Source organism: Streptomyces sp. NPDC007189 (assembly GCF_040703635.1).
Lineage (GTDB): Bacteria > Actinomycetota > Actinomycetes > Streptomycetales > Streptomycetaceae > Streptomyces.
Genome location: NZ_JBEYEY010000004.1, coordinates 79,667 through 134,784, shown reverse-complemented (window position 1 = coordinate 134,784; position 55,118 = coordinate 79,667). Strand labels below are relative to the sequence as shown.

The 55,118-nt window shown below is 73.5% G+C and carries 55 protein-coding genes (2 of these 55 running past the window's edge); 36 read left to right on the top strand and 19 right to left on the bottom strand.

Annotated features, from left to right (window positions below):
• Positions 1-374 carry the 3' end of a helix-turn-helix transcriptional regulator gene (locus AB0950_RS09740; RefSeq protein WP_360146746.1) on the top strand. It extends 487 nt beyond the left edge of the window, so the window shows 374 of its 861 coding nt (coding positions 488-861); its start codon lies off the left edge, out of view; it ends in the stop codon at positions 372-374.
• Positions 375-383: 9 nt separating this feature from the next.
• Complete coding sequence (locus AB0950_RS09735; protein WP_360146749.1) at positions 384-605, top strand: DUF397 domain-containing protein; 222 nt, start codon at positions 384-386, stop codon at positions 603-605.
• 66 nt (positions 606-671) lie between these two features.
• Here AB0950_RS09735 and AB0950_RS09730 read toward each other — a convergent pair whose 3' ends face one another.
• On the bottom strand, positions 672-1,799 hold the full coding sequence (locus AB0950_RS09730; protein ID WP_366778254.1) for an 8-amino-7-oxononanoate synthase: 1,128 nt from the start codon (positions 1,797-1,799) through the stop codon (positions 672-674).
• A 147-nt stretch (positions 1,800-1,946) separates the two neighbouring features.
• Here AB0950_RS09730 and bioB point away from each other — a divergent pair, with 147 nt between their 5' ends.
• From bioB to AB0950_RS09710, 4 genes are all read left to right on the top strand, one after another.
• Positions 1,947-3,146, top strand: coding sequence for a biotin synthase BioB (gene bioB / locus AB0950_RS09725; protein ID WP_360146755.1), 1,200 nt, complete (start codon positions 1,947-1,949; stop codon positions 3,144-3,146).
• Complete coding sequence (locus tag AB0950_RS09720) at positions 3,139-4,437, top strand: adenosylmethionine--8-amino-7-oxononanoate transaminase (protein WP_360146758.1); 1,299 nt, start codon at positions 3,139-3,141, stop codon at positions 4,435-4,437. Before bioB ends, AB0950_RS09720 begins: the two co-directional genes overlap by 8 nt.
• Position 4,438: 1 nt before the next feature.
• Complete coding sequence (gene bioD / locus AB0950_RS09715) at positions 4,439-5,155, top strand: dethiobiotin synthase (protein WP_360146761.1); 717 nt, start codon at positions 4,439-4,441, stop codon at positions 5,153-5,155.
• Between the two features lie 139 nt (positions 5,156-5,294).
• The gene (locus AB0950_RS09710; RefSeq protein WP_366778253.1) at positions 5,295-5,984 is read left to right on the top strand and encodes a class I SAM-dependent methyltransferase; all 690 of its coding nucleotides are present in this window, start codon (positions 5,295-5,297) and stop codon (positions 5,982-5,984) included.
• 29 nt (positions 5,985-6,013) lie between these two features.
• On the opposite strand, the gene AB0950_RS09705 is transcribed toward AB0950_RS09710, so the two are convergent.
• Positions 6,014-6,388 carry a fic family toxin-antitoxin system, toxin component gene (locus tag AB0950_RS09705; protein ID WP_360146767.1) on the bottom strand — a complete coding sequence of 125 codons (375 nt, stop codon included), beginning with the start codon at positions 6,386-6,388 and terminating at the stop codon, positions 6,014-6,016.
• A gap of 4 nt (positions 6,389-6,392) precedes the next feature.
• Positions 6,393-6,632 (bottom strand): toxin-antitoxin system HicB family antitoxin, encoded by a 240-nt coding sequence (locus AB0950_RS09700; protein ID WP_360146770.1) that lies wholly within the window; start codon positions 6,630-6,632, stop codon positions 6,393-6,395.
• Positions 6,633-6,751: 119 nt separating this feature from the next.
• Here AB0950_RS09700 and AB0950_RS09695 point away from each other — a divergent pair, with 119 nt between their 5' ends.
• The 9 genes from AB0950_RS09695 (at position 6,752) to mug (ending at position 17,548) form a co-directional block, all read left to right on the top strand.
• A complete protein-coding gene (locus AB0950_RS09695; protein WP_360146773.1) occupies positions 6,752-7,546 on the top strand; it encodes an ABC transporter ATP-binding protein in 795 nt (264 codons plus the stop codon).
• A 4-nt stretch (positions 7,547-7,550) separates the two neighbouring features.
• Positions 7,551-10,121, top strand: coding sequence for an ABC transporter permease (locus tag AB0950_RS09690; RefSeq protein ID WP_366778252.1), 2,571 nt, complete (start codon positions 7,551-7,553; stop codon positions 10,119-10,121).
• Positions 10,122-10,210: 89 nt separating this feature from the next.
• Complete coding sequence (locus AB0950_RS09685) at positions 10,211-11,134, top strand: LLM class F420-dependent oxidoreductase (RefSeq protein WP_366778251.1); 924 nt, start codon at positions 10,211-10,213, stop codon at positions 11,132-11,134.
• 45 nt (positions 11,135-11,179) lie between these two features.
• On the top strand, positions 11,180-11,605 hold the full coding sequence (locus AB0950_RS09680; protein WP_366778250.1) for a GNAT family N-acetyltransferase: 426 nt from the start codon (positions 11,180-11,182) through the stop codon (positions 11,603-11,605).
• A 152-nt stretch (positions 11,606-11,757) separates the two neighbouring features.
• Positions 11,758-13,101, top strand: coding sequence for a hemolysin family protein (locus AB0950_RS09675; protein ID WP_360146785.1), 1,344 nt, complete (start codon positions 11,758-11,760; stop codon positions 13,099-13,101).
• Positions 13,098-14,117 carry a hemolysin family protein gene (locus tag AB0950_RS09670; protein ID WP_360146788.1) on the top strand — a complete coding sequence of 340 codons (1,020 nt, stop codon included), beginning with the start codon at positions 13,098-13,100 and terminating at the stop codon, positions 14,115-14,117. Before AB0950_RS09675 ends, AB0950_RS09670 begins: the two co-directional genes overlap by 4 nt.
• A 573-nt stretch (positions 14,118-14,690) precedes the next feature.
• Positions 14,691-15,479 (top strand): SGNH/GDSL hydrolase family protein, encoded by a 789-nt coding sequence (locus AB0950_RS09665; RefSeq protein ID WP_366778249.1) that lies wholly within the window; start codon positions 14,691-14,693, stop codon positions 15,477-15,479.
• Between the two features lie 81 nt (positions 15,480-15,560).
• Positions 15,561-17,006: an adenylosuccinate lyase gene (gene purB, locus AB0950_RS09660; RefSeq protein ID WP_360146794.1), complete on the top strand. Its 1,446-nt coding sequence runs from the start codon at positions 15,561-15,563 to the stop codon at positions 17,004-17,006.
• A complete protein-coding gene (gene mug / locus AB0950_RS09655) occupies positions 17,003-17,548 on the top strand; it encodes a G/U mismatch-specific DNA glycosylase (protein WP_360147187.1) in 546 nt (181 codons plus the stop codon). The genes purB and mug overlap by 4 nt, the downstream gene beginning before the upstream one ends.
• A 3-nt stretch (positions 17,549-17,551) precedes the next feature.
• On the opposite strand, the gene AB0950_RS09650 is transcribed toward mug, so the two are convergent.
• Positions 17,552-17,992 (bottom strand): hypothetical protein, encoded by a 441-nt coding sequence (locus AB0950_RS09650; protein ID WP_366778247.1) that lies wholly within the window; start codon positions 17,990-17,992, stop codon positions 17,552-17,554.
• Between the two features lie 256 nt (positions 17,993-18,248).
• Here AB0950_RS09650 and AB0950_RS09645 point away from each other — a divergent pair, with 256 nt between their 5' ends.
• Positions 18,249-19,403, top strand: coding sequence for an ROK family transcriptional regulator (locus tag AB0950_RS09645; RefSeq protein WP_360575025.1), 1,155 nt, complete (start codon positions 18,249-18,251; stop codon positions 19,401-19,403).
• 199 nt (positions 19,404-19,602) lie between these two features.
• Here the strand turns inward: AB0950_RS09645 and AB0950_RS09640 are convergent, their stop codons facing one another.
• Positions 19,603-20,364 (bottom strand): GntR family transcriptional regulator, encoded by a 762-nt coding sequence (locus tag AB0950_RS09640; RefSeq protein WP_366778246.1) that lies wholly within the window; start codon positions 20,362-20,364, stop codon positions 19,603-19,605.
• A 320-nt stretch (positions 20,365-20,684) separates the two neighbouring features.
• On the opposite strand from AB0950_RS09640, the gene AB0950_RS09635 reads away from it, so the two are divergent.
• The 4 genes from AB0950_RS09635 (at position 20,685) to AB0950_RS09620 (ending at position 25,924) form a co-directional block, all read left to right on the top strand.
• Positions 20,685-21,338 (top strand): NAD(P)-binding domain-containing protein, encoded by a 654-nt coding sequence (locus AB0950_RS09635; protein WP_366778245.1) that lies wholly within the window; start codon positions 20,685-20,687, stop codon positions 21,336-21,338.
• 105 nt (positions 21,339-21,443) lie between these two features.
• Positions 21,444-22,274: an alpha/beta fold hydrolase gene (locus AB0950_RS09630; RefSeq protein WP_360146809.1), complete on the top strand. Its 831-nt coding sequence runs from the start codon at positions 21,444-21,446 to the stop codon at positions 22,272-22,274.
• 314 nt (positions 22,275-22,588) lie between these two features.
• Complete coding sequence (locus tag AB0950_RS09625) at positions 22,589-24,172, top strand: alkaline phosphatase D family protein (protein ID WP_366778244.1); 1,584 nt, start codon at positions 22,589-22,591, stop codon at positions 24,170-24,172.
• Between the two features lie 303 nt (positions 24,173-24,475).
• Positions 24,476-25,924 carry a GNAT family N-acetyltransferase gene (locus AB0950_RS09620; RefSeq protein WP_366778242.1) on the top strand — a complete coding sequence of 483 codons (1,449 nt, stop codon included), beginning with the start codon at positions 24,476-24,478 and terminating at the stop codon, positions 25,922-25,924.
• Positions 25,925-26,427: 503 nt separating this feature from the next.
• On the opposite strand, the gene AB0950_RS09615 is transcribed toward AB0950_RS09620, so the two are convergent.
• Positions 26,428-27,627, bottom strand: coding sequence for a PLP-dependent transferase (locus AB0950_RS09615; RefSeq protein WP_366778241.1), 1,200 nt, complete (start codon positions 27,625-27,627; stop codon positions 26,428-26,430).
• 59 nt (positions 27,628-27,686) lie between these two features.
• Between AB0950_RS09615 and AB0950_RS09610 the strand changes: the two genes are divergently transcribed.
• From AB0950_RS09610 to AB0950_RS09585, 6 genes are all read left to right on the top strand, one after another.
• Positions 27,687-28,172 (top strand): Lrp/AsnC family transcriptional regulator, encoded by a 486-nt coding sequence (locus AB0950_RS09610; RefSeq protein ID WP_330341359.1) that lies wholly within the window; start codon positions 27,687-27,689, stop codon positions 28,170-28,172.
• A 52-nt stretch (positions 28,173-28,224) separates the two neighbouring features.
• Positions 28,225-29,916 (top strand): DUF885 domain-containing protein, encoded by a 1,692-nt coding sequence (locus tag AB0950_RS09605; protein WP_366778240.1) that lies wholly within the window; start codon positions 28,225-28,227, stop codon positions 29,914-29,916.
• A 162-nt stretch (positions 29,917-30,078) separates the two neighbouring features.
• A complete protein-coding gene (locus AB0950_RS09600) occupies positions 30,079-30,744 on the top strand; it encodes a hypothetical protein (RefSeq protein WP_366778239.1) in 666 nt (221 codons plus the stop codon).
• 179 nt (positions 30,745-30,923) lie between these two features.
• Complete coding sequence (locus tag AB0950_RS09595) at positions 30,924-31,169, top strand: ferredoxin (RefSeq protein WP_366778238.1); 246 nt, start codon at positions 30,924-30,926, stop codon at positions 31,167-31,169.
• Entirely contained in the window at positions 31,159-32,550 is a 1,392-nt protein-coding gene (locus AB0950_RS09590; protein ID WP_360575614.1) for an FAD/NAD(P)-binding oxidoreductase, read from the top strand. Before AB0950_RS09595 ends, AB0950_RS09590 begins: the two co-directional genes overlap by 11 nt.
• Before the next feature lie 33 nt (positions 32,551-32,583).
• Positions 32,584-33,825 (top strand): cytochrome P450, encoded by a 1,242-nt coding sequence (locus AB0950_RS09585; protein ID WP_360575613.1) that lies wholly within the window; start codon positions 32,584-32,586, stop codon positions 33,823-33,825.
• 2 nt (positions 33,826-33,827) lie between these two features.
• Here AB0950_RS09585 and AB0950_RS09580 read toward each other — a convergent pair whose 3' ends face one another.
• Both AB0950_RS09580 and AB0950_RS09575 read right to left on the bottom strand, forming a co-directional pair.
• Positions 33,828-34,346: an immunity 21 family protein gene (locus AB0950_RS09580; protein ID WP_360146837.1), complete on the bottom strand. Its 519-nt coding sequence runs from the start codon at positions 34,344-34,346 to the stop codon at positions 33,828-33,830.
• Positions 34,347-34,372: 26 nt separating this feature from the next.
• Positions 34,373-34,855 carry a rhodanese-like domain-containing protein gene (locus tag AB0950_RS09575; RefSeq protein ID WP_360147190.1) on the bottom strand — a complete coding sequence of 161 codons (483 nt, stop codon included), beginning with the start codon at positions 34,853-34,855 and terminating at the stop codon, positions 34,373-34,375.
• Positions 34,856-34,952: 97 nt separating this feature from the next.
• Between AB0950_RS09575 and AB0950_RS09570 the strand changes: the two genes are divergently transcribed.
• A complete protein-coding gene (locus AB0950_RS09570) occupies positions 34,953-35,399 on the top strand; it encodes an Lrp/AsnC family transcriptional regulator (RefSeq protein WP_360146840.1) in 447 nt (148 codons plus the stop codon).
• 4 nt (positions 35,400-35,403) lie between these two features.
• Here AB0950_RS09570 and AB0950_RS09565 read toward each other — a convergent pair whose 3' ends face one another.
• From AB0950_RS09565 to AB0950_RS09545, 5 genes are all read right to left on the bottom strand, one after another.
• A complete protein-coding gene (locus AB0950_RS09565; protein ID WP_366778237.1) occupies positions 35,404-38,394 on the bottom strand; it encodes an SMC family ATPase in 2,991 nt (996 codons plus the stop codon).
• Positions 38,391-39,554 carry an exonuclease SbcCD subunit D gene (locus AB0950_RS09560; protein WP_360146846.1) on the bottom strand — a complete coding sequence of 388 codons (1,164 nt, stop codon included), beginning with the start codon at positions 39,552-39,554 and terminating at the stop codon, positions 38,391-38,393. The genes AB0950_RS09565 and AB0950_RS09560 overlap by 4 nt, the downstream gene beginning before the upstream one ends.
• A 107-nt stretch (positions 39,555-39,661) precedes the next feature.
• A complete protein-coding gene (locus AB0950_RS09555) occupies positions 39,662-40,288 on the bottom strand; it encodes a YigZ family protein (RefSeq protein WP_360146849.1) in 627 nt (208 codons plus the stop codon).
• Positions 40,289-40,395: 107 nt separating this feature from the next.
• Positions 40,396-40,938, bottom strand: a complete 543-nt coding sequence (locus AB0950_RS09550) for a histidine phosphatase family protein (RefSeq protein ID WP_360146852.1) — start codon at positions 40,936-40,938, stop codon at positions 40,396-40,398.
• The gene (locus AB0950_RS09545) at positions 40,935-41,771 is read right to left on the bottom strand and encodes a hypothetical protein (protein ID WP_366778236.1); all 837 of its coding nucleotides are present in this window, start codon (positions 41,769-41,771) and stop codon (positions 40,935-40,937) included. Before AB0950_RS09545 ends, AB0950_RS09550 begins: the two co-directional genes overlap by 4 nt.
• A 147-nt stretch (positions 41,772-41,918) precedes the next feature.
• Between AB0950_RS09545 and AB0950_RS09540 the strand changes: the two genes are divergently transcribed.
• The 5 genes from AB0950_RS09540 (at position 41,919) to AB0950_RS09520 (ending at position 46,504) form a co-directional block, all read left to right on the top strand.
• Positions 41,919-42,326: a CoA-binding protein gene (locus AB0950_RS09540; RefSeq protein ID WP_366778235.1), complete on the top strand. Its 408-nt coding sequence runs from the start codon at positions 41,919-41,921 to the stop codon at positions 42,324-42,326.
• A 214-nt stretch (positions 42,327-42,540) separates the two neighbouring features.
• On the top strand, positions 42,541-44,184 hold the full coding sequence (locus tag AB0950_RS09535) for an APC family permease (RefSeq protein ID WP_366778233.1): 1,644 nt from the start codon (positions 42,541-42,543) through the stop codon (positions 44,182-44,184).
• Positions 44,185-44,410: 226 nt separating this feature from the next.
• On the top strand, positions 44,411-44,836 hold the full coding sequence (locus AB0950_RS09530; protein ID WP_366778232.1) for a hypothetical protein: 426 nt from the start codon (positions 44,411-44,413) through the stop codon (positions 44,834-44,836).
• Positions 44,837-44,989: 153 nt separating this feature from the next.
• Positions 44,990-45,217, top strand: a complete 228-nt coding sequence (locus AB0950_RS09525) for a hypothetical protein (protein ID WP_366778231.1) — start codon at positions 44,990-44,992, stop codon at positions 45,215-45,217.
• Between the two features lie 63 nt (positions 45,218-45,280).
• On the top strand, positions 45,281-46,504 hold the full coding sequence (locus AB0950_RS09520; protein ID WP_360146864.1) for a 4-hydroxybenzoate 3-monooxygenase: 1,224 nt from the start codon (positions 45,281-45,283) through the stop codon (positions 46,502-46,504).
• Here AB0950_RS09520 and AB0950_RS09515 read toward each other — a convergent pair.
• Entirely contained in the window at positions 46,498-46,860 is a 363-nt protein-coding gene (locus tag AB0950_RS09515) for a metalloregulator ArsR/SmtB family transcription factor (protein WP_360575609.1), read from the bottom strand. The genes AB0950_RS09520 and AB0950_RS09515 overlap by 7 nt on opposite strands.
• Positions 46,861-46,921: 61 nt before the next feature.
• Here AB0950_RS09515 and AB0950_RS09510 point away from each other — a divergent pair, with 61 nt between their 5' ends.
• Positions 46,922-48,007 (top strand): cation diffusion facilitator family transporter, encoded by a 1,086-nt coding sequence (locus AB0950_RS09510; protein ID WP_366778230.1) that lies wholly within the window; start codon positions 46,922-46,924, stop codon positions 48,005-48,007.
• Positions 48,008-48,034: 27 nt separating this feature from the next.
• Here AB0950_RS09510 and AB0950_RS09505 read toward each other — a convergent pair whose 3' ends face one another.
• A complete protein-coding gene (locus tag AB0950_RS09505; protein WP_360146874.1) occupies positions 48,035-48,592 on the bottom strand; it encodes a YbaK/EbsC family protein in 558 nt (185 codons plus the stop codon).
• Positions 48,593-48,624: 32 nt separating this feature from the next.
• Positions 48,625-49,197 carry an XRE family transcriptional regulator gene (locus AB0950_RS09500; protein ID WP_360146877.1) on the bottom strand — a complete coding sequence of 191 codons (573 nt, stop codon included), beginning with the start codon at positions 49,195-49,197 and terminating at the stop codon, positions 48,625-48,627.
• A gap of 149 nt (positions 49,198-49,346) precedes the next feature.
• On the opposite strand from AB0950_RS09500, the gene AB0950_RS09495 reads away from it, so the two are divergent.
• A complete protein-coding gene (locus AB0950_RS09495) occupies positions 49,347-50,204 on the top strand; it encodes a DMT family transporter (protein WP_360146880.1) in 858 nt (285 codons plus the stop codon).
• Between the two features lie 153 nt (positions 50,205-50,357).
• On the opposite strand, the gene AB0950_RS09490 is transcribed toward AB0950_RS09495, so the two are convergent.
• Entirely contained in the window at positions 50,358-51,122 is a 765-nt protein-coding gene (locus AB0950_RS09490; protein ID WP_360146883.1) for an acyltransferase, read from the bottom strand.
• A 108-nt stretch (positions 51,123-51,230) separates the two neighbouring features.
• Here AB0950_RS09490 and AB0950_RS09485 point away from each other — a divergent pair, with 108 nt between their 5' ends.
• Positions 51,231-51,758, top strand: coding sequence for a gamma carbonic anhydrase family protein (locus AB0950_RS09485; protein WP_366778229.1), 528 nt, complete (start codon positions 51,231-51,233; stop codon positions 51,756-51,758).
• 84 nt (positions 51,759-51,842) lie between these two features.
• On the opposite strand, the gene AB0950_RS09480 is transcribed toward AB0950_RS09485, so the two are convergent.
• On the bottom strand, positions 51,843-52,490 hold the full coding sequence (locus tag AB0950_RS09480) for a DedA family protein (protein ID WP_366778228.1): 648 nt from the start codon (positions 52,488-52,490) through the stop codon (positions 51,843-51,845).
• Positions 52,491-52,742: 252 nt separating this feature from the next.
• On the opposite strand from AB0950_RS09480, the gene AB0950_RS09475 reads away from it, so the two are divergent.
• Positions 52,743-53,786: a lysylphosphatidylglycerol synthase transmembrane domain-containing protein gene (locus AB0950_RS09475; RefSeq protein WP_360146892.1), complete on the top strand. Its 1,044-nt coding sequence runs from the start codon at positions 52,743-52,745 to the stop codon at positions 53,784-53,786.
• 51 nt (positions 53,787-53,837) lie between these two features.
• Here AB0950_RS09475 and AB0950_RS09470 read toward each other — a convergent pair whose 3' ends face one another.
• On the bottom strand, positions 53,838-55,118 hold the 3' portion of the coding sequence (locus AB0950_RS09470; protein ID WP_366778227.1) for an RICIN domain-containing protein. The gene runs 606 nt beyond the window's last position; only the last 1,281 of its 1,887 coding nucleotides appear in the window; its start codon lies beyond the right edge, outside the window; its stop codon occupies positions 53,838-53,840.

Below are 55,118 nucleotides of genomic sequence, written 5' to 3'. Positions count from 1 at the left end.
GCGCCGACCCGCCGCTGGTGCTGAGCGCGGTGCTGGACGAGGCGGTGCTGCGGCGCGAGGTCGGCGGCCCCGAGGTGATGGCCCGGCAGCTGGAGCGGCTGATGGAGGCGGCCCGGCTGCCCCACGTACGGCTCCAGGTACTGCCGTTCAGCGCCGGAGCGCATGTCGGCCTCACCGGGCCTTTCGTTATCTTCTCATTTCCGAGCACTTCTGATCTGGACGTGGTTGTTCTCGACCAGTTGACGAGTAGCCTCTACCTGGAGCGGAAAGAAGACCTCATGGCCTACTCGGAGGCCTTCGACACCCTTCGGATGCACGCCCTTTCACCCGAGGACACGTTGGACTACATCGCCGGGATAGGTGACGGCGCGTAAGGAGGCACCATGTCAGCTCTGCCTCGGAACGTCCCTGCCAGTACCGACCTGCACGACGTGCGCTGGCTGCGCAGCAGCTACAGCACGGGAGCGAACAACTGCGTGGAGACGGCCCGGCCGCGCTCCGGCCCCGGAGCCGGACTGCTCGCCGTGCGCGACTCCAAGCGCCCGGCCGGACCCGCGCTGCTCTTCTCCACCGAGAGCTGGGCCGGTTTCCTCAGCGATCTCTGACGAGAAGCGATCGCAACCGATCACTCGTACCCACCCAAGGTTGAAGCACGGCCGTGTCACGCCGACTCATGGTCGCGTTTCGACGATCACACGTACAGCGCGTTCGATCTCGGCCCCGGACAGGTCCGCGCGGGCGGTCAGCCGCAGCCGTGAGACGCCGTCGGGCACGGAAGGAGGACGGAAGCAGCCCACGGCCAGACCGGCGGTACGGCAGTCGGCCGCCCAGCGCACCGCCTGTTCCGGGGACGCGGCTCGCACGGAGACCACCGCGGCGTCCGGACGCACCGCCTCCAGACCCGCGGCGGTCAGCCGTGCGTGCAGTTCCGCGGCAACCGCCCGGGCGCGCGCCGCGCGCTCCGGTTCACGGACGAGCAGCCGCAGCGCCGCGAGCGCGGCCCCGGCCGCCGCCGGCGCCAGACCCGTGTCGAAGATGAACGTCCGGGCGGCGTTGACCAGGTGGTCGATCACCCGCCGCGGCCCGAGCACCGCGCCGCCCTGGCTGCCCAGCGACTTGGACAGGGTGGCCGTGACCACCACGTCCGCGGCGCCGGCCAGCCCCGCCGCGTACGGCGCGCCCCGGCCGCCGTCGCCCAGCACCCCGAGCCCGTGCGCGTCGTCCACGACGAGCCCCGCGCCGTGCTCCCGGCACGCCGCGGCCAGCTCGGCCAGCGGCGCCCGGTCCCCGTCGACCGAGAACACGGTGTCCGAGACGACGATCGCCGGCCCCTGGTGGGTGCCCAGCGCCTTGCGCACCGCCTCCGGGTCGGCGTGCCCGACGACCTGCCGCTCGCCCCGCGCCAGCCGGCAGCCGTCGATGAGGGAGGCGTGGTTGCCGGCGTCGGAGACGATGAGCGAGCCGTGCGGGCCGAGCGCGGTGACCGCGGCCAGGTTGGCGGCGTAACCGGAGGAGAAGACCAGCGCCGCCTCGAAGCCGCAGAAGGCGGCCAGTTCGCGCTCCAGCTCGGTGTGCAGCTCGGTGGTGCCGGTGACCAGCCGGGAGCCGGTCGAACCGCCGCCCCAGGTCCGGGCGGCCCGGGCGGCCCCCTCGATGACCTCGGGGTGGTGGGCCAGGCCCAGGTAGTCGTTGCTCGCCAGGTCCAGCAGCGACGAGTCGGCGGCGCGCGGGCGCAGGGTCCGTACGAGTCCGGCGCGGCGGCGCGCCTCGGCCTGCTCGTCGATCCAGCCGAACGCCATGGGTCCTCCGGGGCTTTTGTAGGTAGCGAACAGACACTAGCGGCACGACCGGTCACCCGAGGTGTGGCAATACCCACACGGTGAACCGTCTCCGTTGTGCAAACTCTCCTTGGCCCGGGGCGGTCCGGTACGACAGGATCGGGCCTCATGGACCTGCTGAACACGCTGGTGGACAAGGGGCTTCGGCGCGAGCTGCCGACCCGCGAGGAAGCGCTCGCCGTTCTGGCCACCTCCGACGACGACCTGCTCGATGTGGTGGCCGCGGCCGGCAAGGTGCGCCGGCACTGGTTCGGGCGCCGGGTGAAACTCAACTATCTGGTGAACCTCAAGTCGGGCCTGTGCCCTGAGGACTGCTCCTACTGTTCCCAGCGGCTCGGCTCGAAGGCCGACATCCTGAAGTACACCTGGCTCAAGCCCGACGAGGCCTCCCAGGCGGCCGCCGCGGGCCTGGCGGGCGGCGCCAAGCGGGTCTGCCTGGTGGCGAGCGGACGCGGCCCGACCGACCGGGACGTGGACCGGGTCTCGGAGACCATCCGGACCATCAAGGAGCAGAACGAGCAGGTCGAGGTGTGCGCCTGCCTCGGCCTGCTCTCCGACGGCCAGGCCGAGCGGCTGCGCGAGGCGGGCGCGGACGCCTACAACCACAACCTCAACACCTCCGAGTCCACGTACGGGGACATCACCACCACCCACACCTACGCCGACCGGGTGGACACGGTGAACAAGGCGCACGCGGCCGGGCTGTCCGCCTGCTCCGGTCTGATCGCGGGCATGGGCGAGAGCGACGAGGACCTGGTCGACGTGGTCTTCAGCCTGCGTCAACTCGACCCGGATTCGGTGCCGGTGAACTTCCTCATCCCGTTCGAGGGCACCCCGCTGGCCAAGGAGTGGAACCTCACCCCGCAGCGTTGCCTGCGGATCCTCGCGATGGTCCGGTTCGTCTGCCCGGACGTGGAGGTCCGGATCGCGGGCGGCCGCGAGGTCCATCTGCGCACCATGCAGCCCCTCGCGCTGCACCTCGCCAACTCCATCTTCCTCGGCGACTACCTGACCAGCGAGGGCCAGGCGGGCAAGGCCGACCTGGAGATGATCGCGGATGCCGGCTTCGAGGTGGAGGGCGCCGGCGAGGTCACGCTGCCGGAGCACCGGATCGAGTCCGCGGGTGGCTGCGGGTCGGTCTGCGGTTCGCACGACAGTTGTGGTTCGCACGAGAGCGCGGACGCGTGCGGTCACGAGGGCGCGGGTGTGTGCGGTACGACGGCGGCGCCGGCCGCGCAGGAGCCGCGCACCGACCTCGTGGCCGTCCGCCGCCGGGGCGCCGGAACGGACCTCGCGCCCAATGCCTGACCGGTCCGGCCTGTCCCGCCTCAGCCTGCCCGACCTGCTGGAGCTGGACCGGCGGCACGTGTGGCATCCGTACGGCCCGATGCCGGGACGTGCCGAACCGCTCGTCGTGGAGTCGGCGAGCGGGGTGCGGCTGCGGCTCGCCGACGGCTCCGGCGACCTCGTGGACGGCATGTCGTCGTGGTGGTCGGCGATCCACGGCTACAACCACCCGGTCCTGAACGCGGCGGCGCACGACCAGCTCGGGCGGATGAGCCACGTGATGTTCGGCGGACTCACGCACGAGCCCGCCGTCCGCCTCGCGAAGCACCTTGTCGACATGTCACCAGAGGGACTGGAGCACGTCTTCCTGGCCGACTCCGGTTCGGTGTCGGTCGAGGTCGCGGTGAAGATGTGCCTGCAGTACTGGCGCTCGCTCGGCCGGCCCGGCAAGCAGCGGCTGCTGACCTGGCGGGGCGGCTACCACGGCGACACCTGGAACCCGATGTCCGTGTGCGACCCCGAGGGCGGGATGCACGCGCTGTGGTCGGGCGTGCTGCCGCGTCAGATCTTTGCCGACGCGCCGCCGGCCGCGTACGAGGAGTCGTACGCGGAGCAGCTGCGCGAGCTGATCGCCCGCCACGCGGACGAGGTGGCCGCGGTGGTCGTGGAGCCGGTCGTGCAGGGCGCGGGCGGCATGCGCTTCCACTCCCCCGCGTACCTGCGGGTGCTGCGCGAGGCGTGCGACGCGCACGACGTGCTGCTGGTGTTCGACGAGATCGCCACCGGGTTCGGCCGCACCGGCGCGCTGTTCGCGGCGGAGCACGCGGGCGTCACCCCGGATGTGATGTGCGTGGGCAAGGCGCTGACCGGCGGCTATCTGACGCTGGCCGCCACGCTGTGCACCGCGCGGGTCGCCGACGGCATCTCGCGGGGCGAGGTGCCGGTGCTCGCGCACGGCCCGACGTTCATGGGCAACCCGCTCGCGGCGGCCGTGGCCTGCGCCTCCGTGGAACTGCTGCTGGGCCAGGACTGGCGGGCCGAGGTCAAGCGGATCGAGGCGGGCCTCGCGGAGGGCCTGGCGCCGGCCCGGGAGCTGCCCGGCGTACGGGACGTCCGCGTCCTCGGGGCGATCGGCGTGGTCCAGCTCGACCACGAGGTGGACATGGCGGCGGCCACCGCGGCGGCCGTAAGGGAGGGCGTGTGGCTGCGCCCCTTCCGCGACCTGGTCTACACGATGCCGCCGTACATCACGTCGGACGAGGACGTGGCGAGGATCGCGCGCGCGGTGTGCGCCGCGGCGCGGGAGGGATGACATGCCGGTACTGGTGATCACAGGGACGGGCACGGAGGTCGGCAAGACCGTCACCACGGCCGCCGTCGCCGCCGCCGCGCTCGCGGCCGGGCGTTCGGTGGCCGTGCTGAAGGCCGCGCAGACGGGCGTACGGCCCGACGAGCGCGGGGACGCCGACGAGGTCGCGCGGCTCGCGGGACCGGTCACGGCCGGCGAACTGGCGCGTTATCCAGAGCCGTTGGCGCCGGGAACGGCCGCGCGGCGGGCCGGGATGGCGCCCGTGCACCCGCGCGAGGTGGCCGACCGGGCCGCCAAGCTGGCCGCCGAGCACGATCTCGTGCTGGTGGAGGGCGCGGGCGGGCTGCTGGTCCGCTTCGACGCGGCCGGCGGCACCCTGGCCGACGTGGCCGGGCTGCTCGGCGCACCGGTCCTGGTGGTGGCCCAGGCCGGTCTGGGCACCCTCAACACCACCGAGCTGACCGCCCGGGAACTGCGGCGCCGGGACCTGGAGCCGGCGGGCGTGGTCATCGGCAGCTGGCCCGACTCCCCCGACCTCGCCATGCGCTGCAACGTGACGGACCTGCCGGAGGTCGCCGCGGCTCCCCTGCTCGGCGCGATCCCCACCGGGGCGGGCGCGCTGCCGCCGGCCGACTTCCGCCGGGCGGCGCCGACGTGGCTGGCGCCCCGGCTGGACGGGACCTGGGACGCGGAGGCGTTCCGGGCACGGACGGCGTCGTAGCCGCGCCCTGCGCCCGGCCTCGTCCACTCTCCGGCCGGCCGTCCCGGTCGGAGAGTGGACGACCCGGCCGTGACGGCAGGGGGTGCGGCGGCCCCGGACGGGGGACACTTCTCCTAGGCCGTCCCCCGGGAGGTTCGCCATGCGGCTGCTGTCCGGTTCCGCCAAGGTGGCTCCGAGCTCCGTCCACCACCCGCTGTTCGCCCGCTGCTACGCCCGGCTCAGTGTGAGCGCCGAGACCCGGATGGGCATGGCCGGCGTGCGGGAGCGGCTGCTCGCCGGGCTGTCCGGGCGGGTGATCGAGATCGGCGCGGGCAACGGGCTGAACTTCGGCCACTACCCGGACACCGTCGCCGAGGTCGTGGCGATCGAACCGGAGCCGCGGTTGAGGAAGCTGGCGCTGGAGTCGGCGCTGCGCACCGAGGTCCCGGTCGACGTGGTGCCGGGCGCGGCGGAGGCGCTGCCGGTCAAGAGCGAGGCCTTCGACGCGGCCGTGCTGTCCCTGGTGCTGTGCAGCGTACGGGACGTGCCCCGGGCACTGGCCGAGGTGCGGCGCGTGCTCAGACCGGGTGGTCAGGTGCGGTTCTTCGAGCACGGGCAGGGCGGCGGTACGGCGATGCGGCTGACCCAGCACACGCTGGACCGGACGCTGTGGCCCGCGCTGGCCGGCGGCTGCCATCTGTCCCGGCGTCCGGTGGCCGCGCTGCGCGAGGCCGGGTTCACGCTCGGGCCCCAGCGGCAGGTGATGATGCCGGAGCGCGGTCCGGCGCTGCCGTCCTCGTACTGCGTGCTCGGCGTCGCCTGGCGCCCGGACGAGCCGGACGCCCGCTGACCCCGGACCACCGCGGCAGCCCGCGTCGGTCACAGGCTCCAGCGCCGCAGCTCGCGCGCGATGTCGTCCACGCCGGCCGCGCCGTCCTTCACCAGGCGGGCGAGATCGCGCACCTGCTCGGGGCTGGTGGCCACCTTCTCGCCGCTGGCGACCAGGTAGGCGTACGCGACCGCCGAGGCGAACAGCGCGTTGGAGCGCTCCAGCGCCGGCAGGTGGATCAGCAGTTGGAGCAGGGCGGCGGCGCGGGCGTGCGGGGTGTCGTAGACGGGCATGCCGAAGATCTCGGCGCGGTGCCGGGCGACGGCGGCGACGAGTGCGCCCCAGTCGGTGACCTGCGGGTCCCCGGGGGTCTTCTGTTCGGCGAGCATGAGGAGCCAGGGGAGGTCGATGCTGAGTTCGTTCAAGGGATCAGCGGCCGTCCCCGGTGCCGGTGCCGCGCGTGTCGGCGAACTCCTCGGCGAACACGGACTCGTACTGCTTCATGAAGTCGGCGGCGGCCTCGACGAACGTGCGGCCGGCCTCCCCGGTGTCCTGTCTGACCAGCTCTTCGATGTACCGGTTGACGCTGATGCCGCGGGCCAGGGCGCGTTCGCGGGCCGCGCGGGCGGTGCCCTCGTCCACGCGCACGTTCAGCTGGGTCTTCGCCATGCCTCGACGCTAGCGCTGAAGTGCTAGCAAGGCAAGGGCGGCGTGTGGACCCCTGCGCCGGGCCGGCTTCTCCCTTACGCTCGCCCGGGACGGGCGGTTCCGGCGACCGGGAGGCGGTCTTGTCCACACCTGCTGCGCGGCACGCGCCGGACGGCGCCGTCGCGGCCCGCGCCCGCGGGCTGACGAAGGCGTACGGCTCCGGCGAGACGGCCGTCATCGCCCTGGACTCGGTGGACGTGGACATCGCGCGTGGCCGTTTCACCGCCGTGATGGGGCCTTCGGGGTCCGGGAAGTCCACGCTGATGCACTGTCTGGCGGGGCTCGACACGGTGTCGGCCGGGCAGGTGTGGCTGGGCGGCACGGAGATCACGGGGCTGAGGGAACGGGAGCTGACCCGGCTCAGGCGGGACCGGATCGGGTTCATGTTCCAGTCGTTCAACCTGATCCCGACGCTGACGGCCGCCGAGAACATCACCCTGCCCATGGACATCGCGGGCCGCAGGCCCGACCCGCAGTGGCTGGACCAGGTGATCGACAGGCTCGGCCTGCGCGACCGCCTCTCGCACCGGCCCGCCCAGCTCTCCGGAGGTCAGCAGCAGCGGGTGGCGTGCGCGCGGGCGCTGGCCTCCCGGCCCGAGCTGATCTTCGCCGACGAGCCGACCGGCAACCTCGACTCGCGCGCGGGCCTGGAGGTGTTGGGCTTTCTGCGGGGCGCGGTGGACGATCTCGGGCAGACGGTCGTCATGGTCACCCACGACCCGGGCGCCGCCGCCCATTCCGATCTGGTGCTCTTCCTGGCCGACGGGCGGATCGTGGACGAGATGGAACGGCCGACGGCGGACGCCGTACTCGAACGTCTGAAGCGGTTCGACACCGTCCGGGGCCGGCTCGGCCACACCGCCCGAGAGGACTGACCGGGTGCTCAAGGCGACCCTGAGGAGCTTCCTCGCGCACAAGGGGCGGCTGGCGCTGTCCGCGCTGGCCGTGATCCTTTCCGTGGCCTTCGTCGCGGGCAGTCTGATCTTCTCCGACACCGTCACCCGCACCTTCGACCGGCTCTTCGCGTCCACCGCCGCCGATGTGACGGTCCTGCCGAAGCAGCGGGATCTGACGTCGGCGCGGCTGAGCGGTTCGGTGCAGACCCTGCCGGCGGCGCTGCGGGACCGGGTGGCGAAGGTCGACGGGGTCGCGGCGGCCCGCGCCGAGGTGTCGGTGCAGAACGCCGTCGTGGTCGACCGCCACAACAGGTCCGTGGGGCCGACCACCGGCGCCCCGACCATCGCGACGGCCTGGCACGCCACCCACCGCAGCCCGGTGCGGCTCACCTCGGGCCATGCGCCGCACGGCGCGGGCGAGGCGCTGCTGGACGCCGACACGGCCCGCAAGCGGCACGTCGGCATCGGCGACGCGCTGACCGTGCAGGCACAGCCCGGCGCCTTCCGGGTGCGGGTCGTCGGCATCGCCACGTTCACCGCCACCAACCCCGGGGCGGCCCTGGTCTTCCTGGACCCGGCGGTGGCGGGCCGCGAACTGCTCGGGTCGGCCGCGAAGGCGACCAGCATCGCGGTGGACGCAGCCAAGGGCGTGCCGGACGCGGAGCTGAAGCGGCGCGTCGCTCAGGCGGTCGGCGCCGGTTCCTACGACCTGAAGACCGCGAAGGAACAGGCCAAGTCGGCGGCGGCCAGCCTCGGCACGTTCCTGGACGTGATCAAGTACGTGATGCTGGGCTTCGCCGGTGTCGCGCTGCTCGTCGGCGTGTTCCTCATCGTCAACACCTTCTCCATGCTGATCGCCCAGCGCACCCGGGAACTGGGCCTGCTGCGGGCGCTCGGCGCGGACCGGCGGCAGGTGCGGCGGTCGGTGCTCACGGAGGCGCTGCTGCTCGGCCTGGCGGGGTCCACGCTCGGGCTGGCCGCCGGGATCGGGCTGGCGGCGGCCCTGATCCGGCTGATGAGCGCGTTCGGGATGAACCTGAAGACCACCGAGATGGCCATCGGCTGGGGGACACCCGTCGCGGCCTATGTCGTCGGCCTCGGCGTCACCTTGGTGGCCGCCTATCTGCCCGCCCGGCGCGCGGCGGCCGTCTCGCCGATGGCGGCCCTCGCGGACGCGGAAGTCGCCGGTGTGGGCAAGCCGTTGAAGGTGCGGGCGGTCGTCGGCGCGGCGATCGGGGCGGTCGGCGCGGCGGGGCTGGCCGGGTGCGCGGCGGCCACGAGGACCGCGCAGGCGGCCGCGCTGCTCGGGGCCGGTGTGGCGCTGACGCTGATCGCGACCGTCGTCGCCGGTCCGCTGCTGGTGCGGCCGGTGATCCGGGTGCTGGGTGGCGCCTTCCCCGCCCTGTTCGGCGCGGTCGGCACGATGAGCCAGCGCAACGCCCTGCGCAATCCGCGCCGTACGGGCGCCACCGCCGCCGCGCTGATGGTGGGGCTGGCCCTGGTCGGCGGGATGTCGGTGGCGAGCACCTCGATGACGGCGTCGTTCGACCGGCAGATCGACAAGACCCTCGGCGCAGACTTCATCGTCCAGAACACCAACTTCCAGCCGTTCACCGGGCAGGTGCGCGACACCGTGGCCCGCACGCCCGGTGTGGGGCTGGTCGTTGCGCAGCGGCTCACCCAGGTCGCCGTACGGCTGCCGAACGGCACGCGGGTGCGGACCGCCGCCGCCGGGTACAGCCCTGGGCTCGACGACGTGGTGCACATTCCGTACACGCGGGGTGGTTCGGCGGCCGCGCTGGCGGACGGGCACCTCGCCATGGACGCCGACTTCGCCCGGGACCACGGCGTGCGCGTGGGCAGTGTCCTGCCGGCCGAGTTCCCGGGCGGCCGGCACGCCGAGCTGACCGTGGCGGCGCTGACCAACCAGGACACGGCGCAGGGCTTCGGCACCGAGGGCGGCATGTTCTTCGGTCTGGGCACCCTCGCGCGGTACGCGCCGGGCGCCCAGGACTCGGCCCTCTTCGTGAACGCGGCCACCGGCACCAGGCCGCAGGACCTGCGGCCCCGGCTGGACCGCGCCCTGAAGCCGTACCCGCAGGTCCAAGTGCGCAACCAGACCGACTACAAGCAGCTGGTCCACGACCAGATCGCCGTGCTGCTGTACCTGGTGTACGCGCTGCTCGGGCTGGCGATCGTCATCGCGGTGCTCGGTGTGGTCAACACCCTCGCCCTGTCGGTGGTGGAGCGCACCCGCGAGATCGGGCTGCTGCGCGCGATCGGGCTGGGGCGGCGGCAGTTGCGCCGGATGATCCGGCTGGAGTCGGTGGTGATCGCGGTGTTCGGCGCGGTGCTCGGGCTGGCACTGGGACTCGTGTGGGGCGTGTGCATGCAGCAGGTGCTGGCCCTGCGCGGGCTGACGGCGCTGGCCGTCCCGTGGGGCACGATCGTCGGGGTCGTGATCGCCTCGGCGGTGGTGGGCGTGGTGGCGGCGCTGCTGCCGGCGCTGCGGGCGTCCCGGATGAACGTGCTGGCCGCGATCGCCCACGAGTGACGGCACCCTGCCGCGGTTCGGGACCGACGTGATGGGATCGCGGGTACCGGCTCAAGCCACCGTCTTTCGAGGGAAGTTGGGGAGAGTTCATGGCGCGTCCGTTCCGTTTCGGGGTCAATCTGCTCACGCCCGCGCCGGCCGCCGAGTGGCGCGCGAAGTGCCGGCGCGCCGAGGAGCTGGGGTACGACGTGCTCCTCGTCCCGGACCATCTGGACGGGCCCGCGCCGTTCCCGGCGCTGGTCGCGGCGGCCGGGGCGACCGAGCGGCCCCGGGTCGGCACGTTCGTGCTCAACGCGGGCTTCTGGAACCCGACGCTGCTGGCCCGCGAGGTGGCGACCGCGGACGCGCTCACCGGCGGGCGCCTCGAACTGGGGCTGGGCACCGGGTATGTGCCGGCCGAGCACGAGGCGGCCGGGCTGCCGTACGGCTCGGCGCGCGAGCGGGTGGACCACCTCCGGCGCACGGTCGGGGAGCTGGACCGGCTGCTGGGGTCGCACGACCTCCCCCAGTCCCGGTCTCGCTCCATCGGGTGGACCTCCATGCCCCGGCCCGTCCAGTCCCGGGTGCCGCTGCTGATCGGTGCGAACGGCGACCGGATGCTGCGGCTGACCGCCGAGCACGCGGACATCGCGGCCTTCACCGCAGCCCGGCCGGGGCCCGTGCCGGGGACGCTGGAGCCGCTCGGCGCCGAGGAGCTGGACGAGCGGGTGGCGCGGTACCGGGACCTGGCGCGGGGCCGGGCGGAAGAGGCCGAACTGAACCTGCTGATCCAGCTGGTGGCGGTCACCGACGACCCGGAGCCCGTGCTGAAACCGCTGCTGGAGAGGCAGTCGCGGCTGACGCTGGACGACGCGCTGGCCCTGCCCGTCGTGCTGGCCGGTCCGCTTCAGCAGATCGTCGCGCGGGTGCGGGCGCAGCGCGAGCGGTACGGCTTCTCGTACCTGACCGTGCTGGAACCGTCCATGGAGGCCTTCGCGCCGGTGATGGAGCGGCTGCGCGAGGAGTCCGCATGACGGAATTCCTCCCCGGCGCCGACCCCCTCGTGATCCGCTGATCACATGACCGATCTGCGGATACGCCACGCTCTCACCGACGATCTCGACGCCGTGCTCGCCTTCTGGAAGACGGCCGCCGAGGGCACCAGCATCAGCGACGACCGGGACGGGGTGGAGCGGCTGGTCGCCCGTGATCCCGAGGCGCTGCTCCTCGCCGAGCTGGACGGCGAGCTGGCGGGCACGGTGATCGCGGGGTTCGACGGCTGGCGCTGCCATCTGTACCGGCTCGCGGTGCATCCGCGGCGGCGCCGGCAGGGCATCGCCTCGGCGCTGCTGGCCGCCGCCGAGGAGCGGTTCGTACGGCTCGGCGGCCGGCGTGCGGACGCGATGGTGCTGGTGCGCAACGCGACCGCGCACCACGCCTGGGGCGCCGCCGGGTACGAGGCGCAGGAGCAGTGGCGGCGCTGGGTGAAGCCGCTCGGCGGCTGAGACACCGAGGCGTCTTTGCCCATCCTTTACCCTTGAGGGAGCACTCGGCTCTCTATGAAAGGTTGTGAGCGTCCGCCCATGGGCGAGCCTCCCCGTCGGCGCCACCGCGCGTCCCGTCCCGCCTTGTCCGATCATGGGACGGGGGTGAGCCGATGACCGAAGTGCTCCTGCTTCTGGTGGCGATCCTGCTGTCGGTCGCCTGCGGCGCCTTCGTGGCCGCGGAGTTCTCGCTGACCACGGTGGAGCGCGGCGAACTGGAGCGGGCCGCCGAGCGCGGCGAGCGGGGCGCGGCGGGCGCCCTGAAGGCCGTACGGAACCTGACCTTCCAGCTCTCCGGCGCCCAGCTCGGCATCACCGTGACCAACCTGGTGGTCGGCATGCTCGCCGAGCCGTCCGTCGCCAAGCTGCTGGCCGGCCCGTTCCGGGCGCTGGGCCTGTCGGGGGCGACGGCGACTTCGGTCGCGCTGGTGCTCGGTACGGCCCTGTCGACGGTGTTCCTGATGGTCGTCGGGGAGCTGGTGCCGAAGAACTGGGCGATCTCCTCACCGCTGGCCATGGCCCGGCGGGTCGGCAACCCGCAGCGCTTGTTCAGCGCGGCCTTCCGGCCCTTCATCACGCACCTGAACAACACGGCCAACCATGTGGTGCGCCGGCTCGGCATCGAGCCCGCCGAGGAGCTGGCCTCCGCGCGCAGCCCCCAGGAGCTGGCCGCGCTCGCCCGGCACTCCGCCAAGGAGGGCGCGCTGGAGCCGGACACGGCCGAGCTGTTCGTGCGCACGCTGAACCTGGCCGATCTGACGGCGGAGAACGTGATGACCCCGCGCGTCCAGGTCGTCGCCCTCGAGACGCAGGCGACCTGCGAGGACGTGGCCAACGCGACCCGGGCGACCGGGCTGAGCCGGTTCCCGGTCTACCGGGGCACGCTCGACTCGGTGGTCGGCACCGCCCACATCAAGGACGTCCTGGCCGTCCCCGCCGACCAGCGGCGCCTCCGCACGGTCGCCCAGGTGATGCGCGAGCCGCTGCTGGTCCCCGAGTCCCTGACCGTCGACCGGCTGCTGGACCGCCTCGGCGGCCGGCGCACCATGGCCGTCGTCATCGACGAGTACGGCGGCACGGCCGGGGTGGCGACCCTGGAGGACATCGTCGAGGAGGTCGTCGGCGAGGTGCGCGACGAGCACGACCCGCACGAGACGCCCGACCTCGCCCCCGCCGGGGCGGACGAGCGGGGCCGGGCCCTGTACTCGGCCGACGGCGCCGCCCGCACCGACCAGCTCGCGCGCGTGGGACTGCGGGTGCCCGAGGGGCCGTACGAGACGCTGGCCGGCCTGGTGGCGACCCTGCTGGGCCGGATACCGGTCACCGGTGACACGGTCGAGGTCGCGGGCTGGCGGCTGGACGTGGTGGACGCCACCGGCCGCCGCGCGGCGCGGGTGCTGCTGCACGCGCCGCTGGACGACGAGCGGCCCCACGAGACCGCGGAGGGGGCGCGATGACCGCCGTACAGCTGCTGATCGGCCTGGCGACCCTCGTCGTCAACGCCTTCTTCGTCGGCGCCGAGTTCGCGCTGATCTCGGTGCGCCGCTCCCAGGTCGAGCCGCTCGCCCAGGAGGGCGACCGGCGCGCGAAGGCCGTGCTGTGGGGCCTGGAGCACGTCTCCGCGCTGCTGGCCGCCGCCCAGCTCGGCATCACGCTGTGCACGCTGGTCCTGGGCGTGGTCGCCGAGCCCGCGATCGCACATCTGCTGGAGCCGGTGTTCCACGCGGTCGGGGTGCCCGTGAGCGCGGGGCACGCCGTGTCCTTCGTGATCGCGCTGACGCTGGCGACCTATCTGCACATGCTGATGGGCGAGATGGTCCCGAAGAACATCGCGCTCGCCGAACCGGTGCGCAGCGCGCTGCTGCTGGGGCCGCCGCTGGTCGCGCTGTCCCGGACGCTGCGCCCGGTGATCTTCACCGTCAACGCCTTCGCGAACGGGCTGCTGAAGCTGCTCAGGGTGGAGGCGAGGAACGAGGTCTCGGCGACCTTCACGGACACCGAACTCGCCGAGATCGTCAAGGACGCGAGCCAGGCGGGGCTGATCGACGACCGGGCGCAGGAGCGGCTGCACGACGCCCTGGAGCTGGGCAGCCGGCCGGTGCGGGACGTCGTGGTGCCGCTGAAGCGGGTGGTGTACGCGCGCATGGGCGTCACGCCGGAGCAGCTGGAGCGGCTGTCGGCCGAGTCGGGCTTCTCCCGGTTCCCGGTGGTCGACGTCGGCCGGCGCATCGTGGGCTATCTGCACGTCAAGGACGCGCTGGACGCCTCGCCGCGGGACGTGCCGTTCCGGCTGCGGGACATGCGCCCCATCGCGCGCGTGCGCGAGGGGACCCCGCTGGACGACGTGCTCACCGCGATGCGCGGCAGCCGTACGCATCTGGCGGCGGTGCTCGGCGACGACGGCCGGCTGGCCGGCCTGGTGACCATGGAGGACGTGCTCCGGCAGCTGTTCGGGCAGCCCGCACCCGGATGACGCCGGGGCACCCGGGCGGCCGTCGGGGGCGAGGGGCCGACCGGGCTGCCGCTGCAGGCAAGGGGCCGACCGGGCTGCCGCTGCGGGCAAGGGGCCGCCGGCCGGTCCACCGGGGCGCTCCGCCAGACCGCTCCGCCAGACCGGTCCGCCAAGCCGGTCCACCGGCCGCCGGGCCGGTCCGCCAGACCGCTCCGCCAGACCGGTCCGCCAAGCCGGTCCACCGGCCGCCGGGCCGGTCCGCCAGACCGCTCCGCCAGGCCGGTCCACCGGGCCGGTCCACCGGGCCGCTCCGCCAGACCGCTCCGCCCGGCCGGTCCACCGGCCGCCGGGCCGGTCCGCCAAGCCGGTTCGCCGGGCCGGTCCACCGGCCGCCAAGCCGGTTCACCGGGCCGGTCCACCGGGGCGGTCCACCGGGGCAGTCCCCCCGGGCGGACCGCCGGGCCGGTCCACCGGGCCTGTAGGCCGGCCCGGTCCCCCGGGGCTGTCTTCCCGGGCGGTCCGCCGGGGCGGTTCGAGGGTGGTTCCGGGGCGACCGACCGGCGGGTATGGAGCCGGGATACCATCGCTCCCGCCATGCAGACGAATCCCATACCTCCCGCCCACAGCAGTCTGGTCGCGGTCGGCGACTCCTTCACCGAGGGCATGTCGGACCTGCTGCCCGACGGCTCCTACCGGGGCTGGGCCGACCTCCTCGCCGCACGGATGGCCGCCCGCACGCCGGGCTTCCGGTACGCCAACCTGGCCGTGCGCGGCAAGCTGATCGGGCAGATCGTCGACGAGCAGGTGGACGTCGCGGCGGCGATGAACGCCGACGTGATCACGCTGGTCGGCGGCCTCAACGACACCCTGCGGCCCAAGTGCGACATGGGCCGGGTCAAGGGCCTGCTGACCGAGGCCGTGGAGCGGCTGGCCCCCGCCTGCACCCAGCTGGTGCTGATGCGCAGCCCCGGCCGCCAGGGCCCGGTGCTGGAGCGGTTCCGGCCGCGCATGGAGGAGCTGTTCGCCTGCGTGGACGAGCTGGCGGCCAAGCACGGCGCGGTCGTCGTCGACCTGTACGGGGCACCCGCGCTGAGCGACCCCCGGCTGTGGGACGTGGACCGGCTGCATCTGACGGGCGAGGGACACCGCCGGGTCGCCGAGGCGGTGTGGCAGGCGCTCGGGTACGAGCCGGAGGACACCGAGTGGCATGTGCCGATGCCGGCCGCGGCGCCGCCGGGCTGGGTGTCCCGCCGGGCCGCGGACCTGCGCTTCGCCCGGGAGCATCTGCTGCCCTGGATAGGCAGGCGCCTGACCGGCCGCTCCTCCGGCGACGGCCGCCCCCCGAAGCGCCCGGAGCTGCTGCCGTACGAGGCGCAGGCGTAGCGGGGTGACGGGGGTCTCGTAGCTTCCGCCGAACCGGGGCGCGGCGCTGGCCTGCACAAACCACCAGTAGAATCTGGACACGTGACTTCTGCCGCGCCCGCCAAGCCCCGCATCCCGAACGTCCTCGCCGGACGCTACGCCTCCGCCGAGCTCGCCACGCTCTGGTCCCCCGAGCAGAAGGTGAGGCTCGAGCGGCAGCTCTGGCTCGCCGTGCTGCGCGCCCAGAAGGACCTCGGCATCGAGGTGCCGGACGAGGCGATCGCCGACTACGAGCGTGTCCTCGACACCGTCGACCTGGCCTCGATCGCCGAGCGCGAGAAGGTCACCCGGCACGATGTGAAGGCGCGGATCGAGGAGTTCAACGCCCTCGCCGGGCACGAGCACGTACACAAGGGCATGACCTCCCGGGACCTCACGGAGAACGTCGAGCAGCTGCAGATCCGGCTCTCGCTGGAGCTGATGCGCGACCGCACGGTGGCCGTGCTGGCACGCCTCGGCAAGCTGGCCGGCGAGTACGCCGAGCTGGTCATGGCGGGCCGCTCGCACAACGTGGCCGCGCAGGCCACGACGCTGGGCAAGCGTTTCGCGACGGCCGCCGACGAGCTGCTGGTCGCCTACGGCCGTCTCGAGGAGCTGCTGGGCCGCTACCCGCTGCGCGGCATCAAGGGCCCGGTGGGCACCGCGCAGGACATGCTGGACCTGCTGGGCGGCGACGCGGCGAAGCTCGCCGAGCTGGAGCAGCGCATCGCCGGGCACCTGGGCTTCGCGCAGGCCTTCACCTCGGTCGGCCAGGTCTACCCGCGCTCGCTGGACTACGAGGTCGTCACCGCGCTGGTGCAGCTGGCGGCGGCCCCCTCCTCGCTGGCCAAGACGATCCGGCTGATGGCCGGGCACGAACTGGTCACCGAGGGCTTCAAGCCGGGCCAGGTCGGCTCCTCGGCAATGCCGCACAAGATGAACACCCGCTCCTGCGAGCGCGTCAACGGCCTGATGGTGATCCTGCGCGGCTACGCGTCGATGACCGGCGAACTGGCCGGCGACCAGTGGAACGAGGGCGACGTGTCCTGCTCCGTGGTGCGCCGGGTCGCGCTCCCGGACGCCTTCTTCGCCCTGGACGGTCTGCTGGAGACCTTCCTCACCGTGCTGGACGAGTTCGGCGCCTTCCCGGCCGTCATCTCCCGCGAACTGGACCGCTACCTGCCGTTCCTGGCCACCACCAAGGTCCTCATGAGCGCCGTGCGGGCCGGTGTGGGCCGCGAGGTCGCGCACGAGGCGATCAAGGAGAACGCCGTCGCCACCGCGCTGGCGATGCGCGAGCAGGGCGCCGAGCGCAACGACCTGCTCGACAAGCTCGCCGCCGACGACCGCCTGCCCCTGGACCGCGACCAGCTGGCGGCGCTGATGGCCGACAAGCTGTCCTTCACCGGTGCGGCGGCCGACCAGGTCGGCGTGGTCGTCGGCCGGATCGAGGAGATCGTCAAGCAGCGCCCGGAGGCCGCCGGGTACACACCCGGAGCGATCCTCTGACCCGCCTGACGAAAGCGGACCTGGAGGCCGCCCGCGACCGTCTCGTCCCGGACGTGGTCGCGGACGGCCTCCGCGTGCTGTTCTGCGGCATAAACCCGGGCTTGATGACGGCCGCGACCGGCCACCACTTCGCCCGCCCCGGCAACCGCTTCTGGCCGGTGCTGCACCTGTCCGGCTTCACCCCCAGACTGCTGAAACCGGCCGAGCAGCGGGAGTTGCTGTCGTACGGGCTGGGCATCACGAACGTCGTGGCGCGGGCGACCGCACGGGCCGACGAGCTGACCGCCGAGGAGTACGTCGAGGGCGGGCGGCTGCTGGCCGAGAAGGTGACGCGGCTGAAGCCGGGCTGGCTCGCCGTGGTCGGGGTGACCGCGTACCGTGCCGCGTTCGGCGACCGCACCGCTCGGGTGGGGCCGCAGGAGCGGACGATCGGGGACAGCCGGGTGTGGGTGCTGCCCAACCCCAGCGGCCTGAACGCGCACTGGACGGCGGCGACGATGGCGGAGGAGTTCGCCCGCCTGCGCGAGGCCGCGCAGGCGTAGCGGTCAGGGCGGATCGGTCTCGGTCGCGGTCAGCAACAGCTGTATCTCGTCGGCGGGATCCCGGTCGGCGACCCCGAGGACGATCCAGCGGCCGTACTCCCGCGCCTGCCAGACGTACGCGTCCGCCATGAGGTGGCTGAGGCGGGCCCAGGGCTCGGGTATCTCCTCCGCCGCGGTGCGCAGCCGTATCGTCTGCAGCCCCATGGGGGACGGCTCGCCCCACCGCTCGGCCAGGGTGCCGGCGAGTGCCTCCCGCTCCTCGTGAAGGCGCTCCTCCGCCTCCCTGCGGATCGAGGCGTCGGCGACCCGCGTGCCCTGGCTGGTCGCCAACTCGGCCGTGAGATAGCCCGGTCCGGCGGTGCCGAGGTCCGACCTGCCGTCCTCGGCGTGGAACTCCCGCGAGCACAGCAGATCGGTGACGGCGAGGTACTTCTCGATGCGCATGCGATCCAGTAAACCGGCCGCCACTGACAATTGGCGGGGCGTCAGAGACCGGACGCTCCCCGGCGGGATCAGCCGTCCCGGTACCGTACGCTCCACGCGCCCGCCGCCCGTGCAGCCGCCGGCCGCAGCGCGGTGACCGCGAGGCCGGACCGGGCCGGGGGTGAGCCGTCCCGGCCGTGCCCGGCCCGCACTCGCCGGGTGTGCGCCGGGCCGAGTACGATCCGCCCAACACCCCCGCGAGCTGGAAGGACGGACGGTGGCGCAGCTGACCGGCGGCGATCCCTCGCTGCTGCGAAGGATCAACTCCGCGGTGGTGCTGCGCGCGCTGCGTGCCGCGGACTGCGCGACGCTCACCGAGATCACCCGGGTGACCGGACTGTCCCGGCCGACCGTCGAGGGTGTCGTCGAAGGGCTCATCGAGGGCGGGCTCGTCGTGGAGACGGCGGCCGACGAGGGCGCCGCGCGCCGGCAGGGGCGGCCCGCGCGCCGGTTCCGGTTCCGGGCCGAGGCGGGGCATCTGCTGGGCCTGGAGATCGGGCCGCACCGGGTCGCCGTGCTCCTGTCCGACCTGGACGGCCGGGTGCTGGGCGCGCAGGCCAAGGAGGTCGACGAGACGGCCCCGGCGGACGAGCGGCTCGACCGGCTGCGCGGCGCGGTCGCGGAGCTGCTGCGCCGGGCCGGGGTCGCGCGCAGCTCGCTGCGGGCCGTGGGCGTGGGCACGCCGGGGATCGTGGAGGCCGACGGCACGGTACGGCTGAGCACGGCGCTGCCGCAGTGGACGGGCCTGAAGCTGGGCGAGCGGCTCAGCCGCTCCTTCAGGTGCCCGGTGCTGGTGGAGAACGACGCCAACGCGGCGGCCGTCGCCGAGCACTGGAAGGGCGCGGCGACCGGGTCGGACGACGTGGTGTTCGTGCTGGCCGGGCTGAGCCCGGGCGCGGGCTCGCTGATCGGCGGGCGGCTGCACCGCGGCTACGGCGGGGCGGCCGGGGAGATCGGCGCGCTGCATCTGCTGGGGCGGGAGGCGACTCCGGAGACGCTGCTGTCCACCACCGACGAGCCGCTGCACCCGCTGGACGAGCAGGCGGTCGCCGAGGTGTTCGCGCTGGCCCGGGAGGGCGACCAGCGGGCGCGGGCGGCCGTGGACCGGTTCATCCAGCGGCTCGTGCACGACGTGGCCGCGCTGGTGCTCGCCCTCGATCCCGAGCTGGTCGTGATCGGCGGCTGGGCCGCCGGCCTGGACGGCGTCCTGGAGCCGCTGCGCCGCGAACTGGCCCGCTACTGCCTGCGTCCGCCCCAGGTCGCGCTGTCCCTGCTGGGCGAGGCGGTCGTGGCCACGGGGGCGCTGCGCCTGGCCCTGGACCATGTCGAGGAGCAGCTGTTCGCGGTGGACGGCACGGTGACGCGGCGCTAGCCGTCGACGCCCCGGGGGCGGTGGTTCCGCGGCCGCGAGGTCGTGGTGGCTGCTCGCGCCCACGCGTCGGGGCCGCAAGTCCGATGCGGCCCCGCGCTCCTGGGTGTCATCCCGATCCGGCGCTCAAGAGGTCCCGGTGATGCGGGAGTCTGCGCCCCGGGCCGGCTGCCCTGCCCGCCGTCCGGTGGCTGCCCGGTGGTCAGGAAGCCCGGCGTTCCGGATCGTGGTGTATCTCCACGTCCGGCGTGTCGCCGAAGGTCAGCCGGCAGGTGTCGGCGCGGTAGGTCGCGACGGACAGGGCGGCGGTGCGGCCCGCGGCGAAGAAGCGGGTCGTGACGACGAGGACGGGCGAGCCGGGGAGCCGGTCGAGGTCCTTGGCGTCGTCGGCGCGGGCGGAGCCCAGCTCGACGGCGCGGTCCTGGCCCTCCAGCGTCAGGTGCTGCAGTTCGCGCAGCACCGCACGCGCGCGTGCCGCGCCGGAAGGAGTGTCGATCGCGGTGAGGGCGGGCACCGAGGCCGCCGGGATGTAGAGCAGTTCGGTGGCGACCCGCTGGCCGTGGGACATCCGGGAGCGGCGCACGGTGTGCACGGGCTCCTCCGCGCCGGTCTCCAGGGCCGCGGCGACCGCGGCGGGCGGCACCTCCTGGTCGCAGTCGACGGGCTGCCAGGCGTCCGTGGCGGCGCCCGGCCAGACGTGCCGCTCGGTGCCGACGGCCACGCCCACGCGCGGCGGCGCGACGGTCGTACCGACGCCGCGGCGGCGCTGCAGCCGGCCTTCCAGCTCGAGCTGTTCGAGTGCCTGGCGGAGCGTGGCGCGGGCCACGCCGAAGCGTGCCGCGAGCTCCCGCTCGTTGGGCAGGATCTCGCCGACCGAGAACTCGGAGTCCAGTGCCTCGCTGAGCACGGTCTTGAGATGCCAGTACTTCGGTTCCGGCACCGATTCCAGCTGCGTGGTCCCCACCCTGTCCTCCGCAAGAGCCGTGGTCCGGCGGTTTTTAGCGCCCTTGTTTATTAAAGGTTGTTGCACTTCTCTGCGACCATAGGGCGGCCCGCACCCTTGGTCAAGACCAATCCTCGATCCCCCGGGCACCGCACAGGGGGCCTGCCGCGCAGCGTTCACGAGGCGTTCGCAGACGGCGGCCCGGGTGACCTCACGGCAGAACCCCGGCCCGTCCGACACGCGCCGGGCGTCCTGCCGGAATCGGCCCGTCCCGCGGCGGTCGCGGACCACAATGACCGCGGACCGCCGGAGGCCGGCGGCCGGTGGCCTGGAGGTGGCCGATGCGGTACGCGGTGCTGGGCACGGGCGAGGTGGGCCGCACGCTGGGCGGCAGGCTCGTGGAGCTGGGGCACGAGGTCACCCTCGGTTCGCGCGTCAAGGACAACCCGGTGGCGCTGGAGTGGGCGACGGCCGCGGCGGAGCGCTCCCGCGCGGGCACCTTCGCGGAGGCGGCCGCCTCGGCCGAGGTGGTCGTCAACGCGGTGGGTGGCCGGGTCGCGCTCGACGCCCTGCGGGCGGCCGGTGCCGAGAACCTCGACGGGAAGATCCTGGTGGACGTCTCCAACCCGCTGGCGTTCGACGACGGCCAGCCGCGCCTGGACCCCGTCGAGTCGGACAGCGTCGGCGAGCGGATCCAGCACGCCTTCCCGCACGCGCGCGTGGTGAAGACGCTGAACACGGTCAACTGTCAGGTGATGGTGGATCCGGGCCGGGTTCCGGGCGCGCACCACCTGTTCGTGTGCGGCGACGACCCCGGTGCCAAGGAGCAGGTGGTGGGCCTGCTCGGGGAGTTCGGGTGGCCGGCGGAGCGGGTGCTGGACCTGGGCGGGATCCAGGCCTCGCGGGCCACGGAGATGTACCTGCCGCTGTGGCTCACCCTGATGCGGCAGTTCGGGACCGCGGACTTCAACATCGAGGTGCGCCGGGCGGACTGACCGCCGCGAGGCGCGTGACGCACTCCCGCCAGGGGCTACCGGTCGGTAGCAATTGCTGACAAGCTGTCTACGGCGTCCGTCGGCACCCAGACGAGGAGCTTTCCCATGTCCGCCACCGTCTCCTTCAAGGTCCCCACTCCGCGCGGCCCGGAGGGCGTGACCGTGTCCTACGCGCGCGTGGGACGCGGCGAGCCGCTGGTCCTGCTGCACGGCATCGGCCATCACCGCCAGGCCTGGGACCCGGTCGTGGACATCGTCGCCACCGAGCGCGACGTGATCGCCGTCGACCTGCCGGGCTTCGGCGTGTCCCCGGCCCTGCCGGACGGCCTCGCCTACGACCTGCCCACCACCAACACGGTGCTCGGCGGCCTCTTCGAGGCGCTGGAGCTGGACCGGCCGCATGTCGCGGGCAACTCGCTGGGCGGCCTGCTCGCCCTGGAGCTGGGCCGGAACAAGCTCGTACGGTCCGTCACGGCCCTGTCCCCCGCCGGGTTCTGGACGGAGGCCGAGCGCCGGTACGCCTTCGCGGTGCTGCTCGCGATGCGCGGCATCGCCCAGCGGCTCCCGCTGCCGGTGGTGGAGCGGATGTCACGCACGGCGGCCGGCCGTACGGCGCTGACGAGCACCATCTACGCCCGTCCCGCGCGCCGCGCCCCGGAGGCGGTCGTCGCCGAGACCCTCGCGCTGGTGGGGGCCACCGGTTTCGAGGCGACGCTGCGGGCGGGCACCACCGTGCGGTTCACCGACGAGCTGGCGGGTCTGCCGGTCACGGTGGCCTGGGGCACCCGCGACCGGCTCCTCGTACGCCGCCAGGGCGTGCGCGCCAAGCAGATGATCCCGCACGCCCGGCTGGTGCGGCTGCCCGGCTGCGGCCACTGCCCGATGAGCGACGACCCGGCACTGGTCGCGCGGGTCATCCTCGACGGCAGCCGCTGACCGGCCGCCTCCGGCAGCACGGGCGCAGACCGGCACGGGGGGCGCAGACCAGCGGAGGGGGCGCGGCCGGCCGGTGACGCCGTCCGGCCGTGGTTCGGACGGGCCGGGACCGGGCCGCCGCATGGGGGACGCGGTGGGCCGCTGCGCGGGCGACGCGATGGCCTGGGCGGTGGTCTGCGCGGGGGCGGGTTGCGGTGGCGTCCCGGGCCGCGCCCTCAAGGCCCGTTGTTCACTTCGGGTTTGCGCGCGCGCCTCGGCGTCCCAGTAGGTGTGGCTCTGCACACTGGCCGGATCCCGCTCCTGGAGGCGCAGCCATGTCAGACCGTCCGTTCCCCGGCCGCCGCAGCGTTCTGCGCGGCTCCCTCGCCGCGTCGGCGGCCCTCACCCTGCCCGTTGGCCTCGGCGCGGCCCCGGCGTTCGCCCGCTCCGGGCGCCCCCAGGCGAGCTGGGGAGTGCAGGCGGGCGATGTGACCACCGACTCCGGCCTGGTGTGGGTGCGTGCGGACCGGCCGGCCCGGATGGTCGTGGAGACCTCGGCGACCGAGTCGTTCCGCAACCCGCGCAGATGGCAGGGCCCGCTGCTTAGCTCGGGCACGGACTTCACCGGCACCACGCGCCTGCACGGCCTGCCGTCGGGCGAGCAGATCCACTACCGGGTGCTGCTCGCCGACCCGGACGACCCCCGCCGCACGAGCGAGCCGGTGACCGGCACCTTCCGCACCGCGCCCGCCCGGCGCCGCCAGGGCGTGCGGTTCGTGTGGTCCGGCGACCTGGCCGGACAGGGCTGGGGCATCAACGAGTCCATCGGCGGTTACCGCATCTTCGACGCGATGGCGAAGGTGGACCCGGACTTCTTCCTGTGCAGCGGTGACAACATCTACGCCGACGGCCCGATCGCGGCGACCGCGACCCTGCCCGACGGCAGCGTCTACCGGAACGTCACCACCGAGGAGAAGTCGCACGTCGCGATCACCCTGGACGACTACCGGGGCAACTTCCGCTACAACCTGCTGGACCCGGCCCTGCGCCGGTTCAACGCGCAGGTGCCGAACATCATCCAGTGGGACGACCACGAGGTGCGCAACAACTGGTATCCGGGCGAGGTCATCGGCGCCGGCACGCCCTACCCGGCCGGCACGAAGCTCGACGACCTTGCGCTGCGTTCCCGTCAGGCCTTCGCCGAGTACTTCCCGGTCTCCACCCTCGGCGGGCGCCCGGACGGCCGGATCTACCGGGTCGTCCACCACGGCCCGCTGCTCGACGTGTTCGTGCTGGACATGCGCACCTACCGCAACGCCAACTCCCCCGACGACCAGACCACGGACCCGCAGGGCATCCTCGGCCGCGAACAGCTTCAGTGGCTCAAGCGCGAGCTGGCGAAGTCCCGAGCGGTGTGGAAGGTGATCGCCAACGACATGCCGCTCGGCCTCGTCGTGCCGGACCCGGTGGAGGGCAAGCCGAACTTCGAGGCGGTCGCGCAGGGCGACCCCGGCGCCCCGCTCGGCCGCGAACTGCAGATCGCCGAGCTGCTGCGGTTCGTCAAGCACCGGCGGATCACCGGCACGGTGTGGCTGACGGCCGACGTGCACCACACCTCCGCCCAGCACTACGACCCGTCGCGGGCCGCGTTCAAGGACTTCGAGCCGTTCTGGGAGTTCGTCTCCGGCCCGCTGAACGCCGGCGCCTTCCCGGCCAGCGCGCTGGACGGCACGTTCGGTCCGGACCGCGTGTTCGTGAAGGCGCCCACCGCGTCCAACGTCTCGCCGGCCGAGGGCTACCAGTTCTTCGGCGAGGTCGACATCGACGGGGACAGCGGTGAACTGACGGTACGGCTGCGGGAGTACGACGGCACGGTGCTGTTCACGCAGACGCTCCAGCCGGGCCGGGTCGGCCAGTAGCGCGGGCGGGGCCGCCGGTCCCGTACGCTTCATCCGTGCCGCGCGCCGGCGTCATCCCACGGGGCGCGGCACGGCCAACTCCCCTGCGCCACGGCCCTCTTCGCAGGTCAGGCCGATTGTCAGTGGTCGCCTCTACGGTTTTCGTATGACGCGCTCACGGGAAGACGACAACGCCACGATCTGGAGCCGGGCGATCCGAGGCCGGACCGCCGTAGAAAAATGGACAAAAGGCGCGGAGCATGCTTTACCCATCGGTCACAAAGCGTTCGTGATCACGCAACACGCTTCCTTCACAGTGGCTGCATGACTGCAGAGATGTCTGATGTGACCCGGGCGAAGCACGGACGCCCCGTGCACCACTGGCGGCGCGACCTCGTGGAGCTCGCCGCACTGTTCACGGCTGTCGCGGTCGCCGACGCGGTGGCGAACATGATCGGGCACGGTCCCGACGGTCCCGCCCTGCTGGTGATCTCGGCGCTGGCGCTGGTCGCGACGGCCGGCTTCCACCTGTGGTGGGCACGGCGCCACGGCCACGCACCGCCGGCCGGTGATACCGGCGCCCGGCCGGCCGCCGAGACGCGGCAGGCCGGGGCCGCCGGGCAGCCGGGCGACGACTCGGACGACGTGTCCGGGACCGGTGCGCTGTGGCGGATGCGGACGACGGTGAAGGACGAGCCGGGCTCGCTGGCGGCGCTGTGCACGGCGCTGGCCGAGCGGCGCGTGGACATCCTGAGCCTGCAGACGCACCCGCTTGCCGAGGGCGCCGTGGACGAGTTCCTGCTGCGGGCGCCGGGTGCGCTGCCGGCGGCGGAGATCACCCGGGCGGTCGCGCAGGCCGGCGGCGCGTCCACCTGGATCGAGCGGGCCGACGCCCACGACCTGGTCGACGCCCCCACCCGGATCCTCGGGCTGGCCGCCCGCACCGCGCTGGACGCCGCGGAACTGCCGCTGGCGCTGCGCCAGTTGCTCGGCCGGTGCACCATCCGCTCGCTGCCCGGCACGCCGGCCGGCGGAGGTCTCGGACCCGAGCCGGTGCCGGTCGAGGGCGTGCTGGAGGAGACCGTGATGCGGCTGCGGGCGCCGGAGGGCGGGGTGATCACCGTCGAGCGGCCGTATCTGCCGTTCACGCCCACCGAGTTCGCGCGGGCCCGGGCGCTGGTCGAGCTGGACAACCGGCTCGGTCCGAGGATCCCGCGCGGCAAGGACGTGCTCACGCTGCCCGAGGGCAACGACATCACCGTCCGCCGGGCCGACACCGCGGACCTGGCGGCGGCCAGGGCGATGCACGAGCGCTGCTCACCGCGCACGCTCAGCCTGCGCTACCACGGCCCGGTCGGCGACGCGGACCGCTATCTGAACCACCTGCTCAGCCCCCGTTTCGGCCGGACGCTGGCCGCGCAGACCCGGTCCGGCCGCATCGTCGGCCTCGGTCATCTGCTGTGGGACGGCGACGAGACGGAGGTGGCACTGCTGATCGAGGACGAGTGGCAGCAGCGCGGCATCGGCGGCGAACTGCTCGGCCGGCTGGTGGCGATGGCCGTGGAGGCCGGGTGCGAGAGTGTGTACGCCGTGACCCAGGCGTCCAACACCGGCATGGTCGCCGCGATGCGCGGCCTCGGGCTCCCCCTCGACTACCAGATAGAGGAGGGAACCCTGGTCATCACCGCCCGCCTGACCCCCGCACGGACCCCCTCCGGCCCCTCGTACGCCCCCGCCCTGCACCACCTCGGCAACCCCGCCCACCGCGACTGACCGACGCGGGAGCACGGCGACCGACCCGCGCCGCGACTGACCGGCGGCCCGGCGCCCTGCGGCCGCCCCGTGCCGCGGCCGACCAGCCGCCCTGGGCACCGCGACCGACCCGCGCTGCGACCGACCACCCGCCCTGGGCACCGCGCGCGCCGCGACCGACCCGCGCCGCGGCCGTGACCGGCCTGCCGTAACCGGCTCCCGGCACGGCCGCGGCCGGCCTTCGCCTGCGCCTGCGCCCGCCGGTGGATCGGGCGCGCGCACGGTGGGGGCGCGGCAGGCGGGTCGTGGGTGTCCGTTCGGCGCGCCCGGCGCCTGACTCCCGGGAGCCGGCCCGGCGCCCACAGCCGGGCCGGTATCGGCAGCCTGCCAGGCATGGAGCGGCGACTCGGTTCCGGCGCCGTTCCAAAACAGCCGCACCATGAAGCCCCCGCAACGGAGTCCGGCCACCGCGCCGGTGTCCGGCAGTGCCCACCTCACCACCGGCCCCCCGCCCTCGGCCGGCCTCAGCGCACCGCCTCCCGCAGCGGCATCGGTGTGCGGGCCGGCTGGCCCAGGGCCTGGTTCAGGTCGGCCCACAGGTCGTCCACGTCCTCCAGGCCCACCGACAACCGCAGCAGCCGGTCGCTCACGCCCGCCCCGCGCCGGTCGTCGGCGTCGACGATGCGGTGGCTGATGGACGCGGGGTGCTGGATGAGGGTGTCGACGCTGCCGAGGCTCACCGCCGGGGTGACGAGCCGGAACCGGGAGATGACCTCGTGCGGATCGCCGTGCACCTCGAAGGCGATCATCGCGCCGCCGATGCGGGGATAGTGGACGCGGGCCACGCGCGGGTCGGCGGCGAGCCGGCGGGCCAGTTCGGCGGCGTTCGCGGAGGCCGCGCGCACCCGCACGGGGAGCGTGGAAAGGCCCCGCAGCAGCAGATAACCGGCCAGCGGATGCAGGACGCCCCCGGTGGCGAACCGTATCTGCCGCAGCCGGCCCGCGAACTCCTCGTCGCAGGCCACCACTCCGGCCAGCACGTCGCCATGGCCGCCGAGGTACTTGGTGGCGCTGTGCAGCACCAGACGGGCGCCCTGCTCCACCGGGCGCTGCAGCACGGGCGTGGCGAAGGTGTTGTCGGCCAGCAGCGGGACCGAACCACAGGCGTGCGCGACGGCCCGCAGGTCGATCTCGGCGAGGGTCGGGTTGGCCGGGGACTCCACCATCACCAGCCCGGTGTCCGGGCGCAGCGCGTCGGCGATGCCGGCCGGGTCCGTCCAGGTGACCTCGGTGCCGAGCAGCCCGGCGGTGAGCAGATGGTCGCTGCAGCCGTACAGGGGCCGTACGGCGACCACGTGCCGCAGTCCCCTCGCGGACCGTGCGAGCAGGACCGCGCTGAGTGCCGCCATCCCGCTGGCGAAGGCGACCGCGGACTCGGTGCCCTCCAGGCGGGCGAGGGCGGTCTCGAAGCGGGCGACGGTCGGGTTGCCGAGGCGGCCGTAGACGGGCGGTCCGACCGGGTCGGCGCCGTCGGCGGCGAAGGCGTCGATGCGGGCGGCCTCGGCGCGGCTGTCGTAGGAGGGATAGGTGGTGGACAGGTCGATCGGCGGGGCGTGCAGACCCTGGCGGGCCAGATCGTCGCGGCCTGCGTGCACGGCTTCCGTGGCCAGGGCTCTCGATGCGGTGCGTACCTCGTCGTAGGCACCGGTGCTCGCTGTGTCCATGGCGGAAGGGTGAACATCGGCCGGTTCATCGGCGCCGAACGCCGTGCTACGTTCGACTCATGGCGGAATCTGTCGTACTGGATCCGGTGGATCTCCATCTGCTGCGGCTGCTGCAGAACGACGCCCGGATGACCTACCGGGATCTGGCCGCGCAGGTGGGGGTGGCGCCGTCGACCTGCCTGGACCGGGTGACCCGGCTGCGCCGCTGCGGCGTGATCCTCGGTCACCAGCTGCGGCTGGATCCGGCCAAGCTGGGGCGCGGGCTGCAGGCGCTGCTGTCGGTGCAGGTACGGCCGCACCGGCGGGAGCTGGTGGGACCGTTCGTGGAGCGCATCCGGGCGCTGCCGGAGGCGCGGACGGTGTTCCATCTGACCGGCCCGGACGACTATCTGGTGCATGTGGCCGTAGCCGACATGGCCGATCTGCAGCGGCTGGTGCTCGACGAGTTCACCGCGCGGCGCGAGGTGGCCCGGGTGGAGACCCGGCTGATCTTCCAGCAGTGGGACTGCGGGCCGCTGCTGCCGCCCGGCCACGCCCACAGCTGAATCCCCCCGAACGTGGGTGACGCGGTGATCCGTCTCGTACGAGGATGGACGCATGTCTGAGACCAAGAGCCCGCTGCCCCGCCAGGTGGCAGACGCGTACGTGGACGACCTCATCGCCCTCGACCCGGTCACCGGTACCTACCTCGGTGTGAAGGAGAGTTCGAACCGCCTGCCCGACTACTCGCCCGCGGGCCAGGCGGCCCTCGCGGAGCTGGCGCGGGCCACGCTCGCGAAGCTGGACGAGGCGGAGCGGCAGCCGGGGGCGGACAGTGACGCGGAGCGGCGCTGCGGGCGGCTGCTGCGGGAGCGGCTGACCGCCGAACTCGCCGTGCACGAGGCGGACGAACACCTGCGCGCGGTCGGCAACATGGCCACGCCGGGCCACTCGGTGCGGGACATCTTCACGGTCACGCCGGCGCAGACGGACGAGGACTGGGCGGCGATCGCCGAGCGGCTGCGCGCGGTGCCGGGCGCGCTCGCCGGCTACCGCGGGTCGCTGCAACTCGGCCTGGACCGCAAGCTGTTCGCGGCGCCGCGGCCGACGGCGACGTACATACGGCAGCTCACGGAGTGGACCGACACGGACGGCAAGGGCCGCGGCTGGTACGAGGACTTCGCCGCCGCCGGCCCGGAGGCGCTGCGCGCGGAGCTGGACGAAGCGGCCCGCGCGGCGACCGGGGCCCTGGTGGAGCTGCGGGACTGGCTGCGGGACGTGTACGCGCCGGCGATCGAGGGCGCCCCGAACACGGTGGGCCGCGAGCGGTACGCGCGCTGGTCCCGCTACTTCAACGGCACCGACCTGGACCTGGACGAGGCGTACGCGTACGGCTGGTCGGAGTTCCACCGGATCCTCGGCGAGATGAAGCGGGAGGCGGAGAAGATCCTGCCCGGCGCCGAGACCCCGTGGGTGGCGCTCGCGCACCTCGACGAGCACGGCCGGCACATCGAGGGCGTGGAGGAGGTGCGGGAGTGGCTGCAGGGCCTGATGGACAAGGCCATCGAGGACCTGGACGGCACCCACTTCGAACTCGCCGAGCGGGTGCGGAAGGTGGAGTCGCGCATCGCCCCGCCCGGCGGCGCCGCGGCCCCCTACTACACGCCGCCGTCGGAGGACTTCTCCCGTCCCGGCCGCACCTGGCTGCCGACCATGGGGCAGACCCGCTTCCCGGTGTACGACCTGGTCTCGACCTGGTACCACGAGGGCGTGCCCGGGCATCACCTGCAGCTCGCGCAGTGGGTGCACGTGGCGGAGAACCTCTCGCGCTACCAGGCGACGATCGGCGGGGTGAGCGCCAACGCCGAGGGCTGGGCGCTGTACGCGGAGCGGCTGATGGACGAGCTGGGCTACCTCACGAACCCCGAGGAGCGGCTCGGCTACCTGGACGCGCAGATGATGCGGGCGGCCCGGGTGATCGTGGACATCGGCATGCATCTGGAGCTGGAGATCCCCGCCGACTCCCCGTTCCACCCCGGTGAGCGGTGGACGCCGGAGCTGGCGCAGGAGTTCTTCGGCGCGCACAGCAGCCGGCCGGCGGACTTCGTGGAGAGCGAGCTGACCCGGTACCTGACGATTCCGGGCCAGGCGATCGGCTACAAGCTCGGTGAGCGCGCGTGGCTGCTGGGCCGCGAGAAGGCACGCCGGCGGCACGGCGACGCGTTCGACCTGAAGGCCTGGCACATGGCGGCCCTGTCGCAGGGCTCCCTGGGCCTGGACGACCTGGTGGACGAACTGTCCCGGCTCTGACGGCCCGGCGCCGCCGCGTCCACGCCACCCACCTCTCTCCCCCCGCCACCAGCCCACGCCACCCCCTCCGCCCCCGCTGGTCCGTCCGGCCGCCCCCGGTGGCGGGAAGCGGCCGGCGGCGGCTGGCTGGTGGCGGGGGCTGTGCGGAGGAGGTGGTGCGGTATGCGGCAGGAAGGGCAGCGGGTGCTGGCGACGCCGCGGGCGGCCGGGCTGGCCGGAGTGGTGTTCGCGCTGCTGCTCGCGGCGGCGATCGTCCTGATGCGGCTGGGCATCCCCGAAGGGGCCGATGCGGTCACCCCGCGAGGGTTCACGGACTCCGCCCGCCGGCAGGCGGTGCGGACGGCGCTCGCGCTCGTGCCGTTCGCCGGGATCTCCTTCCTGTGGTTCATCGGCGCCGTGCGGGCGCATGTGGGCGCCGGGGAGGACAAGTTCCTCGCCACCGTGTTCCTCGGCAGCGGGCTGGTCTTCACGGCCACGATGTTCGGTGCGGCCGCCGCCGCGGGCGCCGTCCTCTCCGTCGCGCATCCCGCCGGCACGGTGCCGTCGCTGTCCTCGTGGGACTTCGGCCGTCATGTGGCGTACGCGCTGATGACGGAGTACGCCATGCGGATGGCCGCCGTCTTCGTCTGCTCCCTGTCGGTGATCGGCCACCGCCTGCGCATCCTGCCGCGCCCGCTCACGATCCTGGGCTTCCTCACCGCCCTCACGCTGCTGTTCGTCGCCTCCAACGTGCCCTGGGCGGAACTGGTCTTCCCGGCCTGGTCGCTGGTGCTCAGCGCGTACATCCTCCTGGTGAACATCCGCGACCGCGCCGCCGCGGACGGCTGACGGACCGCTCACGCCCGTCGACCGTGGGGCAGGGGTCCGGTGGGGCCCGAATGGGTTTTCCGACGGGCGGAACCATCCGACCGCGCTCATGCTGGCACTCGGGACATGACCGCCGTCCGGGCTGCCGCGCGACTCGGCCGGCGCACACCGGACCTGGCCACCGGAAGGGCGGAGCATCGATGCGGCTCGTCGTCGACCTCAACAAGTGTCAGGGGTACGCCCAGTGCGCGTTCCTCGCGCCCGACGTCTTCGCCATGCACGGCGAGGAGACGCTGATCTACAACCCGCACGCGGCCGAGGAGCAGCGGGAACGGCTGGCCCGCGCCGTCGCCGCCTGCCCGGTGCAGGCGATCACCGCGGACGGGCTGGACGGCATGGGCGCGGCGGGCGCGGCATCCGCCCAGGAGGCGTCCGATGTCCGCTGACTACGTCGAGTGGCTGCGGCGCGAGGGCCGGATCGTGATCGTCGGCGCCTCGCTCGCGGGCCTGCGCGCGGCCGAGACCCTGCGCGCCGAGGGCTTCGCCGGGGAGCTGACCCTGATCGGTGACGAGCCGTACGAGCCGTACGACCGGCCGCCGCTGTCCAAGTCGGTCCTGCTGGGCAAGGCGTCCCCGCGCCACACCGAGCTGCCGCACCGGCGGGAGATCGACGCCAAGTGGCGGCTCGGCGTCGCGGCGACCGGGCTGGACCTGACGGCCAAGCGGGTCCGGCTGGCGGACGGGGACGAGGTGGAGTACGACCGGCTGCTCATCGCGACCGGTGTGCGCGCCCGGCCCTGGCCGAAGGAGGAGGAGGCCCGGCTGGACGGGGTCTGCCTGCTGCGGACCCGGGACGACGCGGCCGATCTGTGCCGGCGGCTGAAGGCCGGGCCGCGCCGGGTGTTCGTCATCGGCGCCGGCTTCGCCGGTTCGGAGGTCGCCTCGGCCTGCCGGGAGATGGGCCTGGCCGTCACGGTGGCGGAGCGCGCCGGGGGGCCGCTGGTGGGCGCGCTCGGCGGGGTGATCGGGGCGGTCGCCGCCGACCTGCAGACCGACAACGGCGTGGACCTGCGCACGCATGTCACGGTGACCGCGCTGGAGGGCGACGCGGTGGGCAGGGTGCGGGCCGTCCATCTGTCCGACGAGAGCGTCGTCGAGGCGGACGTGGTCGTGGTCTCGCTGGGCTCGCAGCGCAACACCGACTGGCTGGCCGGGTCGGGGCTGGGCGCCGGGCCCCGCGGCGTCGCCTGTGACGCGGGCTGCCGCGCCTTCGACTTCCGGGGCATCGTCACCGACGACGTGTTCGTGGCCGGTGACGTCGCGCGTTCCCCGCACGCGCTGTTCGGCTACCAGTTCCTGTCGCTGGAGCACTGGGGCAATGCCGTCGCCCAGGCGGAGACGGCCGCGCACAACATGATCTGCCACGGCGCCGAGCGGCGCCCGCACCTGTGGATGCCGGCCTTCTGGTCGTCGATGTTCGGCGTGAACATCAAGTCGGTCGGCGTGCCGCCCATGGGCGACCAGCTCATGATCACGCAGGGTTCGCTGGCCGAGCGCCGGTTCGTCGGCGTGTACGGCCACCAGGGCCGGGTCGTCGCCGCCGTGAGCTTCGACAACACGCGGTGGCTGGAGTTCTACGCACGGCAGATCGAGCGGGGCGCGCCGTTCCCGGTGGAGTTCCCGACGATGGACCGGCGTCCCGAGGGCCGGCATCCGGTGGCGGCCGACTTCCCCGACCCGTCGCTGCCGACCCACGGCCCCACCGTGACCCTCAGCGGCTACTCACCGGCCGACCAGCAGCTGGTCTTCCACCCCGCCCGCCACTGACCGCCGCCCGGCCCGATGCCCCAAGGACGCGTCATGACGCACACGTCGTTGTTCCGTCAGATCACCGACTTCGCCAACCGTGCGAACCCGTACCCGCTGTACGAGGAACTCCGCAAGACCCCGGTGCTGCACGAGGAGGAGGGCGGCCCGTACGTCTTCAGTTCGTACTACGACATCGAGGCGCTGCTGCACGATCCCCGGGTCAGCTCCGACGCCGCCAACCTCGCCGCCTCCGGAGAGGATCCGCTGGCCCAGGGCGAGGAGACGGGCGGGCTCCCGCCGTCCTTCCTGCGGCTGGACCCGCCCGAGCACGACCGGCTGCGGCGGATCGCCAACAGCGCCTTCGGGCCGCCGCACCGGCCGCGCCGGGTGGACGACCTGCGCGGCGACATGGCCGCCACCGTCAAGGGGCTGATCGACGGTTTCGGGGAGGCTCGTCAGATCGACCTGGTCGACCAGTTCGCGTATCCGTTCCCGGTGACGGTGATCTGCCGGCTGCTCGGTGTGCCCCGGGAGGACGAGCCCCGCTTCCGCGCCTGGGTCGATCCCCTGGTCGCCACGCTCGACCCGGAGTCCAGCCAGAACCCGGACCCGGAGTTCGCGAAGAAGGCCCAGGAAGCGCGGATGCAGCTCGGGATGTATCTGGCCGGGCTGGTGGAGCAGCGCACCAAGGAGCCGCAGGACGACCTGCTGTCCGACCTGGTCGACAGCCACGGTCCGGAGGGCGCCATGACCATGATGGAGGTGCTGAGCACCGCGGTGCTGCTGCTGATCGCCGGCCATGAGACCACGGTCAACCTGATCACGAACGGCATGCTGACCCTGCTGCGCCACCCGGACGTCCTGCACCGCCTGCGGCAGGACCCGGGCCTGTCGGTGCGGGTCGTGGAGGAGCTGCTGCGCTACGAGCCGCCGGTGCAGATCGTGCCGCAACGCACCACCATCACCGACATCGAGGTGCGCGGGGTCACCATCCCCAAGGGCGCGCGCCTGTGGCTGGTCCTGGCGGCGGGCAACCGTGACCCGGAGCGCTTCAAGGACCCGCAGCGCTTCGACCCGGACCGCGAGGACCTCCAGCACCTCGGCTTCGGCAGCGGCATCCACAGCTGCTTCGGCGCTCCGCTGGCCCGCCTCGAGACGCAGATCGCGCTGTCCGAGCTGGCGCGGAGGCTGGAGAACCCCCGCCTGGCCGAGGACCCGCCGCCGTACCGGCAGAACGCGGTGCTGCGCGGGCCCCGGCATCTGAACATCGTCTTCGACGGCCTGAATCCCTGAGGTCAGGGGGCGGGGATCCGGCTGAGCCGTACCAGCCCGACCCAGGTCTCCGGCCCCGGCTGCACGTACGCGGCCCGCACCGCGTAGGTGCCCGCCTCCAGCGGCACCCGCAGGTGCTCGGTGCGCTCGGCGGCCTGTCCCGGCCAGGCCGAGTCGAACAGCAGCACCGGGCCGGGCACCCGCCAGTGCACCTCGCTGCCCCACACGGCCGTGTCCAGGGCGGCGGGGACGGTCGCGAGCAGTTCCGCCTCGGAGTTGGCGGCCGACCACCGTACGAAGGTGGTGTGTTCGGGGAGGTAGGAGGTCGAGGCCGGTTCGTCGCCGAACACCAGGGCCGCGCTGTCACCGACGGGCAGCAGGCCGACGTAGCCGTCGACCTCGCAGGCGCGGTCGTAGTCCGTGTCGAGTTCCTCGCTGTCGGCGCCCGCCCAGAAGGGCAGCACCGTCTCGGGGACGGCGATCAGCGGGCCGCCGCCCGATTCCACCCACTCCAGCGCGCCTGGATCCGCATATCGAGCCATGGGCAGGGAATCTACCCGGGTGTCGATCAGCAACCGCACTCGCCTTGGACGGGGGCGGTCAGGGAGTCGGCGGCGCGCTGCTCCCGCCCCTGCCAGGTCTCGTAGGCGAAGCCCTCGCGTGCCCAGTACTCGAAGCCGCCGAGCATCTCCTTGACCTGGTAGCCGAGTTCGGCGAGGGCGAGGGCGGCGCGGGTGGCGCCGTTGCAGCCGGGGCCCCAGCAGTACGTCACCACGGGCACGGATCTGTCCAGGAGTCGCTCGGCCTGCTCGGGGACGAGCGCGGTGGGCAGGTGGACCGCGCCGGGGATGTGGCCCTGGTCCCAGGCCTCCGTGGAGCGGGAGTCCACGAGGACGAATCCGGGGTCGCCGCCGGCCGCGAGCGCGGCGGCCACGTCGGAGACGTCGGCGTGGAAGGCCAGACTGGCCCGGAAGTAGGCGGCGGCCTCGGCGGGGGCGGCGGGCGCGACGCGCAGGACGGGGTTCGCGGAGGTCTGTACGGCGTTGGTGATCACGACGTGGAATCTACGGCCCTCCGCCCGCTGCCTGAAGGGGAGATCCACGGCCCCGCCCTTGCCCGGGCCGGGATTTCCCTGCTATCCATCCGTGATGACCGTGTATTCCCCGGACGCCACCGACTGGCGCATTCTCGAGGTCCTCCAGCGGGAGGGCCGGGCCAGCTACGCCGAGCTGGCGCGGGCCGTCTCCATGTCGCCGAGCGCCGTCACCGAACGGGTCCGCCGGCTGGAGGAGGCGGGCGTGATCCAGGGGTACGCGGCGGTGGTCGACCCCGAGCGGCTCGGGCTGCCGATCCTGGCGTTCGTACGGCTGCGCTATCCGAACGGCAACTACAAGCCCTTCCACGACCTGGTGGCCGCGACGCCCGAGATCCTGGAGGCGCACCATGTGACGGGCGACGACTGCTTCGTCATCAAGGTCGCCGCCCGGTCCATGGGACACCTGGAGGAGATCTCCGGGAGGATCGGCGCGCTGGGCTCGGTGACCACGAGCGTCGTGTACTCCTCACCGCTGCCCCGACGCGCGCTGGGCCGCTGACCGGTCAGACGCCCCGCTGCCGCAGCGCCGACCCCGATCTGCCCTTGACGACCTCCAGTTGGGCGTGGATACGGCGGCGCAGGTCGCCGACATGGCTGACGATGCCGACGCTGCGGTCGCGTTCGCGCAGGGAGTCCAGGACGTCCAGGACCTCGTCGAGGGTCTGGTCGTCGAGGCTGCCGAAGCCCTCGTCGATGAAGAGGGTGTCGAGGCGGACGCCGCCGGCCTCGTCGGTGACGACGTCCGCGAGGCCGAGGGCGAGGGCGAGCGAGGCGAAGAAGGTCTCGCCGCCGGACAGAGTGGCGGTGTCGCGTTCACGTCCGGTCCACGCGTCGACCACATGCAGCCCGAGCCCGCTGCGGCCGCGTCCGGTGCGGTCGTCGGAGTGGACGAGGGTGTAGCGGCCCGACGACATGCGCTGCAGCCGCGCGGTCGCGGCGGCGGCGACCTGCTCGAGGCGGGCCGCCAGCACATACGACTCCAGCCGCATCTTGCGCTCGTTGTCGGCGGAGGTGCCCGCGGTGAGGGCGGCGAGCCGGGCGACCCGGTCGTACTCCTCGCGGAGCGGGGCGAGGCGTCGTACGGCCTCGGTGGCGCGCGCGGAGAGGCGGTCCAGCTCGGCGCAGCAGCGGGCCGCCGCGTCGCGCGCGGACGCCGCCGCGCGCAGCCGGTGTTCGGCCGTGGCCGCCGCGCGCTCGGCGGCGGGCAGGTCGGCGGACGGGCGCTGGGCGGCGGCCGCGGTGTCGGCCTCGGCCAGCACCGCGCGTACGGCGGCCTCCTCCGTCTGCCAGGCGTCCAGGCGGTGCTGCAGTTCGCGGTGGGCCGCGGCGTCCAGGAGGGCGGCGGCCGCTTCCTGCGGGGTGTCGAAGCCGGCGCGGTAGGCGGCGTCGGCGAGGCGGGCGTCGGCGTCCTTCAGACGCTGGGCGGCGTCCTCGGCGGCGCGTACGGCGTCGGCGGCGTCGGTGAGCAGCGCCGCCTGCCGCTCCAGCTGCTCGGCGCGAGCGGCCACGCTGCCCAGGCTGCCGCGCGCCTGGGCCAACTCGGCCTCCAGCTGGGTCTGTTCGCGTTCGAGTGTGTCGCGGCGGGTGAGCCGGGAGGCAACCCGTACGGCGGCCTGCTGGCGGTCGGCGAGGCGCCGCTCGCGCTCCTGCTCGGCGCGCCGCAGGTCCTCGTGGGCGGAGTGCAGCGCGGAGGCGGCGCGGCGGGCGCGGGCGTACTCCTCCTCCAACTCGGCGGCCTCGGCCTCCAGTCGGGCGGTGGGCGTGTCGCCCGCCTCGGCGGTGGCGGCGGCCAGGGCCTCGCGGACGACGCCGAGCCGGCGCTCCTCCTCGGCGTGCTGCCGGTCGGCCTGCTGGGAGGCGCGGTGGGCCTGTTCCTCGGCCTCGCGGTCGACGTGTCCGGCGACCTTGCGGGCCGGTGCGGGGTGTTCGGTGGCTCCGCAGACGGCGCAGGGCTCGCCGTCGGTGAGGCGGGCGGCCAGTTCGGCGGCGATGCCGTTCAGGCGCTGTTCCTTGAGGTCGAGCCAGTGGGCGCGGGCGTCGAGGGCGCGCTGCCCGGACGCCTCGGCCTGGCGCCGGGTGTCCTGAAGGTCCGCGGCCAGCTGGTCCCGGGTGCGGGCCGCTTCCAGGCGCCTCGCCGTCGGTTCACGCCGGACGGCGAGCTGTTCGGCGCGGGTGGCGGCCTCCTGCGCGGCGTCGACGCGGGACTGCAGTGCCGAGCGGGTGGTGTCCCAGCCGGCGAGCCAGGCGTCGGCCTCGCGGAGCACGTCGTCGTCGGCGCGCTCCTGGCGGTCGAGGCCGGAGCGCTCCTCGGCCAGTTCGGCGAGCCGGCGCTCGGCGCGCCGGGCCGCGTCGAGGCCGCCCAGCTCCTCGGCGGCCCGGCGGGCGGCGGCGGCGAGCCCGGCCGCGCCCGCGTCGGCGTAGGAGCCGGGGAGCAGGCCACGCGCGCGTGTCTCGGCGGCGGCCGCCCTGCGGTGCTCCTCCTCGGCGGCCCGGCGCAGCTCCAGTGCGGGCGCGACGGCCTCCGCCTTGCGGGACCGCTCCATGCGCCGCTGGTCCTCGTGGTGGGTGCCGGCCCGCTCCTGGAGCCGCTCGGCGCGCCGCCGGGCCTCGGCGAACCGGCTCTGCAGCCGGGCCAGTTCGCGTGCGTCGTCCAGGGCGCGCCGGGCCTCGGCGTGGGCGGACTCGGCGGCGGTGAGGCGGCAGTGGGCGACGGTGAGGCGTTCGCGTGCGGTGGCGCGGGCGACGGCGGCGGCGCCGAGGACGGCGTCGGCCAGGCCGGGATCGCCGGGGGCCAGCTCCGGCAGCTCCATGGCGTCGCCGGCCTCCTGCTGCATGCGGTGGGCGTCGGCGAGCAGCGCCGCGTCGCCGTCACGCACGCGTGCCTCGGTGGCGCGGCGGCGTTCGGCGAGGCGCTTCTCGACGTCCGCGAACCGCTGGGTGTCGAAGAGGCGGCCCAGCAGCCGGCCGCGGGCCTCGGCGTCGGCGCGCAGGAAGCGCGCGAAGTCGCCCTGGGGCAGCAGGACGACCTGGCAGAACTGCTCGCGGCTCATGCCGAGCAGCTGGGTGATCTCCTCGCCGATCTCCTGGTGGGAGCGGCTGCGGTCCTGCCAGCCGCCCGCCTCGCTGTCGTACTCCCGCAGCCAGGTCTGGGCCTTGTCGACGGTGGTGCCCTTGCCGCGCAGCTTGGGCCGCTCCCAGGGCGGCTGCCGGGTGATCTCCAGGCGGCGCCCGGCGACGGTGAGGTCGAGGCGGACCTCGGTGCGGGTGCGGGGGTCGGCGTGGTCGCTGCGCAGGTGCATGCCCTGGCCGCTCTGCCGGGCGCCCGGCACGGAGCCGTACAGGGCGTAGCAGACGGCGTCGAGGACGGAGGTCTTGCCGGCGCCGGTGGGGCCGTGCAGCAGGAACAGCCCGGCGGCGGACAGGGCGTCGAAGTCGACGCTCTGGGAGCCGCCGAAGGGCCCGAACGCGGTGATGGCGAGCCGGTGCAGCCTCACCGGGCCACCTCCCGCACGGCGTCGTCGGCGCGCACGGCGTCGAAGGCCTCGCGCAGGACGGCCGCCTCCTGCTCGTCGGGTCCGGCGCCGCGCACATGGGCGACGAAGTCCTCGGCGATCTGCTGGTCGCTGCGGCCGGCGAGCCGCCGGGCGTAGGACACCTCGGGGTCGTCGGGGGCGCGCTCGGGGGCGAAGACGAGGCTGAGGGTGTGCGGGAAGCGTTCGGTGAGCCGGGCCATGGGGTCGGCGGGCCGGACCGGGTCGGTGAGGGTGGCCTCGACCCAGGCGTCCTCGTGGCGGGCCAGCGCGGGATCGGCGAGCAGGTCGTCCAGGGCGCCCCTGAGGCGGGCCAGCGGGCGCGGGACCGGGCAGTCGACGCGCTCGGCGGTCACGGAGCCGTCGGCGCCGAGGTCGACGAGCCACATGCTCTTGTGGTGGCCGGCCTCGGAGAAGGAGTACGCGAGCGGGGAGCCCGAGTAGCGCACGCGCTCGGTGATGGTCTGGCAGCCGTGCAGATGGCCGAGGGCCGCGTAGTCGACGCCGTCGAAGACTCCGGCCGGTACGGCGGCGACCCCGCCGACGGTGATGTCCCGCTCGCTGTCACTGGCCTGGCCGCCGGTCACGAAGGCGTGCGCGAGGACGACCGAGCGGGTGCCGGGCGGGCGCGTGGCGAGGTCGGCGCGGACCCGGTCCATGGCGGCGCTCAGCACGGCCTCATGGCCGGCCTTGTCCACCCCGAACTCGTCCTTCACCAGGGCCGGTTCGAGGTACGGCAGTCCGTAGAAGGCGACGTCGCCGTGGGCGTCGGCCAGCACGACCGGGGTGGCGACGGCGGACGGCTCGGTGCGCAGGTGGATGCCCGCGCGGTCGATGAGTCCGGCGCCGACGCCGAGCCGGCGGGCGGAGTCGTGGTTGCCGGAGATCATCACCGTGGGCACGCCGAGGTCCGCGAGGCGGTGCAGGGCGTCGTCGAACAGCTCGACCGCGGCGAGCGGGGGCACCGCGCGGTCGTACACATCGCCCGCCACGACCACCGCGTCCACCGCGCGCTCGCGCACGGTGGTGACGAGGTGACCGATGAACTCGGTCTGGGCCCCGAGCATGTTCACCCGGTGGAAGGCCCGGCCGAGATGCCAGTCGGACGTGTGCAGGAGTCTCATGATCCCCGAGACTAACGGCCGGGTCTGACATCACGGGCGGTTACTCCCGTATCAGCCCGTCATGACCCGCCCAACCCCCATCCGTTATGCCCGATTAGAACCGAACATCACGCATCTCCATAGGCTTCGCCGCCCAGTTCGAAGCCGGCCGTGCCCGCCGTCGCGTCGGCGAGCCAGGCACGGAAGGAGTCCACGTCGGCGTCCGGCAGCCCGATCTCGATGGCGACCTCCTCGCCGTAGCGGACGTCCCGGACCTCGCGTCCGGTGGCGCGCAGGTCGTTCTGCACCTTCCCGGCCCGCTGGTGGTCGACGGTCACCGTGGCCAGCCGGAAGCGGCGCCGGGTGAGCGTGCCGAGCACGTCCAGGGTCTCGCCGACGGCTCCGCCGTAGGCACGGATGAGTCCGCCGGCGCCGAGCTTGACTCCTCCGTAGTACCGGGTGACGACCGCGACGACGTAGCGCATCTCACGGCGCAGCAGCATCTGCAGCATGGGGACGCCCGCGGTGCCGCCGGGCTCGCCGTCGTCGCCGGCCTTCTGCACGGAGGCGTCGGCGCCGATGACGTACGCCCAGCAGTTGTGCGTGGCGTCGGCGTGCTCCTTGCGCACGGACGCGATGAAGTCCTGTGCCTCCTGCTCGGTGGCGGCCGGGGCGAGGGCGCACAGGAAGCGGGAGCGGTTGATCTCGATCTCGTGCACGCCCGCGCGGGCGACTGTGCGGTACTCGTCCTGCATCCGGTCAGCCTATGCGGTGCCCGTGAGCGCCGGTCACGGGCGCGTGCCGGTGATGCGGCCGCTGTGCAGGTCGGTGCGGCTCACGCAGTCGCACGCGCGCGTGGGCGCTATGTCTTCGCCCCGCGCGGTACGGTCAGCGAGGTCAGCAGGGCTGTGCCGGGGCCGAGGGAGGGCCAGCCGGGGCCGTGCCAGGAGAGGACGGCGATCGCGGAGGTCGGGAACTTGGTCCGCACCCGGTCCAGCGTGTCGTCGAGACCGTCCCCCGCCAGTTCCAGGACCAGCTCCTCGAGGCCCGGGTTGTGCCCGACGAGCAGCAGCGTCTCCACCTCGGAAGGCGTCTCGCGGACCACTTCCAGCAGCTGCGGTGCGTCCGCCGCGTACAGCCGCCGGTCGTAGCGCACCGGCGGCGGGGTGCCCCATTCGGCGGAGGCCAGCTCCCAGGTGCGCCGGGCGCGTACGGCCGGGGAGCACAGGGCGAGGTCGGGCAGGCAGTCGGCCTCGGCGAGGGCGCGCCCGGCGGCGGGGGCGTCGCGCAGGCCGCGTGGGGCGAGGGGCCTGGCGTGGTCCTCGACGCCCTCGGGCCGGGCGGACTTGGCGTGCCGCAGGACGACCAGCCGGCGCAGCGGGCCCGCGTCCGCCCGCGCGATCATGCGAGGCTCCCGAGGTCGCGGGCGAGGTCGAGGGCCAGCAGGCGGTCGGCGTAGACATACGTCTCGAACCGGGCTCCGTCAGGGAGGTCCGGGTCGCGCTCCACGTCCCGCAGCACGTCCAGCACTCCGGGCAGGTCGAGGTCGTCCTCCCACGCGGCGCGCAGCCGCTCCCGCACCTCCTCCGGCACGGGCCGCGACGGCTGGCCTGCCCACCGGGCGACGGCCCGCCGCCACGGCGCCAGCCGTCCGCCGGCCTCCGCCAGCGCACCGGGGTCCAGCCGAACCGCCTCCGCCCGTGGAACGGAGAGCAGCGCCAGCCGGAGAGCCGAGGGATCCGCAAGCAGGACGTCCAGAGCGAGGCGGGCGGTGCCCGGGGCGGCCTGTGCGGACCCGGGCTCGGCGGCACGACCAGCGGCCGGCCCGGAACCCGACGAGGACGCGCTCCGTCCGCCCACCGGCTCCTCCCCCGTCCACTCCACCGGTGCGACCTGCATCACCGGACCGGCGCCGGAGGCAGTCGTGCGGTCGGCCGTCACCTGGATCGCCTGGGCCTTCGGCAGGCCTGGCGAGAGGTCGCGGGCGTCCTCGAAGGGGCGGATGGACAGGGCGGTCGCGGCGGTGTTCAGATCGGCGGCGCCGCGGGGGGCGGCCAGGGTCGTCCAGACCGGGGTGCTGTCCAGCTCCAGGGCGCGGACCAGGAGGTCGGCGGTGAGCAGCACCCGCAGGGACGTCGGGTCGGGGCCGCAGGCGTGGGCCTCGGCACGGGTCAGGCCGCGGCGGGCGGGCGCGGCGGGGACCAGCTCACCGGTTCGGGCGTCGAGGATGCGCAGCACGGGGTGAGCGTAGGCGGCCGGGCGGTCGTGCGCAGGTATCTTGGACCCGTTCGGGGCATGGTGGCGTGGTGGGGCGGGCCGGGAATCCGGATCCGGCGCGCCGATGTTGCGGAGGGGAAGAGTTTCCCGCAGCCCGAGGAGGCGGCCGTGTACGGCGACGAAGCGACGATCCGCAGGATCCTTACGGAGCTGGGCGACACCTGGGCGGTGGTCGGCCTGTCCGGCAACCGCAGCCGGGCGGCGTACGGCGTGGCGCAGGTGCTGCAGCGGTACGGCAAGCGGATCGTGCCGGTGCATCCGAAGGCCGAGACCGTGCACGGCGAGCGGGGCTACGCCTCCCTCGCGGAGATCCCCTTCGACGTGGACGTGGTCGACGTCTTCGTCAACAGCGAGCTGGCCGGCGCGGTGGCCGACGAGGCCGTGGCGAAGGGCGCGCGGGCCGTGTGGTTCCAGCTCGGCGTGGTGGACGAGGCGGCCTACGAACGTACCCGATCGGCCGGTGTGGACATGGTCATGGACCGGTGCCCGGCGATCGAAATTCCCCTTCTGGGCTAGCGAATCTAGCATTCTACTTACAATTGGCCGCTGAATATTGACATTCGCACGAGGCATCTGACCTGTGACAAGGCCGTGACCGAGCGTGCGCCCAAGACACCGAAGATCCCGGGTCAAAATTTGGTTAACACTCTTTTGCTGACTCGGAAAGCATCCCTAGCCTGTGGCCTCCTTGCCCGTTAACACTGCGTATAGATCTGAGAGGCCACTAGACATGGCGAATGTCGACCAGGCTGCTACGCCGGTAGCCACAAGCGACACCGGCGGCGGCTTGCGCCGCGATGTGGGACTCATCGGCCTGATGTGGGCGTCGGTGGGTTCCATCATCGGCTCCGGCTGGTTGTACGGCGCGCACGACGCGGTCATCCAGGCCGGCCCTTCGGCGATCATCTCGTGGGTGATCGGCTCGGTGGCCATCGTGCTCCTCGCCCTCGTGCACGCCGAACTCGGTGGCATGTTCCCGGTGGCTGGCGGCACCGCCCGCTACCCGCACTACGCGTTCGGTGGCCTCGCCGGCATGTCCTTCGGCTGGTTCTCCTGGCTGCAGGCCGCGACGGTGGCCCCGATCGAGGTCGAGGCCATGATCGGCTACGCCGGGCACTGGTCGTGGGCACAGCACTTCCAGCACGCCGACAAGACGCTGACAGCCAGTGGCCTGGTCGTCGCGATCGTGCTCATGGCCGTCTTCGTCGGCGTGAACTTCTTCGGCGTGCGAGCCCTGGCGCACACCAACAGCGCCGCGACCTGGTGGAAGATCGCCGTGCCCCTGGGCGCGATCTTCATCGTCGCCGTAGGAAACTTCCACCCGGCCAACTTCCACTCGGAGGGCTTCGCCCCCTTCGGCGCCAAGGGTGTGCTGGCCGCGATCAGCACCAGCGGCATCATCTTCGCGCTGCTCGGCTTCGAGCAGGCCATCCAGCTGGCGGGCGAGAGCCGCAACCCGAAGAAGGACCTGCCGCGCGCGACCCTCGGCTCGGTGGCGATCGGCGCCGTGATCTACCTGCTGCTGCAGATCGTGTTCATCGCTGCGCTGCCGCACAGCAGTTTCGCGCACGGGTGGGCACACCTCGCATTCAAGGGCGACAGCGGCCCGTGGGCCGGCCTCGCGACCCTGGTGGGCCTCGGCTGGCTGGCGGGTGTCCTTTACCTCGACGCGATCGTCTCCCCCGGCGGCACCGGCCTGATCTACACCACTGCCACCTCGCGGGTCTCCTACGGTCTGGCGAAGAACGGCTACGCTCCGAAGATCTTTGCGCGAACCGACGCGCGCGGCGTGCCGTGGTTCGGTCTCATCATGTCCTTCGCGACCGGTGTGATCTGCTTTCTGCCGTTCCCGAGCTGGCACAAGCTGGTCGGCTTCATCACCTCGGCGAGCGTGCTGATGTACGCCGGTGCGCCGCTGGCGTACGGCGTCTTCGCCGACAAGCTGCCGCACCGCGAGCGGCCGTACCGACTGCCGTTCGGCAAGGTGCTCTCTCCGCTGTCGTTCGTGGTGGCCAACCTGATCATCTACTGGGCCGGGTGGGACACCCTGTGGCGGCTCGGCATGGCCATCGTCCTCGGCTACGTGCTGCTCGGCGGCTATGCGGTCTACGCCCACAAGAAGAACCTGCCGGACGCGCCCCGGATGGACTTCCGGGCCGCTCAGTGGCTGCCCGCCTATCTGGTGGGCATGGGCCTGATCTCCTGGCAGGGCGGCTTCGGCGGCCAGGGCCACATCGCCCTGTGGTGGGACATCCTGCTCATCGCGGTGTTCTCGCTCGGCATCTACTACTGGGCCAAGGCGACCGCCTCCAATGCCGAACAGATCGAGCGCGACATCGATGAGATCGTGGTCGTGGACGTGCCCACACACTGATATTCGTCGCGCACCGAGAGGGGCCCTTCGTCAGCCACGGCCGCACAGCCGTGGCTGACGGCGTTTGTCTCAGCCTTCGACCGTCGACTCCGAAGCGCCAATTTCCAAGATCATCATATGGAACAGTCAAGGATGATCAAGATGGCGCCCGAGGGAGGCGACTCTCTGTACCGTGATCAACAGACCTGAATGTCAGGTCCACAACTAATCGGGGAGTCGTCTTCAGATGAAGACCAAAGTCTTCAAGGCAGCTGTGCCTGCCGTGCTGGTACCCGTCCTGGCCTCGACCTTCATGGCCGTCGGCACTGGCACTGCGTCCGCGTCGGCCGGCAAGTGCTCGGTTCACCAGGTGACGGAGGCCGAATCGAACCAGGTTTGCCTCAACGTTGAGGGCAAAGGCCTGACGGTCAAGTCCATCTACGGGCGTTACATCGGTATTTGGGGCATGCCGAAGCTGACGCTGTACATCAACGGGAAGCTGGCATCCAGCAAGAAGGCCACCAAGTCCACCGACGACTTCGCGGTCTACTTCCCGTCGAAGTTCGACAAGAAGTACAGCAACGGAACCACCATGCGGGTCTGCCTGAGCGAGGTCGTCGGCGACTTCCCCGCCAAGAGCACGTGCACGCCCACCATCGAGATTCACTCGTGATTCGCCCCCGATCCTTGTGATCGGGCAGGATGGACAAAGGACCCCACCCCCTGTGGGGCCCTTTCTTTTCACCGAGGCAAGTGGGTGATCGGCGCCCACCTCACCCCGTAAGCCGCAGCCGCGCCAGGTGTTGGCTGGCGGCGGACGGGCCCGGTGAGCGTCGTGACATCGGCCTCACCCGCCGTCAGGACGGGCATCGGCGTGATCTCCTACTTCAGCACCTTCGGCGGTACCGGTGACCTGCCGCTGTGGTGGGACATCCTGGTCGTCGCCGTGTTCTCGCTCGGCATCTACTACTGGGCCAAGGCGACCGCCTCGGCGCCCGAGCAGATCGAGCGCGACATCGAGGAGGTCGTCGTCACCGACGCCCCCGCGCACTGACCCGCTCCGCCCTGGTGTCCCGTCGGCCGGTCACGGCTGACGGGACACCGTCATAATGCGGGGATGATCTCCCCTTCTCCCCACCTCGGCGCCGCGCCCGCAGAACGCCGTACGGTGGTCGTCGTGGGCGCCGGGCCGGCCGGGCTCACCATCGGCAGCATCCTGCGCGCCGCCTCCGTCGACTGCGTCGTCCTGGAGACCGAGAGCCGGCAGTTCATCGAGACACGGCCGCGCGCCGGGGTCATCGAGGAATGGGCGGTGCGCGAACTGGACCGCCGGGGACTGTCCGAACGGCTCCCGGAGCGGGCCGAGTCGCACACCGCCTGCGAGTTCCGCTTCGACGGCGAGCGCTACCGCTTCCCCTACGCCGAGCTGACGGGCCGTCGTCACTACGTGTATCCGCAGCCGCTGCTGGTGACGGACCTGGTGCGGGAGTACGCCGACGTACGCGGCGGCGACATCCGCTTCGGGGTGCGGGACGTCACGCTGCACGACCTGGACTCCGACCGGCCGGCGGTGTCGTACCGCTGCCCGGAGACGGGTGAACGGCGGCTGCTGCGCTGCGACTTCGTCGCGGGCTGCGACGGGGCGCGCGGGGTGACCCGGGACGCGATACCCGCCGGGCGGAGGCGGATCGCGCGGCAGGACGACGGCATCGGCTGGCTGGCGCTGCTGGCGGAGGTTCCGCCGTCGACGGACTGCGTGCTGTTCGGCGTCCATCCGCGCGGTTTCGCCGGGCAGATGCCGCGCAGCCCCGAGGTCACCCGGTTCTACCTCCAGTGCCCGCCCGGCGACGATCCGGAGAACTGGCCGCACGACAGGGTCTGGACCGAACTGCGCGAGCGGCTCGGCGCGGCCGGGGCGCCCCCGCTCACCGAGGGCCGGCTGACCGAGAAGCGCGTCCTGGACATGCACCACTACGTCGTCGAACCCCTCGTCCACGGGCGGCTGTTCCTGGCCGGGGACGCCGGTCACCTGGTGGCGCCCATCGCCGCCAAGGGTCTGAACCTCGCCCTGCACGACGCCTTCCTGCTCGGCGACGCGCTCACGGCCTACGTCACGAAGGGCGACGGCAGCGGCCTGGACGGCTACTCGGCGGCCTGTCTGCGCCGGGTGTGGGACTACCAGGAGTTCTCCCAGTGGCTGTCGGACATCTACCACGGGGTGGCGTCCGGCGATCCGTTCCGCGCCGGCACCACGCTGGCGCGGCTGCGCCGGCTGTTCACCTCGCCGGCCGCGGCGGCGGCCTTCGCCGAGCAGTACCTCGGGACGGCCGCCGCCTACTGACCTCCGGCGGGCCGCTCGGCGAGCAGGTGGTCCGCCGTCTTCAGCGCCTCCTCCACCAGCCGGCGCAGATGCCCGTGCGGAAGCGAGTAGATCACCCGGCGGCCCTCCTTGCGGGTCTTCACCAGTCCCGCTAGCCGCAGCCGGCCCAGGTGCTGGCTGACGGCGGGACGGGCCGCGCCGCACGCCTCGGTGAGCGTCGTGACGTCGGCCTCGCCGGTCGTCAGGGCGTGCAGCAGGGTCAGGCGGGTGCGGTCGCCGAGCAGGGCCATCAGCTCGGCGGCGAGCGCGAACTGCTCCTCGCCGGGGCTGCGCGGGTGCGCATGGTGCGCAGGTGAAAGGTGCATGCGTGCGCTCATACGCACATAATGGTCCGGTGGGCGCCGCGCGTCCACTCCCGCACACCGGAAGGGGACCCACGTGAACGACCGGCACGCACCGGGCCGCACTCACGGTCACGATCATGCGAACCCCGCGCACACGGGCCACGCCCACGGTCATGAGGACCACCCCCACAAGCCCGGTCTCCGCCACCGCCTGGCGCATCTGCTCACCCCGCACTCCCACGACAGCGCCGACAAGCTGGACCCGGCCATGGAGGCCTCCGCGCACGGGACGCGGGCGCTGTGGGTGTCGCTGGCCGTGCTGGGGGCGACCGCGCTGGCACAGGGGGCCGTGGTGGCCGTATCCGGCTCGGTGGCGCTGCTCGGGGACAGCGTGCACAACGCGGCGGACGCGCTGACCGCCGTCCCCCTCGGCATCGCCTTCGTGCTGGGCCGGCGGGCGGCGACCCGCCGGTTCACCTACGGCTACGGGCGCGCCGAGGATCTGGCGGGCCTGGTGATCGTGCTGACCATCGCCGCGTCGGCGGCCTTCGCCGCGTGGGCGGCCGTGGGGCGGCTGCTCGATCCGCGCCCGGTCGCCCACGTGCCGGCGGTCGCGGTGGCCGCGCTGGTCGGGTTCGTGGGCAACGAGTGGGTGGCCCGGTACCGCATCCGGGTGGGCCGGCGGATCGGCTCGGCCGCGCTCGTCGCCGACGGACTGCACGCCCGCACGGACGGTTTCGCCTCACTCGCGGTGCTGGCGGGCGCCGGAGGCTCGGCGCTGGGCTGGCATCCGGCCGACCCGGTCGTCGGGCTGGCGATCACGGCCGCGATCGTGCTGGTGCTGCGGGACGCGGCGCGTGAGGTGTTCCGCCGGATGCTGGACGCCGTCGACCCGGCGCTGGTGGACCGGGCCGAGCGCGCGGTGCGGGGGGTGCCGGGCGTGCGCGAGGTGGGCGAGCTGCGGCTGCGGTGGATCGGGCACCGGCTGCGGGCCGAACTGGCGGTCGTGGTGGACGGCGAGGCGACGCTGCGGCAGGCCCACGCGATCGCCGTGGAGGCGGAACACGCCCTGCTGCACGCCGTACCGAGGCTGACGGCCGCCCTGGTGCACGCCGACCCCGCCCCGGCGCCGGGCGAGCGCGACCCCCATGTGGTCCTCGCCCACCATGCGACGGCGTGACCTGCGTCCCGGCGGGGACCGGCGGTCTCAGGCGACCCCGAGGCCCTCCAGGACCACCGCGCCCGGCAGTTCCGCGAGGGCCTTGCCCGGCACCAGCAGCTTGCCGCGGCGGCGTCCGCTGCCGACGAGGACGTAGGGCAGGTCGACGACGGCCGCGTCGATGAACACCGGCCAGCCGGCGGGCAGTCCGACGGGGGTGATGCCGCCGTACTCCATGCCGGTCTCGCCGGTCGCCGTCTCCGTGGAGGCGAAGGAAGCCTTGCGGGCGCCCAGTTGGCGGCGTACGACGCCGTTGACGTCGACCCGCGTGGTGGAGAGCACCACGCACGCGGCGAGAGTGGTCTCGCCGCCCCGCTTGCCGGCGACCACCACGCAGTTCGCCGACTGCTCCAGCAGATCGCGGCCGTAGTGCTCCACGAAGACGGCCGTGTCGGCCCAGCGCGGGTCGGTCTCGACGTAGAGGACGCGGTCGGCGGGAACCGCGCCCCGCCAGGTGCGTACGGCGTCGGCGACCGGCGCGGTCAGTTCCTCGAGGCAGTCCGTGACGGGGGTGGCGGTGTCGAAGTCTCCGATGGGTGCGCGCATGCCCGCACGCTAACAGCCCGCTCCGGTGCGGCTCAGCGCACCGGGGGCACCGAGACGGCCATCACCATCTCCATCGGTACGTCGCCCTCGTTGGCGTAGGTGTGCGCGGTGCTGGCCTCGAAGGTGGCGCTCGCGCCGGTCGGCACCAGGTGCTTGACGCCGTCCACGGTGAGGGTCAGTTCGCCGGCGGTGACATGGACGAGCTCCACCGTGCCCACGCGGTGCGGCTCGGAGGGGCTCTGCTCCCCCGGCATCAGCCGCCAGTCCCACATCTCGAGCGGACCGGGCGCCTCCGTGCCGGCGAGGAGACGGTTGTAGCTGCCGGCGTCGGTGTGCCAGAGCCGTACGGCCTGTTCGGCGGGGACGATGCGGACGGTGGGGCCCTGTTCGTAGTCGAGCAGGGTGGTGACGCTGATGCCGAGCGCGTCGCCGATCTTGACGACCGTGCCGATGCTGGGGTTCGTGCGGGCCTGCTCGATCTGGATCAGCATGCCGCGGCTGACTCCCGCGCGGGCGGCGAGCGCGTCCAGGGTGAAGCCCCGCTCGGTGCGCCAGCGCTTGACGTTGCGCGCCAGGGACTGGGTCAGCAGGTCGAGGTCCGACACATCACGTCCATCGGGAAGAGGTCCGGGTCAGGCCCCTGGGTCGGGTCCGGGCGTCCCGGAAGTTCAATATTCGGGATGACAGAGTTCACTCCACTGCACTACCGTGAGGTGGACCCGATCGTTCATCAAACTGTACTGCGAGGCCGGCCGTGACAGCATTCTTCGCCCTGACCACCAGCCTTCTGTGGGGGCTGGCCGACTTCGGGGGCGGACTGCTGACACGACGGACGCCCGCGCTGACCGTCGTGGTCGTCTCCCAGGCCATCGCGGCGGCCGTGCTGGGCGCGATCGTCGTCGCGACCGGCGGGTGGGGCGAGGCCGGGCCCCGCCTGTGGTTCGCGTTCGCCGCCGGACTGGTGGGGCCGGTCGCCCTGCTCTCTTTCTACAAGGCCCTCGCGCTCGGTCCCATGGGGGTGGTCTCGCCGCTCGCGACGCTGAGCGTGGCCGTGCCGGTGGGCGTGGGCCTGGTCCTCGGCGAGCGCCCCGGACTGCTCCAGGTCGCCGGCATCGCGGTCGCCGTGACGGGTGTCGTCCTCGCGGGCGGACCGCAGTTGCGCGGCGCGCCCGTCCAGCGGCGGACGATCCTGCTCACGCTGGTCGCGGCACTGGGGTTCGGCACGGTCTTCGCCCTGATCACGGAGGCCTCGACGACCGTCACCGGCCTGTTCCTCGCGTTGTTCGTGCAGCGGCTGACGAATGTCGCGGTCGGCGGGGCCGCGCTCGCCGTCTCCCTCCGGCGGGGCGGCCGGGCGGTGCCCGAGGGCGGCTTCCCCTGGGCCTCGCTGCCCGCGCTGGCCTTCGTCGGACTCGCCGACGTGGCCGCCAACGGCACGTACGCCGTCGCCGCCCAGCACGGCCCGGTCACCGTGGCGGCCGTACTCGCCTCGCTGTACCCGGTGGTGACGGCCCTGGCCGCGCGCGGCTTCCTCAGCGAACGGCTGCGCGCGATCCAGGCGGCAGGCGCGGGCCTCGCCCTGCTCGGCACCCTGCTGCTGGCGACGGGCTGATCCGGCCCGGGGCTTCGGATGCCCACCGCTGGCCCTGGCTGCGGATCCCGGCCGAGCCGGCCCTCATCCCCGCATCCCGCGCGAGCCGGCCCTCGGCTTCGCGTACCCACCGAGCCATACCTAGCCGGCCCTTGCCCCCGAGGACCGCGCGCGTCAGCTCTCGGTTTCCAGTTGCGCGAGTCTGGCCACCATCTCCTCGTCCAGTTCCGCCAGGGCCCGGAGCTGATCGGGTGTCGTCCCCTCCGGGATCGGTATCGGCGGCGGGGTCCTGAGCGGGGGCTGCCAGCCCTGGTCCGCCGTCCAGCGCCGGACCACCCGGGCGGGCGCCCCGGCCACCACGGCGTGATCGGGCACCGTGCCCCGCACCACGGCGCCGGCCGCGACGACCACATTCCGGCCGATCCGCGCGCCGGGCAGGATGACCGCGCCGGTGCCGATCCAGCAGCCCGGACCGATCTCCACGGGCTCCATGCGGGGCCACTGCCTGCCGATCGGCTGGTGGGGGTCGTCGTAGGAGTGGTTGGTGGAGGTGACGTAGACGTACGGACCGAAGTAGCAGTCGCTGCCGATGGTGACCGTCGTGTCCGCGATGACATGGCTGCCCCGGCCGAGGACGACGCCGTCGCCGATGCGCAGGATCGGCTCGGGCCCGAGGTCGAGGTCCGGCATCAGGCCCGCGGTCAGCGTGACCTGTTCGCCGATGATGCAGTGCGAGCCGAGGTGGATCCAGGGTTCGCCGAAGACCGTGCCGAGCGGGAAGGCGAGCCGGGTCGCTTCGCCGATCGAGCCGAACTTCAGGCGGCCGGGGTGTTCGGCGGTGACGGAGCCCGTGCGCTGAGCCCAGGCCCAGGCCGCGTGCACCGCGCGCTGGGCGACGCGGCGACGCCAGGACGAGAACGTGTTCTTGGGCTTCGGCACGGGCTCACGTTACTCATCGGTTGCCTCCGGCGAGAGGGCGGGCTGCTGTGATCTTTGCCCCAGTCCGTGACGTACCGTGCGGGTAGTCACGGACACGAGGAGACGGTGATGACACAGCAGGCGCTGATCGTGGGCATCGGCGGCAGGGAGCCGCAGGTCGATCCGGAGGCGTTCGTCGCGCCGACGGCTTCCGTGATCGGCGAGGTCACGCTGCACGCGGGGGCCAGTGTCTGGTACGGCGCGGTCATCCGGGGCGATGTCGAAAAGATCACCGTGGGGGCGCAGGCGAATGTCCAGGACAACGTCACCCTGCATGCGGACCCCGGGTTTCCGGTGCATGTCGGCGAGCGGGTGTCCATCGGGCACAACGCCGTCGTCCATGGGGCGACCGTGGAGGACGACTGCCTCGTCGGGATGGGGGCGACCGTGCTGAACGGGGCCGTGATCGGTGCCGGTTCGCTCGTCGCCGCCCAGGCTCTGGTGCCGCAGGGGATGGTGGTGCCGCCCGGGTCGCTGGTGGCCGGGGTGCCGGCGAAGGTGCGGCGGGAGCTGACCGAGGAGGAGCGGCAGGGGGTCACGCTCAACGGCACGATGTACGCGGAGCTGGCGAAGGCGCACCAGGACGTGCACCGCTAGGCCGTCCGGCGGGCAGCGGCCGTGCGGCCTGCCGCGCCCACGCGGCAGAGCCGCACATCGGCCCCGCGCCCGTTGCGGGGTGCTTCAGTCCCCGGCGCTCACCGGCTCTGCCTCCCGGTCCACCTGCTGCTGGGCCTTCTTCGCCTTGCGCTGCACGATCAGCATGGTGGCGAGGCCGAGTGCCACCGCCGCCGCCAGCCCCACGTACGAGAACTTCTTCAGCCAGCCCTCGGCGACCACGCCGACGTAGTACACGGCCGCCGTGGTGCCGCCGGCCCAGCAGATGCCGCCGAGGACGTTGGCGATCAGGAACTTCCAGTACGGCATGTGCAGGACGCCCGCGAGGGGGCCGGCGAAGATGCGCAGCAGGGCGATGAAACGGCCGAAGAAGACGGCCCACATGCCCCACTTCTCGAACGACCGCTCGGCGGTGGCCACATGGCCCTCGCTGAAGTGCTTCGGGAATCTCCTGTCCAGCCAGGCCAGCAGCGGGCGTCCGCCCTTGCGTCCGATCGCGTAGCCGATGGAGTCGCCGATCACGGCGCCTGCGGTCGCGCACGCGCCGAGGACGACCGGGTTGACGCCCGAGTGCTGGGAGGCCATCAGCGCCGCCGAGACCAGGATGATCTCCCCTGGAAGCGGGATGCCCAGGCTCTCCAGACCGATCACCAGGGCGACCACGGCGTAGACGGCGGCCGCGGGCACCGAGTCGAGCCAATCCTGGACGTGCACCGCGGGATCCTCCCCTGTCGCCTTCCCTGACCGGTGGGGCCGCCGCATGTAAAGGGCGCCCCAAGGGAAGGCTACCTGGTCGGCGGTGAACGGCGGCGTACGCGCATCCGCTCGGCGGCACCGTCCCGCCCCCGGTCCTTCGGTTTTCGGACATCCCCGTGTCACGCGGGCGGGGAAGGCTCCCCGCGGTTTCACCCGACCCGCCTTTCCAGGTCCCCGCCGTGGGGCCCGCTGCGGAAGGACGACGTCCCCGTGTCCTCACTCTCCCCGTCCCCCTCGCTCGCCTCCCCGCCACGCGTCCTGCCCGCGGATCCGCTCCCCGCCGCCCCGAGCGCCGATTCCGCTTCCCGGCCCCCGTCCCTCCTCGGGGCCCGGCGCCTGCGGATGGCCCTGTGCCTCGCTCCCCTGCTGCTCGCCGCCGGATGGGCGGCCGCCAACCGGCCGGTCATGTACGAGGGGGTACGACGGCTGGTCGCGGCCGATCCGGGGTGGCTGCTGGCCGGTGCCGGTCTCACCGGCCTGAACTGCGTGGCGGCCGCCTGCGTCCGGCAGGGCGCGCTGCCGGACCGGGTGCGGCCGGGGCTGCTGCTGGCCTCGCAGTTCGCCGCCGGCGCCGCCAACCACGCGCTGCCCGGCGGGCTCGGCGCGCACGCCGTCACCCTGCGCTTCCTGCGGGGCCAGGGAGTGCCGCCGGCCCGGGCCACCGCGTCGATCGGGCTGTACTCGCTCGCCAAGTCCGGCGCGAAGACCGGGGTGCTGCTGGTGTTCCTCGCGGCGACGCCGGCCTGGCGGCGCCTCGGTGGTCTGGTCCCGGACGGCCGGCTGCTGGTCCCGGTCGCCGCCGCCGCGTGCGGCGCCGTGGCGGCGGCGGGGGTGCTGCTGACCGTCGTACGACCGCTGCGGCGGCCGGTGACCGGGCTGCTGCGGTCCGCCCTCGCCGATGCCCGGGAGGTGCACACACGCCCTTGCCGGGTGGTCGCGCTGTGGGGCGGCGCGGTGGCGATGCCGCTGGTGCAGGGGACCACGCTCGCCTGTGTCGGCGCCTCGCTCGGGCTGGGGCTGCCGTGGCAGCACGTGGTGCTCGCCTACCTGGCGGCGGGCACGGCCGTCGGCGCGGTTCCGGCGCCGGGCGGGTTCGCGGTGGACGCGGCGCTGGTGTGGACGCTGGTCAGCTTCGGCTGCGCTCCGGCGACGGCCACCGCGACGGTCATCGGCTACCGGGTGCTGACCGACTGGGTGCCGCTGCTGCCCGGCACCCTGCTGCTGTCGGCGCTGATCCGGGCCAAGGTGCTGTGAGTGCCGGGCCGTCGGAGGGCGGCTGCCGTGGCTCGTCGGGCCCGGTACCCGTCAGTTGAGCAGCGCACCCACCGGCGCCGTCACCGCGGTGACCGGACGCAGGACGTCGTGCACCGCGCGCTCCGCCCGGGCCGGCGACACGGGCCCGGGCCCCCGCTGTTTCCGGCCGGGGCCCAGCCCCCGCTGTTGATGGCCGAGGCGGACCTGAGCGATCCGGGTCTCGTCCGGACCCGTCGACTCGCCCGGCCCGCCGCCCTCCCGCTTCCCGCGTGAGGCGTTCCCGTACGGCGGCCCGTCGGCATCCCGGCGGGCGTGCCCCGGTGTCCCGCCACCGGGAACTCCGGCCGCGCCGGGCACACCGGTGCCTCCCGGCGCCCCCGCCCCGTCCGGCGCGGCACCGGGCCGCCCTTCCCCGCCCGTCCCCGGTCGCAACAGCCAGCGCTGGTCCGGCGAACCGTCACGAGGGGCCAGCACCACCCGGGCTGACGGGCCGTCGGCGTTCGGGGCGAGCGCGAGGCCCTGGCTGTGGCGCAGCAGGATCTCGCCGTGCACGGTGACGTCGTAGACCGCCTCGTCTGCGTGCGCGGCGCATCCGGCCAGCACGACCGTCCTCGTGCCCGGGTCGGCGGCCAGGCACAGGGAGGGGTCGGCGGCGCTGCGCAGCAACCCGTCGTCCTGGTACGACCATTGCTGCGCGGCGGCGGAGGAGCACGGCGCGAGCCCGACGCCCGCGCCGGCCCGGACGGTGCTCCCGCGCACGTCCAGACAGCGTCCGGTGGTGAGGCCGCGCAGGCTGCCCCGGGCGACCGCAACGGGTTCGCCGGCCGAGGCGGCGGAGGGTGAGGTGACGGGCAGGGTGCCGGTGCCGCGCGGATGCGTGGTGCGGGCGGCGGGGGCGCCCCAGGTGGCGCCGGGTGCCGGGACAGCGTTGTCATCGGACCAGCTTCTGGCCACCAGGACGGTGGCGAGCAGCGCGAGCGAGGTGAGCCCGACGCCGATGACCACCGCCGTGCGATGGCGGCTGCCGGAACCGGTGGTGCGGTGTCTGCCGCCGGCGCCCGCTGCCGCCGGCTCGGGCGCCGGGCCGCACGGCACCTCCTCGGCGGCGCCGCGCCCGGGGCGCGAGTCGGCATAGCGGCGGGCGCCCCAGCCGAGCACGGTCTCGGCGAGCAGCAGGCCGGGGCTGTCGTCGAACAGCCCGAAGGTCTCGGCGGCGTGCCGGCAGTGCGCGCAGGCCGCCAGGTGCCGGCGCACGTCGGGCAGCAGGGCGTCGCCACGGCGCAGGGGGACGTCCAGGAGCCGGTTGTAGAAGCGGCATTCCTTGGTGGGGGC

What these genes read in the sequence shown, in the direction of transcription:
- AB0950_RS09735 (WP_360146749.1), top strand. Translation starts at nt 384, where the DNA reads ATGTCAGCTCTGCCTCGGAACGTCCCTGCCAGTACCGACCTGCACGAC.
- AB0950_RS09730 (WP_366778254.1), bottom strand. Translation starts at nt 1,799, where the DNA reads ATGGCGTTCGGCTGGATCGACGAGCAGGCCGAGGCGCGCCGCCGCGCC.
- bioB (WP_360146755.1), top strand. Translation starts at nt 1,947, where the DNA reads ATGGACCTGCTGAACACGCTGGTGGACAAGGGGCTTCGGCGCGAGCTG.
- AB0950_RS09720 (WP_360146758.1), top strand. Translation starts at nt 3,139, where the DNA reads ATGCCTGACCGGTCCGGCCTGTCCCGCCTCAGCCTGCCCGACCTGCTG.
- bioD (WP_360146761.1), top strand. Translation starts at nt 4,439, where the DNA reads ATGCCGGTACTGGTGATCACAGGGACGGGCACGGAGGTCGGCAAGACC.
- AB0950_RS09710 (WP_366778253.1), top strand. Translation starts at nt 5,295, where the DNA reads ATGCGGCTGCTGTCCGGTTCCGCCAAGGTGGCTCCGAGCTCCGTCCAC.
- AB0950_RS09700 (WP_360146770.1), bottom strand. Translation starts at nt 6,632, where the DNA reads ATGGCGAAGACCCAGCTGAACGTGCGCGTGGACGAGGGCACCGCCCGC.
- AB0950_RS09685 (WP_366778251.1), top strand. Translation starts at nt 10,211, where the DNA reads ATGGCGCGTCCGTTCCGTTTCGGGGTCAATCTGCTCACGCCCGCGCCG.
- AB0950_RS09680 (WP_366778250.1), top strand. Translation starts at nt 11,180, where the DNA reads ATGACCGATCTGCGGATACGCCACGCTCTCACCGACGATCTCGACGCC.
- AB0950_RS09675 (WP_360146785.1), top strand. Translation starts at nt 11,758, where the DNA reads ATGACCGAAGTGCTCCTGCTTCTGGTGGCGATCCTGCTGTCGGTCGCC.
- AB0950_RS09670 (WP_360146788.1), top strand. Translation starts at nt 13,098, where the DNA reads ATGACCGCCGTACAGCTGCTGATCGGCCTGGCGACCCTCGTCGTCAAC.
- AB0950_RS09665 (WP_366778249.1), top strand. Translation starts at nt 14,691, where the DNA reads ATGCAGACGAATCCCATACCTCCCGCCCACAGCAGTCTGGTCGCGGTC.
- AB0950_RS09650 (WP_366778247.1), bottom strand. Translation starts at nt 17,992, where the DNA reads ATGCGCATCGAGAAGTACCTCGCCGTCACCGATCTGCTGTGCTCGCGG.
- AB0950_RS09635 (WP_366778245.1), top strand. Translation starts at nt 20,685, where the DNA reads ATGCGGTACGCGGTGCTGGGCACGGGCGAGGTGGGCCGCACGCTGGGC.
- AB0950_RS09630 (WP_360146809.1), top strand. Translation starts at nt 21,444, where the DNA reads ATGTCCGCCACCGTCTCCTTCAAGGTCCCCACTCCGCGCGGCCCGGAG.
- AB0950_RS09625 (WP_366778244.1), top strand. Translation starts at nt 22,589, where the DNA reads ATGTCAGACCGTCCGTTCCCCGGCCGCCGCAGCGTTCTGCGCGGCTCC.
- AB0950_RS09620 (WP_366778242.1), top strand. Translation starts at nt 24,476, where the DNA reads ATGACTGCAGAGATGTCTGATGTGACCCGGGCGAAGCACGGACGCCCC.
- AB0950_RS09615 (WP_366778241.1), bottom strand. Translation starts at nt 27,627, where the DNA reads ATGGACACAGCGAGCACCGGTGCCTACGACGAGGTACGCACCGCATCG.
- AB0950_RS09610 (WP_330341359.1), top strand. Translation starts at nt 27,687, where the DNA reads ATGGCGGAATCTGTCGTACTGGATCCGGTGGATCTCCATCTGCTGCGG.
- AB0950_RS09605 (WP_366778240.1), top strand. Translation starts at nt 28,225, where the DNA reads ATGTCTGAGACCAAGAGCCCGCTGCCCCGCCAGGTGGCAGACGCGTAC.
- AB0950_RS09600 (WP_366778239.1), top strand. Translation starts at nt 30,079, where the DNA reads ATGCGGCAGGAAGGGCAGCGGGTGCTGGCGACGCCGCGGGCGGCCGGG.
- AB0950_RS09595 (WP_366778238.1), top strand. Translation starts at nt 30,924, where the DNA reads ATGCGGCTCGTCGTCGACCTCAACAAGTGTCAGGGGTACGCCCAGTGC.
- AB0950_RS09590 (WP_360575614.1), top strand. Translation starts at nt 31,159, where the DNA reads ATGTCCGCTGACTACGTCGAGTGGCTGCGGCGCGAGGGCCGGATCGTG.
- AB0950_RS09585 (WP_360575613.1), top strand. Translation starts at nt 32,584, where the DNA reads ATGACGCACACGTCGTTGTTCCGTCAGATCACCGACTTCGCCAACCGT.
- AB0950_RS09580 (WP_360146837.1), bottom strand. Translation starts at nt 34,346, where the DNA reads ATGGCTCGATATGCGGATCCAGGCGCGCTGGAGTGGGTGGAATCGGGC.
- AB0950_RS09570 (WP_360146840.1), top strand. Translation starts at nt 34,953, where the DNA reads ATGACCGTGTATTCCCCGGACGCCACCGACTGGCGCATTCTCGAGGTC.
- AB0950_RS09560 (WP_360146846.1), bottom strand. Translation starts at nt 39,554, where the DNA reads ATGAGACTCCTGCACACGTCCGACTGGCATCTCGGCCGGGCCTTCCAC.
- AB0950_RS09555 (WP_360146849.1), bottom strand. Translation starts at nt 40,288, where the DNA reads ATGCAGGACGAGTACCGCACAGTCGCCCGCGCGGGCGTGCACGAGATC.
- AB0950_RS09550 (WP_360146852.1), bottom strand. Translation starts at nt 40,938, where the DNA reads ATGATCGCGCGGGCGGACGCGGGCCCGCTGCGCCGGCTGGTCGTCCTG.
- AB0950_RS09535 (WP_366778233.1), top strand. Translation starts at nt 42,541, where the DNA reads ATGGCGAATGTCGACCAGGCTGCTACGCCGGTAGCCACAAGCGACACC.
- AB0950_RS09530 (WP_366778232.1), top strand. Translation starts at nt 44,411, where the DNA reads ATGAAGACCAAAGTCTTCAAGGCAGCTGTGCCTGCCGTGCTGGTACCC.
- AB0950_RS09520 (WP_360146864.1), top strand. Translation starts at nt 45,281, where the DNA reads ATGATCTCCCCTTCTCCCCACCTCGGCGCCGCGCCCGCAGAACGCCGT.
- AB0950_RS09515 (WP_360575609.1), bottom strand. Translation starts at nt 46,860, where the DNA reads ATGAGCGCACGCATGCACCTTTCACCTGCGCACCATGCGCACCCGCGC.
- AB0950_RS09505 (WP_360146874.1), bottom strand. Translation starts at nt 48,592, where the DNA reads ATGCGCGCACCCATCGGAGACTTCGACACCGCCACCCCCGTCACGGAC.
- AB0950_RS09485 (WP_366778229.1), top strand. Translation starts at nt 51,231, where the DNA reads ATGACACAGCAGGCGCTGATCGTGGGCATCGGCGGCAGGGAGCCGCAG.